At 63.6% G+C, this 57,671-nt stretch carries 51 protein-coding genes, 2 tRNA genes and 1 riboswitch (2 of these 54 cut by a window edge); of the genes, 30 read left to right on the forward strand and 23 right to left on the reverse strand.

Features of this window, described 5'->3' with window-relative positions; translation table 11 throughout:
• Positions 1-184: the 5' portion of an FAD/NAD(P)-binding protein gene (locus ACR30Z_RS20835; RefSeq protein WP_144651715.1), read on the reverse strand. It extends 1,766 nt beyond the left edge of the window; 184 of the gene's 1,950 nt are visible here — the first part of the coding sequence; its start codon is at positions 182-184; its stop codon lies off the left edge, out of view.
• A 60-nt stretch (positions 185-244) separates the two neighbouring features.
• Here ACR30Z_RS20835 and ACR30Z_RS20840 point away from each other — a divergent pair, with 60 nt between their 5' ends.
• Both ACR30Z_RS20840 and ACR30Z_RS20845 read left to right on the forward strand, forming a co-directional pair.
• The gene (locus tag ACR30Z_RS20840; RefSeq protein ID WP_434374465.1) at positions 245-2,497 is read left to right on the forward strand and encodes a prolyl oligopeptidase family serine peptidase; all 2,253 of its coding nucleotides are present in this window, start codon (positions 245-247) and stop codon (positions 2,495-2,497) included.
• Between the two features lie 155 nt (positions 2,498-2,652).
• A tRNA-Ser gene (locus tag ACR30Z_RS20845) sits at positions 2,653-2,740 on the forward strand.
• Between the two features lie 66 nt (positions 2,741-2,806).
• Here the strand turns inward: ACR30Z_RS20845 and ACR30Z_RS20850 are convergent.
• Positions 2,807-4,237 carry an MFS transporter gene (locus ACR30Z_RS20850; RefSeq protein WP_434374466.1) on the reverse strand — a complete coding sequence of 477 codons (1,431 nt, stop codon included), beginning with the start codon at positions 4,235-4,237 and terminating at the stop codon, positions 2,807-2,809.
• Positions 4,238-4,352: 115 nt separating this feature from the next.
• Positions 4,353-6,518, reverse strand: coding sequence for a RecQ family ATP-dependent DNA helicase (locus ACR30Z_RS20855; protein WP_434374467.1), 2,166 nt, complete (start codon positions 6,516-6,518; stop codon positions 4,353-4,355).
• A 125-nt stretch (positions 6,519-6,643) separates the two neighbouring features.
• Between ACR30Z_RS20855 and ACR30Z_RS20860 the strand changes: the two genes are divergently transcribed.
• From ACR30Z_RS20860 to ACR30Z_RS20875, 4 genes are all read left to right on the forward strand, one after another.
• Entirely contained in the window at positions 6,644-8,062 is a 1,419-nt protein-coding gene (locus ACR30Z_RS20860; protein ID WP_434374468.1) for a phosphomannomutase/phosphoglucomutase, read from the forward strand.
• Between the two features lie 12 nt (positions 8,063-8,074).
• Positions 8,075-8,542, forward strand: a complete 468-nt coding sequence (locus tag ACR30Z_RS20865) for a hypothetical protein (protein ID WP_434374469.1) — start codon at positions 8,075-8,077, stop codon at positions 8,540-8,542.
• Between the two features lie 22 nt (positions 8,543-8,564).
• Positions 8,565-9,032, forward strand: a complete 468-nt coding sequence (locus ACR30Z_RS20870) for an RrF2 family transcriptional regulator (protein WP_144651703.1) — start codon at positions 8,565-8,567, stop codon at positions 9,030-9,032.
• A 127-nt stretch (positions 9,033-9,159) separates the two neighbouring features.
• Positions 9,160-10,317: a globin domain-containing protein gene (locus ACR30Z_RS20875; protein WP_434374470.1), complete on the forward strand. Its 1,158-nt coding sequence runs from the start codon at positions 9,160-9,162 to the stop codon at positions 10,315-10,317.
• An 89-nt stretch (positions 10,318-10,406) separates the two neighbouring features.
• On the opposite strand, the gene ACR30Z_RS20880 is transcribed toward ACR30Z_RS20875, so the two are convergent.
• Positions 10,407-12,233, reverse strand: coding sequence for a phosphoenolpyruvate carboxykinase (GTP) (locus ACR30Z_RS20880; RefSeq protein ID WP_434374471.1), 1,827 nt, complete (start codon positions 12,231-12,233; stop codon positions 10,407-10,409).
• 284 nt (positions 12,234-12,517) lie between these two features.
• Between ACR30Z_RS20880 and ACR30Z_RS20885 the strand changes: the two genes are divergently transcribed.
• Positions 12,518-12,591: transfer RNA gene (locus tag ACR30Z_RS20885), tRNA-Arg, on the forward strand.
• 142 nt (positions 12,592-12,733) lie between these two features.
• Here the strand turns inward: ACR30Z_RS20885 and ACR30Z_RS20890 are convergent.
• Genes ACR30Z_RS20890 through ACR30Z_RS20900 form a run of 3 tightly spaced genes read right to left on the reverse strand, consistent with a single transcriptional unit; the run spans position 12,734 to position 15,712 of the window.
• Positions 12,734-13,690: a fumarylacetoacetate hydrolase family protein gene (locus tag ACR30Z_RS20890; protein WP_434374472.1), complete on the reverse strand. Its 957-nt coding sequence runs from the start codon at positions 13,688-13,690 to the stop codon at positions 12,734-12,736.
• Positions 13,687-14,472: a cyclase family protein gene (locus ACR30Z_RS20895; RefSeq protein WP_144651695.1), complete on the reverse strand. Its 786-nt coding sequence runs from the start codon at positions 14,470-14,472 to the stop codon at positions 13,687-13,689. The genes ACR30Z_RS20890 and ACR30Z_RS20895 overlap by 4 nt, the downstream gene beginning before the upstream one ends.
• Positions 14,465-15,712, reverse strand: coding sequence for an MFS transporter (locus ACR30Z_RS20900; protein ID WP_144651693.1), 1,248 nt, complete (start codon positions 15,710-15,712; stop codon positions 14,465-14,467). Before ACR30Z_RS20900 ends, ACR30Z_RS20895 begins: the two co-directional genes overlap by 8 nt.
• A 156-nt stretch (positions 15,713-15,868) precedes the next feature.
• On the opposite strand from ACR30Z_RS20900, the gene ACR30Z_RS20905 reads away from it, so the two are divergent.
• Positions 15,869-16,498: a TetR/AcrR family transcriptional regulator gene (locus ACR30Z_RS20905; RefSeq protein WP_434374473.1), complete on the forward strand. Its 630-nt coding sequence runs from the start codon at positions 15,869-15,871 to the stop codon at positions 16,496-16,498.
• Between the two features lie 78 nt (positions 16,499-16,576).
• Here the strand turns inward: ACR30Z_RS20905 and ACR30Z_RS20910 are convergent, their stop codons facing one another.
• Positions 16,577-17,305: a FadR/GntR family transcriptional regulator gene (locus ACR30Z_RS20910; RefSeq protein WP_144651689.1), complete on the reverse strand. Its 729-nt coding sequence runs from the start codon at positions 17,303-17,305 to the stop codon at positions 16,577-16,579.
• 318 nt (positions 17,306-17,623) lie between these two features.
• Here ACR30Z_RS20910 and ACR30Z_RS20915 point away from each other — a divergent pair, with 318 nt between their 5' ends.
• From ACR30Z_RS20915 to ACR30Z_RS20970, 12 genes are all read left to right on the forward strand, one after another.
• Entirely contained in the window at positions 17,624-19,261 is a 1,638-nt protein-coding gene (locus ACR30Z_RS20915; protein WP_434374474.1) for an ABC transporter substrate-binding protein, read from the forward strand.
• A gap of 100 nt (positions 19,262-19,361) precedes the next feature.
• Entirely contained in the window at positions 19,362-20,318 is a 957-nt protein-coding gene (locus ACR30Z_RS20920) for an ABC transporter permease (RefSeq protein WP_024819607.1), read from the forward strand.
• A 3-nt stretch (positions 20,319-20,321) separates the two neighbouring features.
• On the forward strand, positions 20,322-22,442 hold the full coding sequence (locus ACR30Z_RS20925) for a dipeptide/oligopeptide/nickel ABC transporter permease/ATP-binding protein (RefSeq protein ID WP_144651685.1): 2,121 nt from the start codon (positions 20,322-20,324) through the stop codon (positions 22,440-22,442).
• Positions 22,439-23,245, forward strand: coding sequence for an ABC transporter ATP-binding protein (locus ACR30Z_RS20930; protein ID WP_144651683.1), 807 nt, complete (start codon positions 22,439-22,441; stop codon positions 23,243-23,245). Before ACR30Z_RS20925 ends, ACR30Z_RS20930 begins: the two co-directional genes overlap by 4 nt.
• Positions 23,246-23,282: 37 nt before the next feature.
• Positions 23,283-24,200 (forward strand): dihydrodipicolinate synthase family protein, encoded by a 918-nt coding sequence (locus ACR30Z_RS20935; RefSeq protein ID WP_434374475.1) that lies wholly within the window; start codon positions 23,283-23,285, stop codon positions 24,198-24,200.
• A 5-nt stretch (positions 24,201-24,205) separates the two neighbouring features.
• Positions 24,206-25,165, forward strand: coding sequence for an ROK family protein (locus tag ACR30Z_RS20940; protein ID WP_434374476.1), 960 nt, complete (start codon positions 24,206-24,208; stop codon positions 25,163-25,165).
• Between the two features lie 10 nt (positions 25,166-25,175).
• Entirely contained in the window at positions 25,176-25,862 is a 687-nt protein-coding gene (locus ACR30Z_RS20945; RefSeq protein WP_434374477.1) for an N-acetylmannosamine-6-phosphate 2-epimerase, read from the forward strand.
• 147 nt (positions 25,863-26,009) lie between these two features.
• Entirely contained in the window at positions 26,010-27,467 is a 1,458-nt protein-coding gene (locus tag ACR30Z_RS20950; protein ID WP_434374478.1) for a dihydrolipoyl dehydrogenase family protein, read from the forward strand.
• Positions 27,468-27,538: 71 nt separating this feature from the next.
• Positions 27,539-28,327, forward strand: a complete 789-nt coding sequence (locus ACR30Z_RS20955) for an ABC transporter ATP-binding protein (RefSeq protein ID WP_434374479.1) — start codon at positions 27,539-27,541, stop codon at positions 28,325-28,327.
• Positions 28,324-30,360 carry a YhgE/Pip family protein gene (locus ACR30Z_RS20960; RefSeq protein ID WP_434374480.1) on the forward strand — a complete coding sequence of 679 codons (2,037 nt, stop codon included), beginning with the start codon at positions 28,324-28,326 and terminating at the stop codon, positions 30,358-30,360. The genes ACR30Z_RS20955 and ACR30Z_RS20960 overlap by 4 nt, the downstream gene beginning before the upstream one ends.
• The gene (locus tag ACR30Z_RS20965; RefSeq protein WP_434374481.1) at positions 30,357-31,004 is read left to right on the forward strand and encodes a TetR/AcrR family transcriptional regulator; all 648 of its coding nucleotides are present in this window, start codon (positions 30,357-30,359) and stop codon (positions 31,002-31,004) included. Before ACR30Z_RS20960 ends, ACR30Z_RS20965 begins: the two co-directional genes overlap by 4 nt.
• Positions 31,005-31,156: 152 nt before the next feature.
• Positions 31,157-31,738 carry a hypothetical protein gene (locus ACR30Z_RS20970; RefSeq protein WP_434374482.1) on the forward strand — a complete coding sequence of 194 codons (582 nt, stop codon included), beginning with the start codon at positions 31,157-31,159 and terminating at the stop codon, positions 31,736-31,738.
• A gap of 15 nt (positions 31,739-31,753) precedes the next feature.
• Here the strand turns inward: ACR30Z_RS20970 and ACR30Z_RS20975 are convergent, their stop codons facing one another.
• From ACR30Z_RS20975 to ACR30Z_RS21005, 7 genes are read right to left on the reverse strand one after another with little or no spacing between them, the layout of a single operon-like run.
• Complete coding sequence (locus tag ACR30Z_RS20975) at positions 31,754-31,915, reverse strand: hypothetical protein (RefSeq protein ID WP_434374483.1); 162 nt, start codon at positions 31,913-31,915, stop codon at positions 31,754-31,756.
• Positions 31,916-31,923: 8 nt separating this feature from the next.
• A complete protein-coding gene (locus tag ACR30Z_RS20980; protein ID WP_434374484.1) occupies positions 31,924-33,342 on the reverse strand; it encodes an NAD(P)/FAD-dependent oxidoreductase in 1,419 nt (472 codons plus the stop codon).
• A gap of 43 nt (positions 33,343-33,385) precedes the next feature.
• Positions 33,386-34,990 carry a dipeptide ABC transporter ATP-binding protein gene (locus ACR30Z_RS20985; protein ID WP_434374485.1) on the reverse strand — a complete coding sequence of 535 codons (1,605 nt, stop codon included), beginning with the start codon at positions 34,988-34,990 and terminating at the stop codon, positions 33,386-33,388.
• Complete coding sequence (locus tag ACR30Z_RS20990) at positions 34,987-35,844, reverse strand: ABC transporter permease (protein WP_434374486.1); 858 nt, start codon at positions 35,842-35,844, stop codon at positions 34,987-34,989. Before ACR30Z_RS20990 ends, ACR30Z_RS20985 begins: the two co-directional genes overlap by 4 nt.
• Entirely contained in the window at positions 35,841-36,869 is a 1,029-nt protein-coding gene (locus ACR30Z_RS20995) for an ABC transporter permease (protein ID WP_434374487.1), read from the reverse strand. The genes ACR30Z_RS20990 and ACR30Z_RS20995 overlap by 4 nt, the downstream gene beginning before the upstream one ends.
• 1 nt (position 36,870) lies before the next feature.
• Positions 36,871-38,556 (reverse strand): ABC transporter substrate-binding protein, encoded by a 1,686-nt coding sequence (locus ACR30Z_RS21000; protein ID WP_434374488.1) that lies wholly within the window; start codon positions 38,554-38,556, stop codon positions 36,871-36,873.
• Positions 38,553-40,244 carry an amidohydrolase gene (locus tag ACR30Z_RS21005; RefSeq protein WP_434374489.1) on the reverse strand — a complete coding sequence of 564 codons (1,692 nt, stop codon included), beginning with the start codon at positions 40,242-40,244 and terminating at the stop codon, positions 38,553-38,555. The genes ACR30Z_RS21000 and ACR30Z_RS21005 overlap by 4 nt, the downstream gene beginning before the upstream one ends.
• Positions 40,245-40,423: 179 nt before the next feature.
• On the opposite strand from ACR30Z_RS21005, the gene ACR30Z_RS21010 reads away from it, so the two are divergent.
• Positions 40,424-41,101, forward strand: coding sequence for a TetR/AcrR family transcriptional regulator (locus ACR30Z_RS21010; RefSeq protein ID WP_434374490.1), 678 nt, complete (start codon positions 40,424-40,426; stop codon positions 41,099-41,101).
• A gap of 110 nt (positions 41,102-41,211) precedes the next feature.
• Positions 41,212-42,690 carry a gamma-aminobutyraldehyde dehydrogenase gene (locus ACR30Z_RS21015; protein WP_434374491.1) on the forward strand — a complete coding sequence of 493 codons (1,479 nt, stop codon included), beginning with the start codon at positions 41,212-41,214 and terminating at the stop codon, positions 42,688-42,690.
• On the opposite strand, the gene ACR30Z_RS21020 is transcribed toward ACR30Z_RS21015, so the two are convergent.
• A complete protein-coding gene (locus ACR30Z_RS21020; protein ID WP_144651652.1) occupies positions 42,647-43,579 on the reverse strand; it encodes an EamA family transporter in 933 nt (310 codons plus the stop codon). The two genes, ACR30Z_RS21015 and ACR30Z_RS21020, sit on opposite strands and share 44 nt — an antisense overlap.
• A gap of 72 nt (positions 43,580-43,651) precedes the next feature.
• On the opposite strand from ACR30Z_RS21020, the gene ACR30Z_RS21025 reads away from it, so the two are divergent.
• Positions 43,652-44,572 carry a LysR family transcriptional regulator gene (locus ACR30Z_RS21025; protein ID WP_144651650.1) on the forward strand — a complete coding sequence of 307 codons (921 nt, stop codon included), beginning with the start codon at positions 43,652-43,654 and terminating at the stop codon, positions 44,570-44,572.
• Positions 44,573-44,715: 143 nt separating this feature from the next.
• Complete coding sequence (locus tag ACR30Z_RS21030) at positions 44,716-45,015, forward strand: hypothetical protein (protein ID WP_434374492.1); 300 nt, start codon at positions 44,716-44,718, stop codon at positions 45,013-45,015.
• A gap of 3 nt (positions 45,016-45,018) precedes the next feature.
• Here ACR30Z_RS21030 and ACR30Z_RS21035 read toward each other — a convergent pair whose 3' ends face one another.
• Together ACR30Z_RS21035 and ACR30Z_RS21040 are read right to left on the reverse strand one after the other, a co-directional pair.
• Positions 45,019-45,543, reverse strand: a complete 525-nt coding sequence (locus ACR30Z_RS21035) for a SixA phosphatase family protein (RefSeq protein WP_144651646.1) — start codon at positions 45,541-45,543, stop codon at positions 45,019-45,021.
• 135 nt (positions 45,544-45,678) lie between these two features.
• Complete coding sequence (locus tag ACR30Z_RS21040; RefSeq protein ID WP_090825043.1) at positions 45,679-46,545, reverse strand: winged helix-turn-helix domain-containing protein; 867 nt, start codon at positions 46,543-46,545, stop codon at positions 45,679-45,681.
• 661 nt (positions 46,546-47,206) lie between these two features.
• Here ACR30Z_RS21040 and ACR30Z_RS21045 point away from each other — a divergent pair.
• The 4 genes from ACR30Z_RS21045 (at position 47,207) to ACR30Z_RS21060 (ending at position 51,725) form a co-directional block, all read left to right on the forward strand.
• Entirely contained in the window at positions 47,207-47,947 is a 741-nt protein-coding gene (locus ACR30Z_RS21045) for a response regulator transcription factor (protein ID WP_434374493.1), read from the forward strand.
• Positions 47,948-47,950: 3 nt separating this feature from the next.
• Positions 47,951-49,447, forward strand: a complete 1,497-nt coding sequence (locus ACR30Z_RS21050; protein WP_434374494.1) for a HAMP domain-containing sensor histidine kinase — start codon at positions 47,951-47,953, stop codon at positions 49,445-49,447.
• 132 nt (positions 49,448-49,579) lie between these two features.
• Positions 49,580-49,740: riboswitch (cyclic di-AMP (ydaO/yuaA leader) on the forward strand.
• A 7-nt stretch (positions 49,741-49,747) separates the two neighbouring features.
• Positions 49,748-50,590 carry a hypothetical protein gene (locus tag ACR30Z_RS21055; protein ID WP_144651640.1) on the forward strand — a complete coding sequence of 281 codons (843 nt, stop codon included), beginning with the start codon at positions 49,748-49,750 and terminating at the stop codon, positions 50,588-50,590.
• A 172-nt stretch (positions 50,591-50,762) separates the two neighbouring features.
• On the forward strand, positions 50,763-51,725 hold the full coding sequence (locus ACR30Z_RS21060; protein ID WP_144651638.1) for a dolichyl-phosphate beta-glucosyltransferase: 963 nt from the start codon (positions 50,763-50,765) through the stop codon (positions 51,723-51,725).
• A 19-nt stretch (positions 51,726-51,744) separates the two neighbouring features.
• Here ACR30Z_RS21060 and ACR30Z_RS21065 read toward each other — a convergent pair whose 3' ends face one another.
• From ACR30Z_RS21065 to upp, 5 genes are all read right to left on the reverse strand, one after another.
• Positions 51,745-53,136, reverse strand: a complete 1,392-nt coding sequence (locus tag ACR30Z_RS21065; protein WP_434374495.1) for a pyridoxal phosphate-dependent decarboxylase family protein — start codon at positions 53,134-53,136, stop codon at positions 51,745-51,747.
• A 51-nt stretch (positions 53,137-53,187) separates the two neighbouring features.
• The gene (locus tag ACR30Z_RS21070) at positions 53,188-53,877 is read right to left on the reverse strand and encodes an HAD-IA family hydrolase (RefSeq protein ID WP_434374496.1); all 690 of its coding nucleotides are present in this window, start codon (positions 53,875-53,877) and stop codon (positions 53,188-53,190) included.
• Between the two features lie 45 nt (positions 53,878-53,922).
• Positions 53,923-54,300 carry a VOC family protein gene (locus ACR30Z_RS21075; protein WP_144651632.1) on the reverse strand — a complete coding sequence of 126 codons (378 nt, stop codon included), beginning with the start codon at positions 54,298-54,300 and terminating at the stop codon, positions 53,923-53,925.
• A 1,144-nt stretch (positions 54,301-55,444) separates the two neighbouring features.
• Entirely contained in the window at positions 55,445-55,882 is a 438-nt protein-coding gene (locus tag ACR30Z_RS21080) for a hypothetical protein (RefSeq protein ID WP_434374497.1), read from the reverse strand.
• 276 nt (positions 55,883-56,158) lie between these two features.
• Entirely contained in the window at positions 56,159-56,794 is a 636-nt protein-coding gene (gene upp / locus ACR30Z_RS21085; protein ID WP_018777973.1) for a uracil phosphoribosyltransferase, read from the reverse strand.
• 22 nt (positions 56,795-56,816) lie between these two features.
• Here upp and ACR30Z_RS21090 point away from each other — a divergent pair, with 22 nt between their 5' ends.
• Positions 56,817-57,374 (forward strand): nucleoside deaminase, encoded by a 558-nt coding sequence (locus ACR30Z_RS21090; RefSeq protein WP_144651629.1) that lies wholly within the window; start codon positions 56,817-56,819, stop codon positions 57,372-57,374.
• Between the two features lie 24 nt (positions 57,375-57,398).
• Positions 57,399-57,671, forward strand: partial view of a VOC family protein gene (locus ACR30Z_RS21095; RefSeq protein ID WP_144651627.1) — the 5' portion only. The gene runs 108 nt beyond the window's last position; 273 of the gene's 381 nt are visible here — the first part of the coding sequence; the start codon lies at positions 57,399-57,401; its stop codon lies beyond the right edge, outside the window.

A 57,671-nucleotide genomic window follows, 5' to 3' on the forward strand; every position in this document is an offset into this window, starting at 1 on the left:
GCCGCGACTGCTCCGGTTGCCATACGTGGCCTGAACCAGCCGGGTAGGGATCTACGACATCAATGTGCAGCGTGGCGCCTTCAACGCTCTCCGCAGCCCAGTTCGCGAGCAACCGCTCGAGGACGCTGGTGCCCCGAGGGCCAGCCCCCAGCAGGGCAACACGGTTGATTTGCGATTTAGCCACGCTCAAGCCTAACTTCTGCGTGACTTGCTTACCGTGGAACAGTGTTGCTTGGATGGGGCGATGACCACCACAGAAGCTGATCAGTCGCCACTTCCCGAGAATGACACCGCGCCGGCCTCCGGCCCGCGCCACGCAGCGGATGTTGCGCCTGAGCCCACGGATGAGAACGTATGGCTTGAAGACATCCACGGCGAAGAACAGCTGGCGTGGGTCCGCGAGCAAAACGCGCGCACCGAAGACCTGCTGGAAGACGCCGAGTACCAGGCCGTCGAGGCCGGCATCCTGGAGGTCCTCGACTCCACGGACCGCATCGCCATGGTCAACAAGCGCGGTGACTTCTACTACAACTTCTGGAAGGACCAGGAACACCCCAAGGGACTCTGGCGCCGCACCACGTGGGAGAGTTACCTCACCGAGGATCCCGAATGGGACGTGCTGCTGGACATTGATGCCCTTGCCGCTGCTGAAGGCGTTGAGTGGGTGTTCCACGGTGCCGGTTTCCTCCGCCCTTCGGACGGCGAGGAGTACCGCCTTGCCATGGTTTCGCTGTCCCCCGACGGGGGCGACGCCGACCGCCACCGCGAGTTCGACGTCGAAACCCGCACCTTTGTGGAGGGCGGCTTCGACCTCCCAACTGCCAAGGGCAACGTCAGCTGGCTTGACGCCGACACCCTCCTGGTCTCCAGCACCGCGGACGGGCTTCCGGCCACCACGTCCTCTTACGCCCGGACCGGGGTGAAGCTTCGCCGCGGCCAGTCCCTTGCCGACGCTGAGCGCATCTTCGAGATCCCGGAAGACCACATGCTGGCCATGGTGGCGCACGACTCCACCCCGGGATTCGAACGGACTTTCGCCGTTGACTACATCGACTTCTACAACCGCAACACCTGGCTGCTGCGCGACGACTCGTGGGTGGCCATCGATGTCCCCACGGACGTCAACATCAGTGCCCACCGCGACTGGCTGCTGTTCCGCCCGCAGAAAGATTGGGATGTTGCCGGTGTTGGGTATCCTGCCGGGTCCTTACTTGCCGCCGACTTCGAGGCCTACCTGGCGGGGTCGCGGGAATTCGTGGTGCTGTTCGAACCTGATGCGCACACTTCACTGCAGTCCTGGAGCTGGACCAAGGACTACCTGCTGCTGAACCTCCTGCGCGACGTCTCCTCCGAGATTCGGGTATTGGATCCTGTTCGCCCCGATGCCACCGGGGCGTGGACCTCCACCGTGCTGGATGCCTGCCCTCCCCTGCACGACGTCAACGCCTATGCAGTGGACGACGAGGACGATTCCGATTCCGGGGCGGGAAACGACTTCTGGCTGGTGGCCACGGGGTTCACGACGCCGACCACGTTGACGCGGGGGACGCTCGGTGCCGCGTCGTCAGAGGCGGCACCGGCGACGGCATCCAGCGGCGTGGCGAGCCAGCACGCCGAAGTGAAGCGGTCGCCGTCGTTCTTCAACGAAGCCGACTACGAAGTCCAGCAGCACTTTGCTGTTTCCAAGGACGGGACCAAGGTTCCCTACTTCCAGGTGGCGTCCAAGGACCTGGTGCTGGACGGCCAGAACCCCACCCAGCTTTCCGGCTACGGCGGGTTCGAGGTTTCCCGCACTCCTGCGTACAGCGGAACCATCGGCCGGGCATGGTTGGAGCGGCGCACCTTGGGAGCTACGCCCGACGACGGCACAGCGTCCCATTCTCGCGGTGGCGTGTACGTTGTGGCCAACATCCGGGGCGGCGGCGAGTACGGTCCGTCATGGCATCGCGCAGCCCTTCAGGAGAACCGTCACCGTGCGTACGAGGACTTCGCCGCAGTGGCGAAGGACCTGATCTCGCGAGGGGTCACCAGCCGCCGCCGGCTGGGTTGCGTCGGCGGGTCCAACGGCGGCCTGCTGGTAGGCAACATGCTCACCCAGTACCCGGAACTGTTCGGTGCCGTGTCCTGCGGCGTGCCGCTCCTGGACATGCGCCGCTACACGAAGCTCTCCGCCGGGTACTCATGGATTGCCGAGTATGGCGATCCTGATGTCCCCGGTCAGTGGGAGTTCATCCGTACTTTCTCGCCGTACCACCTGCTTCACGACGGCGTGGAATACCCGGAAACGTTCATTTGGACCGCCACTTCGGATGACCGTGTGGGACCGGTCCAGGCCCGCAAGATGGCAGCGCGCATGCAGGCCATGGGCATTCCCAACGTGTGGTTCCACGAAGCACTGGAGGGCGGGCACGCGGGAGCCTCGGACAACCGACAGGCAGCTGCACTGCAGGCACGGAGCAACCACTTCCTATGGCGTTCACTGGCTGGAAGCAACTGACATCTTCCTCCGTGCTCCGATTCGATGGTTCCCTGCGCGGACAGCCGTGCGAACGGCCCATCCGGCAGCGAACCATCGAATTGGGCGGCTGAACGGCCGCGTTTTGCGCTGGGCCGTAGGTTCTGCGTATCCTTGGTGGGCTAGCAATAGCAATTGGAGACGTGCCAGAGCGGCCGAATGGGCTTCACTGCTAATGAAGTGTGGGGCACAACTCCACCGGGGGTTCAAATCCCCCCGTCTCCGCGAATTGGTCCCGGTTTTCGAACCGGGACCTTTTGCGTTTAACGCTCATATCCGTTGAGCCCCTGATCAGCCGCGCTTCGCTCCGCCGCTGACCTCGGAGCCGGCATGGCGGTGCAGGGTCAGGCTGTCCACAGTGCTGATCAGCATCAGGAGCGCCATGGCAATGAAGGCGCCCTTGTAAGCCCCCACTTGGTCCGCCCCGAACATGCGCGTGGTCTCGAAGAGTCGCAGGAACAAGGCGCCAACAGCGATTCCGGCTGCTGCCGCCAACTGAACGAGCGTTGCCGAGATGGCGTTGGCCGACGGGAGCTGCCCTGGGACGATGTCTGCGTATTGCACCGAGGCGTAGGCCGAGAAACCTATGGAGCGGAACGCCCCGCTGAACAACAGCAAGGCAAAAATGAATGGTTCGGGCGTCTGGGCATCGAGGAACGCGCACAAAGCGAACGTCACGGCGGACGCGAACGAGGCAAAGACAAGTACGGGCTTGAACCCACAACGCCTGATGAGCGGCGTGGTGGCGGGTTTGATCCCGATGTTGCCCACGAAGACCGCCGCCACCATGACACCGGCTTTCAGCGGGTCCCAGCCAAATCCGTCCTGGAACATCAATGGCAGCAGAAACGGTACGGAACTGATGGTCAGGCGGTAAATGAAGCCGCCGGTAGAAGTGGCCCGGAAAGTCCTTGTCCCAAAAACAGTGAGGTTGAACAGCGGGACTTTGGCCTTGCCCATCCACCAAACCGCCCCCGCCAAGGACAGCACTCCGGCAATCACCACCACCACTGCAAGTACGTTGGACGCGTGGCCGCCCAACGTTTCCAGGCCCACAACCAAAGCTCCGACTCCCAAGGTGGTCAGGAGCAGCCCAAACCAATCGAGCCGGCGCTTGCCGTCAAACTGCGTTCGCGGCACCAACCTGAGCGCTGCTATGAAAGCGGCGAGCCCAAGGGGAACATTGATGATGAAAATCCAGTGCCATGAAAGGAACGTTGTGAGGGCGCCACCCACCATGGGGGCCAGGACCGGGGCCAGAAGACCAGGCCACACCAAATAGGCCGTGGCGCGGAGGAGTTCGGACTTGGGAGTGCCCCGCAGCACCACCAGCGTGCCCACGGGAACCATCATGGCCCCACCCATGCCCTGTGCCACCCGACTGAGCGTGAGCATGGTCAGGTCGGTGCTCACTGCGCACAGCAGGGAAGCAATGGTGAACACGGAGATCGCAAGGCAAAAGATTCGGCGAGCGCCGAACCGTTCAGCAAGCCAACTACTCAGCGGAATGCCCATGGCTACCGTCACCAGGTACGCCGTCATGGTGATGTTGATGTCGGCCGGAGCCACGCTGAAATCGGACGCGATGCTGGGAATGGCGGTGGTGAGGATGGTCCCGTCCAGGAACTCCATGAAGAACGTTGCCGCCACCAAGAGGGCCAAGCGCGGCCGCCAGGTGGTTTCGTTGGCCGCTTCGACGTCGGTGTTGGGATTTGTGCTCATGGCTCCGGTCCAAGTCCTGGCAGGTAGCCTGCAGCAGGCAGCAGGCGTGTTTGCTCGATCCTATAGACGCAGCGTGGGAGCGATCACAACATGACGCTTTCCTACCAGCTTGCTGCTACCCGGCCTGGGCCAGGGCCAGCGGAAGGACGGCGCCCACCCCTGCCAGCCGCAAGGCCCGGGCGGAGATCGTCATGGTCCAACGGCTGTCGATGAGGTCGTCGACCAACAACACTGGCTGGCCGCCGATCCCGGCGAGGGCTTGGGCAAGTTCCGGTCCCACAACAAGCCTGTCCCAGACGCCAGCGAGCCGGTACGCGCTGTTTCCTCCGCGGCCGCCGGTGGGCCCACCATGCTGGTGCTGCAGCTGACCCAAGTAAGGCATCCGCCCAATGCCGGCTATTCCCTGGGCCAAGGAATCGACCAACAGTGGCTTGCTCCTGGAAGGAACACTGACAACAGCCGCCGGACGGCCAACTCCGCTCCACGGCGTTCCGCCCTCGGCCCCTGACCATTCACGCAGCACCTGGACGCAGGCCTGAAGCATTGCAGGATCAACGGAGCGGTCCGGTGCACCCGCGGCGAACAACTCGCGGAGGGCACCGCCCCAGCCCAAGTCGGTGAGCCTGGCCAGGACCCGCCCTTCCGAGACACTTTCGTTTGGCTTGATCTTGCCCTTGACCGCAACTCCCAGCCGGTCCATGCCGCTGGGCCATTGAAGGCGCGGTTCCGCCGCGATGCCGGCACGCCGGAGGGTCTGGCCCGCAGCGTCGGCTGCCGAGGCTGCCACGTCCACGGGGAACCATCGGCCGGCGCAGTTGTCGCAGCGCCCACAGGCGGCTGCTGTCTCGTCATCCAGCACCGAAGTGATGTATTCCATGCGGCAGCCAGCCGTGTCTTGGTAGATCACCATGGAGTCCTGCTCGTCCACCCGCGCTTCGGCGATGCGCGCGTAGCGCTCCGCGTCGTAGCTCCATGGCTGCCCGGTGGAGCGCCAACCTCCGCCAACGCGTTCTACAGCTCCGTCAACGGCGAGGACCTTGAGCAGGAGTTCCAAGGGCGTGCGGCGAAGATCCACCCTGGCTTCCAAAGCGACTGTGGACAATGCCGAACCCGCATCACCGAGGGCACCCAGGACGGCATCGGCTTTCTCGGCGGAGGGCATGGATGCGGTGGCGAAGTACTGCCAGATTTCGCGGTCCTCGGAGCCTGGCAGCAGCAGAACGTCTGCGTTGGCTGCTCCACGGCCTGCGCGGCCAACCTGCTGGTAGTAGGCAACCGGCGACGACGGGGCACCGAGGTGGATAACAAAGCCCAGGTCCGGTTTGTCGAATCCCATCCCCAGGGCCGAGGTAGCCACCAGGGCCTTTACTTGGTTGTCCTTGAGAAGTTGTTCGGCGCGTTCCCGATCCGCGGGGTCCGTTCGTCCTGTGTAGGACAGGACGTTGTGGCCGGCTTCAGCCAGCAGCCTGGCTGTGTCCTCGGCCGCGGAGACAGTGAGGGTGTAAATGATTCCGCTGCCAGGCATGTCCGCGAGGTGTGTCAACAGCCACCCGAGCCGGTCCCGGGAGTCTGGCAGGGTCAGGACGCCCAGCCGCAGGGACTCGCGTCCCAACGCTCCACGAATGGTCAGCACTCCGGCGCCGAGTTGTTCCTCGATGTCGTGGACCACCCGGGAATTGGCGGTAGCTGTGGTGGCAAGGACAGGAACCGGCTCCGGCAACTGGGCAATAAGGTCGGCGATGCGCCGGTAGTCAGGCCGGAAGTCGTGTCCCCAGTCCGAGATGCAGTGGGCCTCGTCAATAACAAGGAGGCCCGTCCGACGGATGAGTTCCGGAAGCTGGTTCTCCCGGAAGGATGGGTTGGTGAGCCGCTCCGGCGACACCAGGAGGACATCAACTTCGTCCGCCGCCAACTGCGCCAGGACCGTATCCCATTCAAGGGCATTGGCTGAGTTGATGGCTACGGCCCGCACCCCTGCCCGTGCGGCTGCAGCCACTTGGTCACGCATGAGTGCGAGCAGTGGAGACACGATCAGGGTTGGCCCGGCACCGCGCCTTCGCAACAGCAGCGATGCCACAAAATAGACAGCGGACTTTCCCCAACCGGTGCGCTGGACCACCAAAGCCCGGCGGCCCGCGTCCACCAACGCCTCGATGGCTTCATATTGGCCTTCGTGGAACTGGGCTTCGGGGTGCCCCACCAACTCACGCAGGCACGCCAAGGCCTGCTGTTCGGTGGGAGATTGCACGGAAACGGCAGTGTTTGGGGAGTTGTTGGCCATCAACCCAGTATTCCAGCCGACTCTGACACCCATAACCTTCAGGCCACGCTATGTGGATAGTCCTTGTCCACATAGCGCTCCTGCCGGTTCATGCCCCATTGCGTAGCCACAGTAGGATTGAGCCCGTGACTAGCGAGCAGAACAAGACATTCGACCTCTCGGCATCCTTCAAGGCGTATGACGTCCGCGGGATCGTGGGTGAATCCATCACGGCTGAAATCGTAGAGGCCGTGGGCGCTGCGTTCGTTGACGTCCTGGGCCTTGAGGGCCAGACGGTTCTGGTGGGCGGTGATATGCGCCCTTCATCGCCCGAGTTCAGCCAGGCGTTCGCCAACGGTGCAGCCACGCGCGGAGCGAACGTCCAGTTGCTGGACCTGATCTCCACCGATGAGCTCTACTACGCCTGCGGCGCCCTGAACGCTGCCGGTGCTACGTTCACCGCGAGCCACAACCCGGCCGAGTACAACGGCATCAAGATGGCCAAGGCCGGCGCGCAGCCCATCTCTTCCGAGAGCGGCCTGAAGGAAATCCAGGCCCTCGCCGAGCAGTACCTGAATTCCGGCATCATTCCTGCTGCAGGCAGCCGTGGAGCGATCAGCGTTCGGGACGTCTTGAAGGACTACTCCGAGTACCTGCGCCACTTGGTGGACCTCTCCGGCTCGCGTCCGTTGAAGATCGTGGTGGATGCCGGCAACGGCATGGCTGGACTGACCACCCCTGCGGTGCTCGGCGACAAACTGCTCCCGGCCTTGCCGTTCGACATCGTTCCGCTCTACTTCGAACTGGACGGCTCGTTCCCCAACCACCCCGCCAACCCACTGGAACCGGAAAACCTCCGCGATCTGCAGGCAGCTGTCATCAAGCACGGCGCCGACATCGGCTTGGCATTCGACGGCGACGCGGACCGCTGCTTCGTGATCGACGAAAAGGGCGAGCCTGTTTCCCCGTCCGCGATTACCGGGATGGTGGCCCGACGCGAGATCGCCCGCGCCCAGGCCGCTGGCGAGCAAACCCCGGTGATCATCCATAACCTCCTGACCTCAAAAGCGGTTCCTGAGCTCGTGGCCAAGGACGGCGGGCGGGCAGTCCGGACCCGTGTGGGGCACTCCTTCATCAAGGCCGTCATGGCCGAGGAAGGCGCAGTCTTCGGCGGGGAGCACTCCGCTCACTTCTACTTCCGCGATTTCTGGAACGCCGATACCGGCATGCTCGCGGCCATGCACGTCCTTGCAGCCCTGGGTGAGCAGAACGGACCGCTCTCCGAGCTTGGCCGCCAGTACGAGCCCTACGTCTCCTCGGGTGAGATCAACTCCGAGATCGAGGACAAGGCCGGCGCCGTGGAACGCGTTCGGGTGGACTTCGAGAACGAAGACATCGAGATCGACCACATGGACGGCAGCACCTTCACAGCGAAGGACGGCAGCTGGTGGTTCAACCTGCGCCCGTCCAACACCGAGCCCTTCCTGCGATTGAACGCCGAAGCCAAGGACCAGCCCACCATGGAAAAGATCCGCGACCGCGTCCTGGCACTGGTCAGGGCCTAGGAGCTGGGGAGCATGAGCGAGAAGCCCACCCAGAAAGCCGCCCCGAGCGACGCCGCTGGCGAATCCGTTCAGGATCGTGAGCTCCGGGAAACCTTGGGGACCGGCCTTGGAACTGCCCAAGAGCACCTGCAGCAGAATGGTGGGTTCTTCCCGTTCGGCATCACCCTCTCCGATGATGGTGAGCTCCGGATAGTGATGGTAACCCCCGGCGAACCCGACGAGGATGGTCACATCGACGCCGGGCAAATGCTGGCCGATCTGCACGAACTGTTGCGCCAAGGCCGCGACGAATTCCGGGCGGTTGCCATCGTCAGTGACGTCAGCCTCCCGGAACATGGCTCCGACGGCATTCATGGCGCGGCAGAGCACCGGGACGGTGAGGTCCGGGCAGCGATCATCCCGTACTCACCGGCAGCCGAGGGCTTCACCTTTGCCGCAATGGAGCCCGATACCCACGAACCATCCGTCTGGGTGGACTAGACCGACTACCTAGGCTGATCCCATGAAAATCAACGCCTTCGCAGATGTGAGCCTCCGCGCCATTATGGTGTTGGCCGCGGCGCCTGAGGGCATGCTGCTGACCACCCAGGCAGTGGCCGACGCAGTGGGAACACCGTACAACCATGTCAGCAAGGCGATGGTCCGCCTCCGCGCTCTGGGACTCATCGACGTAGAGCGAGGGCGGCTGGGCGGCTCGCGGCTCAATGAATCCGGGCGAAGAGCCACTGTCGGGGAACTCCTGCGTCATCTGGACAGCAGGCAGGATCCGGCGGAATGCCAGTCCCCCACCAAGGATTGCCCGCTCATCAATGAATGTGGACTGCGCCATGCCATGAATCGTGCCAGGGAAGCGTTCTACCGTGAACTCGACACTGTGGTCATCGCGTCCCTGCCCCACGCACGCCAGATGAACCCCGTCTTCCAGTCCATTGGACTCCGGCCGGAATTCAGGACTTCCGTAACGCAGTAACCGGCCCTCAACTACCGGTTTGCGCAACTCTTCTACAGAGAGTAGAAATTGAAGTGTAAATACAAGTATTTCAAATACTTGTATTGGCCGGCCGGGTACGCAGCCCGACCACTACACCAGGAGAACCATGCTCTCGGAAAAATCCCGCCCCCTCATCCAAGCCACCCTCCCGCTGATCGGTTCACGGATCGACGCCATCACCGTCGACTTCTACAACCGGCTTTTCGCTGCACACCCTGAGCTGCTCGACGGCCTCTTCAGCCGGTCGAACCAGCGTTCAGGGGATCAACAGCGGGCCCTCGCCGGCAGCATCGCAGCCTTCGCCACGCACTTGGTCAACAACCCGGATACCCTTCCCGAAAAGGTCCTGTCCCGCATCGCCCACAAGCATGCTTCCCTGGGAATCACCGAAGAACAGTACGCACTGGTCTACGAGCACCTCTTCGCAGCCATCGCCGCAGACTTGGCCGAGGTCATCACACCTGAGATCGCCGAGGCATGGACTGAGGTCTACTGGCTCATGGCCGATGCCCTGATCAAGCTTGAGAAGGGCCTGTACGCCTCGCAGGCCAACAGTAGGATGTGGATGCCGTGGCGCGTGGCCGCCAAGGAACCGGCAGGCAAGGAGGCCATCACCTTCACCTTGGCTCCTGCGGACGACTCCCCCATCACGGAAGCCCAACCCGGGCAATACATCAGCGTCAAGGTCCAGCTCCCCGATGGCCTGCGCCAAGTGCGCCAGTATTCGCTGTCCGGCGACGCAGGCACCAGCCGCATCTTCACCACCAAACTGAACGACGGCGGCGAGGTATCCACCGCCCTCCATGTCGGCGTCGAACCTGGCGACATTATCGAAATCTCGAATCCCTACGGCGAGATCACCATCAAGGACGGCGAGGGGCCGATCATCCTGGCGTCGGCCGGCATCGGCTGCACGCCTGCCGCGTCCATCTTGCGCTCCCTCGCAGAAACCGGGACCAACCGAAAGGTCCTTGTCCTTCATGCAGAGAAGGCAATGGAAAACTGGGCACTGAGCGCCCAGATGACGGCCGACGCCGCGACCATCGATGCAGAATTGCAGCTCTGGCTTGAAACTCCGCATCCCGGTGCCAGCCAAGGATTCATGTCCCTGCGCGAAGTGGACCTGCCCGCGGACGCATCACTGTACCTTTGCGGGCCCCTCCCTTTCATGAAGAAGATCCGCGACGAGGCCATCCAGGCCGGGGTCCCAGCCACGAACATCCACTACGAAGTCTTCGGCCCTGACGTTTGGCTCGCCAACTAAGGCAAGGAACGACGGCGGCCCGTCACCTTTCATGCGAAAGGTGACGGGCCGTCGTCGTTCACTTAAGAACGCCGTTGTTCCTAAGAGGTCTAGCCCAGACGGGCCTTGAGGCCGTCCAGCTCGGACTGCAGTGCCGCCGGGAGTGACTCGCCGAAGTTGGCGAACCATTCCTCGATGGATGCCAGCTCGGTTGCCCACTCTGCAGGGTCGACGCGCACCGCGGACTCAACCTCAGCCGGAGTCATGTCCAGGCCTTCGAGATCGATGGACTCGCCGGTCGGAACGAAACCGATCGGAGTTTCCACAGCGTCGGCCTTGCCTTCGAGGCGCTCGATGGCCCACTTGAGCACACGGGCATTGTCGCCGAAGCCAGGCCAGGCGAAGCCGCCTTCAGCCGTGCGACGGAACCAGTTGACCAGGAAGATCTTGGGCAGCCGCTCCGGGTTGGCCTTGGCAGACAGATTAACCCAGTGGTTCAGGTAATCGCCTGCGTCGTAGCCGATGAACGGCAGCATGGCCATGGGGTCGCGGCGGACAACGCCAACGGCACCGGCGGCGGCAGCCGTGGTTTCCGAGGACAGCGTGGAGCCCATGAAGATGCCGTTGGACCAGCTGCGCGCTTCGGTCACCAGCGGAATGGTGGTCTTGCGGCGACCGCCGAACAGGATTGCGGACAACTCCACGCCCTCGGGGCTGAAGTATTCTTCAGCCAGCATGTCGATCTGGTCGATCGGGGTGCAGAAGCGGGAGTTCGGGTGCGCGGCCGGAGCGTCCGAGTCCGGAGTCCAGGACTCACCCCGCCAGTCGGTCAGGTGTGCGGGAGTTTCCTCTGTCATACCTTCCCACCAGACGCCACCGTCATCGGTCAGCGCGACGTTGGTGAAGATGCTGTTGCCCTTGGCGATGGCGCGCATGGCGTTGGGGTTGGTGCCCCAGCCGGTGCCGGGAGCGACGCCGAACAGGCCCGCTTCGGGGTTGACGGCGCGGAGCTCGCCTTCCTTGCCGAAGCGCATCCACGTGATGTCGTCGCCGAGGGTCTCAACCTTCCAGCCCTTGATGGTGGGGTCGAGCAGCGCGAGGTTGGTCTTGCCGCAAGCGGAGGGGAAAGCAGCTGAGACGTAGTAGGTCTTCTGCTCGGGGGAGGTCAGCTTGAGGATGAGCATGTGCTCAGCCAGCCAACCCTCATCACGCGCCATGACGGAAGCGATGCGGAGGGCGTAGCACTTCTTGCCCAGGAGGGCGTTTCCGCCGTAGCCGGAGCCGAAGGACCAGATGGAGCGCTCTTCCGGGAAGTGCACAATCCACTTGTCCGTGTTGCAGGGCCAGGCGACGTCGGCCTGGCCGGCTTCGAGCGGTGCGCCCAGCGAGTGGAGCGCGGGGACGAAGAAGGCATCCGTCTGGGTGATGCGATCCAGGACGTCAGTACCAATACGGGCCATGATGCGCATGGAGGCGACGACGTAGGCGGAGTCGGTGATCTCGACGCCAAACTTCGGGTCTTCGGCGTCCAGGTGGCCCATGACGAAGGGGATGACGTACATGGTGCGGCCGCGCATGGAGCCGGCGAAGAGTCCGCGCAGCTTCTGCTTCATTTCGGCCGGAGCCATCCAGTTATTGGTGAAGCCTGCGTCGCGCTCGTTCTCCGAGCAGATGAAGGTTTGCTCTTCAACGCGGGCAACATCGGCCGGGTCAGAGAACGCCGCGAAGGAATTCGGGAACGTTTCCGGGTTCAGCCGCTTCAGCGTGCCGGCCTCGACCAGTTCGTCAGTCAGCTTCTTGTTTTCTGCTTCGCTGCCATCGACCCAGTGGATGCGGTCCGGCTGAGTCAGCTCGGCAACTTCCTCAACCCAGGCCAGCAGGCGTGCATGCGTAGTAGGTGCCTTCTCAAGCAGCGGCAGTCGCGCCAGATCGCCCATTGCGGTTCCCTTCCTCGGGTTCAGTGGTGTGTCCTAAACGATAGGGGCCGCGGACCAGACCAATCCGCTGTCAGACATCGGACATCCACGAGGCTGAAATCCAAAAACCGCTAGAAATCAAGGAGGAAGGTTGCTGGAAGGGAGATTTAAGTGACTAAGGTCACGTAGACCGGTCTAGTTGCGCAGATTACAGCTTTTCGATTTGGAACTTCACATGAACTTCTGTAAAGTTTATTGAGGTTCGAGGGGGTCAGAGAAACAGACCGCCGAGAATCACACGAAATGCGCCCATAGCTCAGCTGGATAGAGCGTCTGTCTACGGAACAGAAGGTCAGGGGTTCGAATCCCTTTGGGCGCACAGACAAGACCCGCACCGGTTCGCCGGTGCGGGTCTTTTTTATACCCAAATGACCCAAGCAGCGGCAGGTGAGCCGCCCCGGAAACGCAAAAACCGCCGTCGAGCTTCTCGAGGAAGTACGACGGCGGCCCTTGGCGTCCGCTCAGAGGTTCGGCACGAACGGCACTGGGGGGCCGTAGGCCCGGCCGCGGGCCTTCGGGATCCTGTGGACCGGCGCACCTTCGCCAATGACGTTCGTCAAGGTTCCCAGCCGTTCCACGGTCAAACTGACCACATCATCCCGTTGAAGCGGTGGTGGAGTCATGGATCCACACCATCCCCAGAACTCGGCCAGGCAGCCTCCCCCGCTGGTCCCGGAACCGAGGATGTCGCCGCGCCGCACCCAGGTTCCCCTGCTGGCGTAGGAGACAAGCTCGGCAAAGTTCCACGCCATGTTGGCCAAGGAATCAGCAGCGAGCACCTGCCCGTTCACGGAAACGCTCACGGACAGGTCAAGGAAGCCGTCGGAGGTGATGTCCGCCAGCTCATCCTTGGTCACGAAGATCGGCCCGAGGGACGTGGCTGTGTCTTTGCCTTTCGCAGGGCCCAGTCCAACGGTCATTTCGGCTCGCTGGAGGTCGCGTGCGGACCAATCGTTCATGATCAGGTATCCGGCGATGTGCTGTTCGGCCTCGTCTACGGAAAGGTTGCAGCCGTCCGTTCCGATCACCGCCGCTACTTCCAGTTCGAAGTCGAACTGGTGCGACCCCGGGGCAACCGGAACAGTGGCGTTGTGCCCCGTGGCGGCGTGCGGGTTGGTGAAGTAGAACGACGGCGCGTCGTACCAAGCGTCCGGAATCCCCTTGTCCGCGGCTACTGACCGCAAGGCGCCCACGGTGTGCTGTTCAAAAGTGATGAAGTCCCGGATGGTGGTCACTTCCAGGGGCGGGAGCAACTCGGCGGTGCGGAAGTCCACAAGATCCCCGTCCGCCGAGGTCCGTGGCCGCGCCATCACATCGAAAGCATCCAGCCCTTCCGGGTAGAGGCGACCCGAAACCAGGTCATCATTGGCTTGCCCAAGGCGCGGAACACCGTCCACCAGGATGCGGAAGAATTTCACGCGTCATCCCCCGACTCAAGAATTGCCACGGCTCGGGTCCACCCGGCTGACGCTCCGTGAATTTTTACCGGGAAGCAGGAGATCTGGAATCCGGTTGCCGGTAGTGCCTCCAGGTTGTGCAACTTCTCGATGTGGCAGTAGCCGATTTCCATGCCGGCTTTGTGGCCTTCCCAAATCAGCGAATTGTCCCCGGTCTCCACGTACTTCTTCGCTGTATGGATAAAGGGAGCGTCCCAGCTCCAGGCATCCGTTCCGGTGACGCGCACACCGCGGCTGGTGAGGAAGAGCGTAGCTTCGCGGCCCATTCCGCAGCCTGTGGAGAGGTAATCGTCCAAACCGTAGCGGGTGCCGGCTGCAGTGTTGACCACCACGATGTCGCCCGGGGCAAGATCGTGGCCTATGCGGCCGAGCTCGGCCTCGACGTCAGCTGCGGTGACGACATAACCGTCCTCGAAGCTCCGAAAATCCAATTTCACCCCGCGGCCGTAGCACCACTCCAGCGGAACTTCGTCGATGGTGATGGCACGGGCTCCCCCATCCATGGTGGACGCATAGTGGTACGGCGCGTCCAGGTGGGTGCCAGTGTGGGTGGTGGCAACGACGCGCTCAATGGCCCAGCCTTCCTGCCCGGGAAGGTCCTCTTCTGTCATTCCCGGGAAGTAGGAAACCAGGTCCTTGGCTGTTTCCTGGTGGGTGAAGTAGTCGATGGATGGCGTGAGCCCGGGTGGGTCCGAGGCGATGTTCGCCATGAGGCTAACGGAGAGGTCTACGAGTTTAGGCATGACGTGCGGGTTCCTTTGAAGCGTGTTGATTGGCGGCAGCCTCCTGGGAGAGGGAGCCTTGGTGGGTTTGCGGCAGGAGGAGCATGAGGGCGCCTCCGATCAAAAAGACGACACCTGAGAGGATGAGCCCGGAGGAGAATCCCCAGGAAGCTGCAATCCCGCCCATGGCAAGGGGAGCGAAAGCTGCGACCCCGCGTCCGATGTTGAAGCAAAATCCAGCCCCGGTGGTGCGGATCCTGGTGGGATAGAGCTCCCCCAGGTAGGACCCGAAAAGCCCGGCGAACGTCATAAAGAATGCGTACAGCGGACCCATCCAGAGCAGGGCGGACTGGTTGGTGACCAAACCGTAAAGCGGCATCAACAGGCCAGTCCCGGCCAACGAGAGAATGATGGCGTTGCGGCGGCCGATCTTGTCCGCGATCCAGCCGAAGACGATGTAGCCCAAGAACATTCCGAGGTTGAGGACGGTCATGAAGAGCGCCACTTGGCGGGGGTCCAAGCCACGTTCGGTGGACAGGTAGCTCGGCATCCAGGTGGACGCGCCATAGAAGCCGACGAAGGCGCAGATGGCAGCCAGCGTGGCAACGATGGTGCGGCGTCGATAGGTCCCGGTGAAGAGCTCCTTGGCGGTGACGTTTCCGCTGTTGCTGCTGGATTGCCGTGCCGCACGTTCCTGCAGCCATGCTGTGGACTCCGGGAAGAAGAACACCACCATCAGCAGTGGCAGGAGGGCAGACAGCCCGGTCACCAGGAACAGCAACCGCCAATCAGGCATGAAGACGCCTGCTACGAGAGCTGCGCTCGCCCCGCCCAGGGGATAGGCAGCGAGGACGAACGCCACCGCGCGCCCGCGTTGTTCGGCGGGCCAGGTTTCCACGATGTACGTCGAAAGAACGGACCACACACCCCCAAGCCCGATGCCCGCCAGGAAGCGCAAGGCAACGAACACTGCGTAGTTCGGGACGACGAAGAGCGCGGAGGTCAACGCCACGAAGACCACCATGGACGCGATAAGGGCAACCCGGCGGCCGCGGTTGTCCGCTATCCAGCCGGTGAGAACACTCGAACACCCCATGCCGAGCAGCGTGGCCGTTGCCAGCAGACCGCCGGCGACGGGAGTGAGGGCCATCTCGGCGCTGATGGCGGGGAGGGCGAAGGACAGCACTGCGATTTCGAGTGCGTCGAAAAGATAGATGATGAACGACCCAATAAGGATGAACCACTTGGTTCCACGTTTCATTGTGGAGATCCCTTCTGAAGCGGGCGACGGTGCCCGAGCCGAAAACAGAACTTAGACACCCGTTCAGTTTCTGTTGGGTTAGAATTTATACACCCATTCAGTTTGTGTCAACGGCCACAGCAACCTGGCCAGGGAGGGACCGATAGGGTGAGAGTCATGTCGACTGAAGTGCAGGGAAACACCGCTGGCACGCGACGCCGCGAACAAATCCTGGACGTGGCCTTGGAGATGTTCGCAGACCGGGGATTCGAGGCCACCACCATGCGCGCCATTGCGGAGGAGATCCGCACCACGGCCCCGCTGGTGATCTACCATTTCGCCACCAAGCTGGACCTCTACAGAGCTGTCTTCGCGCGGTACCAACACCTCAATGAGGAACGCCGGCGCGAAGTGCTGAAGGTGGACACTGCGGCTTCCGACGCAGTGGAAAAGATCGTTGACGCTTTCCTCTTGCCCACGCTGAAGGCCCAGGAAACCGCCGGCGGGAAACTGTTCGCACGGCTCGTCCTCCGGGAAGCCTCAGATCCCGCAGCCCATGAGCGGGGCATCCTCGCAGAGTACTTCGACCCCATGGCCAGGGACTTCATCCACGTCATGCGCACAGCGCTGCCGGACAAACCCCCCGGCTTCCACGAATGGGCCTACTTGTTCGGAGTCGGCGCACTGACAGGCACTGCGCTCCCGCACCGCATCGCCTCCCTGTCCGAGTTGCCGAACATCAACGAGTTCCGTTACGACCACCTGCGCAATGTCTTGGTGGCAGGCTGGCGGGGCACCGGCAGGTAGACCGCCGCGAAAACGGAAGGGCCGCCGTCGTACTTTATGAAAAGTACGACGGCGGCCCTTGCGTTAAGCGCGGAGGGTTCAGTCCCCTACTGCCTCGCCGATGCGGCGGCGGATTCCATCGAAGTGCCGGTTGAGGAGTTCCGAGGCCGAGACCTTGTTCCCCGCGGCGACAGCGGCATAGATGCTGCGGTGCATGGCGGCCGTCTTGACCAGGTCCTCGTTGCCCGGGCCGATCTCCACATGGATCTTCCGGTAGACCTTCCAGAAAACACCCATGAGGTTGATCAGGAGTTCGTTGTTGAGTGGCTCGAACAGGCGCCGGTGGAACTCGGCGTCGGCGGCCACGAAGTTTTCGCCTGCGGCTGCCAGCTCTTCCATCTGCTTCACAGCTTCCTCGATGGATGCCAGCTGTTCCTTGGTCATGACATCCATGGAGGAGCCAATCAGCCCCGACTCCAGCGCCTGGCGCACGTCAACCAACTGCAGCGCCTCAAGCCCCTGATGGCGAAGCGAAAGCCGGCCGCGGAACGTCAGCCCATCAGCCAAGGCATCGAAGTTGCTCGGCGCCACGAACATGCCAAAGCCATGCCGGATCTCGATCACGCCCAAAGCCTGCAGCACCTTGAGGGACTCGCGAAGCGTGTTGCGGCCCACGCCAAGGGCTACCGACAGCTCGCTTTCCGTCGGCAATGGATCGCCTGCCTCGAGCTCACGCTCAAGGATCAATTCCATAATGTCCGACTGCAATGCACGCAGCCGGGCCTGTGCACTGAACCGCGCCTGCGGAACTACACCGGAAGTTGTCATGGCGCTCTCCTTGCCAATGCACCACTCCACAGGAACGCGGAACGGTGCGGTGTTAATATTGAGGCGAGCTTAGTGCCCACCGCAGAATGAGTGACTCGCAACATACAATATCGGATGTCCCACCTCCTTGATAGGTATGGACAAGGATTTCCTCAGATCTTGCTGAGATTTCCACCACGGACCGGCCGCAGCCGGCAAACCGCCAGGCGCGCGGCGGAAACCCAGGCGCCCTTTCTCACTTGACGTTCCGTTGTGACCGCCCTTACAGTTTCCATACGAGCATCGGACGTCCTACATCCGATAACCCACGAAACGCGAATGGTGAGGCACCCTATGAGCAAGACGATCCAAAGCCTGCCGCTGGTCAACGACGCCAGCCGCCGGAACTTCCTGAAGCTAAGCGGCGCAGTTGGTGCAGCAGCCGCCTTCACGGCAACCCTTTCTGCGTGCGGCGGCGCTGCCAGCACCACCACCGGCAACGCAACGAACACTGCTGCAGTGAACAAGGACCTCATCATCGAGGCAGGCATTTCCTACGCGCTCTCCACTGGCTTCGATCCCCTGAGCTCCTCCGGGGCCACGCCCATGGCAGCCAACCTGCATATCTTCGAAGGCCTTATCGAGTTGCACCCGGCAACCCGCCAGCCCTACAACGCCCTTGCTGCGTCGGATCCCAAGAAGATCAACGACACCACCTACCAGGTGACCATTCGCGACGGCGCCAAGTTCCACAACGGCTCCCCCGTCACCACCGAAGACGTCGCTTTCTCCTTCACCCGTGTGATGGACCCGGCGAACAAGTCCCTGTTCTCCCAGTTCATCCCCTTCATTCAGGACGTCAAGCCGCTCGACGAGAAGACGGTTGAGTTCACCCTGAAGTACGCCTTCCCGGGCTTCGGCCCACGCATCTCGGTGGTCAAGATCGTCCCCAAGGCCCTGGCCACAGACCTGAAGGCCTTCGACGCCTCGCCGGTGGGCTCGGGTCCCTACAAGCTCATCTCGGCCGTCAAGGACGACAAGATCGTCTTCGAAGCCTTCGCCGACTACAACGGCCCCAAGCCTGCACTGGCCAAGGGCATGAACTGGCTGCTGCTCTCCGATGCCGCAGCCCGCGTCACGGCTGTCCAGTCCGGCCGCGTCCAGGCGATCGAAGACGTTCCTTACCTGGATGTCGACGGGCTGAAGTCCAAGGTCAAGGTGGAGTCCGTTCAGTCCTTCGGCTTGCTGTTCCTGATGTTCAACTGCGCCAAGGCCCCGTTCGACAACAAGCTGGTCCGCCAGGCACTGCACTACGGCCTGGATAAGGAAGCCATCATCAAGAAGGCACTGTTCGGCAATGCCAAGGCTGCCACCTCCTACTTCCAGGAAGGCCACCCGGACTACGTCAAGGCAAAGAACGTCTACGGCTTCGACACCTCCAAGGCCGAAGAACTCCTGAAGCAGGCCGGCGTCACAAGCCTCGAGTTCGAACTCCTCACCACAGACACCGCCTGGGTCAAGGATGTGGCCCCACTGATCCTCGAATCCTGGAACAAGATCCCCGGTGTCAAGGTGACGGTCAAGAGCCTCCAGTCCGGCGCTTTGTACAGCGACCGTGTTGGCAAGGGCGACTTCTCCGTGGTGGCAGCCCCCGGCGATCCCTCGGTCTTCGGCAACGACGCGGACCTCCTCCTGAGCTGGTTCTACTCGGGTGCAACCTGGATGGACAAGCGTGCCTTCTGGACCACCCCCGAGCGGACCAAGCTGCAGGAGCTCATGGACAAGGGATCGCAGGCTTCGGGAGACGAAGCCAAGAAGATCGTCGGCGAAATCGTGGACATGGTCTCGGACGAAGTTCCGCTGTACCCGGTGTTCCACCGCCAACTGCCCAGCGCCTGGGACGAAAAGAAGCTCAACGGCTTCCAGCCGCTCCCCACCACCGGTCTGTCGTTCGTCGACGTCGGACGCACGGCCTAAGCACCCCTCGCGTTGCCGGGCCCGCTCTGCGGCCTAAAACCCCCACAGAACCCGCAGAGCGGGCCCCGCAACCAGCACCACCAACCAACCGGAGAACAAATTGGTCACGATATTGCGTCTGCTTGGCCGCAGGCTTGCAGCACTGCCATTGATGATCCTGGGCATTACGTTGCTCGTCTTCCTCGTCCTGCAGGCCGCTCCCGGCGACCAGGCAAGCTCCGCCCTCGGTGACGGCGCAAGCGAAGAAGCGAAGCAGCAGTACCGCCAGGACAATGGCCTGAACGACCCCCTGGTCCTGCAGTACTTCCGATTCCTCGGCAAGCTCCTGCAGTTCGACCTCGGCGTCACCACCCCGCCGGCCAAGTCGGTGGCTTCCATGATCGGCTCGGCGTTCCCCCTGACGCTGCAGCTCACTTTCCTGGGCGTCCTCATCGCCATCGTGCTTTCGCTGGCGTTCGGCATCCTCGGCGCGCTCTACCGCGACAAGTGGCAGGACCAGTTGGTCCGCGTCTTCTCCATCGCCGCGATCGCCACGCCGTCGTTCTGGTTGGGCATCCTGCTCATCCAGTGGTTCGCGCTCGGCGAGAACCCGATGTTCCCCTCGGGCGGAATTGCGACGCCGGAATCCGGCTTCGGCGGTTGGCTCAACTCGATGGCCCTCCCGGCCCTCGCGCTCGGCATTCCCGTGTCCGCCTCGCTGATCCGCGTGGTCCGCACCTCGATGGTGGAAGAACTGGACCGCGACTACGTCCGAACCGCCATCGGCAATGGTGTCCCCTACCGTGAGGTCGTCTCCAAGAACGTCCTCCGCAACGCACTCGTCACCCCGGTGACCGTGCTGGGACTGCGCGTCGGCTACCTGCTGGGCGGCGCCGTCGTGATTGAAATGATCTTCGCCCTGCCCGGTATGGGCCAGCTGATCCTCAACGGCATCACCAACCTGGACGTCAACCTGGTCCAGGGCGTGGTACTCACCATCTCCGTCACCTTCGTTCTGGTGAACATCGTGGTGGACCTTCTCTACCTGCTCATCAACCCCCGAATCAGGACGGTATAGCTCATGCGCAGCAAGCTCGCAGAACGGCTAAGTGCCCCGGGCATTCGTTTCAAGGCCCTGCCCTGGGGCTCCCGTATCGCCCTGCTCTTCCTCATTGTGATTGTCCTGGCGGCCATTTTCGCGCCGATCATTGCACCTCACGATCCCCTGGAAACGTTCATTCCGGCCACGCCGCCGGGTGCTGAACACTTCTTCGGCACCGACCGCCTGGGCCGCGACATCTTCTCGCGCCTCTTGTTCGGCGCACAATCGTCGCTCCTGATCGGCCTGGGCGCGGTTGGCCTGGCGATCCTCGCCGGTGCGCTCCTGGGCTCCTTCGCCGCGACGTCCAGCAAGTCCGTGAACGAGATCATCATGCGACTCATGGATATCCTCATGGCGTTCCCGGGAATCGCCTTGGCCGCCGTGCTGTTGGCGGCGTTCGGCAACTCGGTCCCCACCATCATCATCGCGATCGCCATCATCTACACCCCGCAACTGGCCCGCGTGGTCCGCGCCAACGTGCTGGCACAGTACGGCGAAGACTACGTCCGAGCCGAACGGGTGATCGGTGCCGGACGCTTCTACATCCTGGTCAAGCACATCGTCCGCAACACCGCCGCTCCCGTGCTGGTGTTCGCCACCGTCATGGTGGCCGACGCCATCATCCTGGAAGCCTCGCTGTCCTTCCTCGGCGCCGGCGTTCAGGACCCTGCACCGTCCTGGGGCAACGTGATCTCCTACGGACGCAACCTGGTGCTGTCCGGCGGCTGGTGGGCCACCACCTTCGCGGGCTTGACCATCCTCCTGACCGTTCTGTCCCTGAACATCCTCGCCGAGGGCCTCACGGACGCCATGGTGAACCCGAAACTCCGCCGTGCGCCCGTAGTAAAGGACGACGACGGTACTACAGCCGCCGTTGCTATCGATGCACAGGTTGCAACCTCCGTGGCCCAGCCCTCCGTTGTTGAGGAACACGAGCTCGACGGCGTCCGGCCGGCTACCAGCGGTGACCTGACGTCCGACGGCGGCCAGGCAGCCGTGCTCACCGACGTCCGACTCGCAGCCGCGAACCCGCACCTCCTGCTGGACCGTGAGCTGGAACTGCTCGCAGCCATTGAAGCAAAGCGCACCGATCGCCTCCCGCAGGTTTCTCCCGAGGCCCGCAATGTCCTTGAGGTGAAGAACCTGTCCATCCGCTTCCCGGGCCGCTTCGGCGACATCGCGATCGTGGACAATGTGTCCTTCACCGTCCGCGAAGGCGAAACGATGGGCCTGGTGGGCGAATCCGGTTGTGGCAAGTCCATCACCTCGCTGGCCGTCATGGGGCTGCTCCCCAAGACAGCCCAAGTCACCGGCTCCATCACGTTCGACGGCAAGGAGTTGCTGGATCCGAACACCAAGCACAGTAACGTCAAGGCCTACGAGGGCCTCCGCGGCGAGCAGATCGCCATGGTCTACCAGGACGCCTTGAGCTCCTTGAATCCGTCCATGAAGATCAAAGACCAACTCGAACAGCTCACTAAGCGTGGTGGCCGCAAGACTCCTACCGAGCTGCTGGAGATGGTGAAGCTGGATCCCGTCCGGACCCTCGCCAGCTACCCGCATGAGCTCTCCGGCGGGCAGCGTCAACGCGTGCTGATCGCCATGGCCCTGTCCCGTTCGCCGAAGATCGTTGTTGCCGACGAGCCCACGACAGCCTTGGACGTCACAGTCCAGAAGCAGGTGGTGGACCTCCTCAACGAACTGCGCGAACAGCTCGGCTTCGCGATGGTATTCGTCAGCCACGACCTCGCGCTGGTGGCTTCCTTGGCGCATCGCATCACCGTCATGTACGCCGGCCAGGTGGTGGAATCCGCACGAGCCTCCGAACTCCTGCAGAACCCCAAACACGAGTACACCCGGGGTCTGCTGGGCGCCGTGCTCTCCATTGAGGCCGACGCCGTCCGGCTGCACCAGATTCCCGGCACCGTCCCGTCGCCTCGGGACTTCGCAACGGGCGACCGCTTCGCGGCCCGCTCACTGCGACCCGACGCCGATCCCCACCAGAAGCTGGTCCTCACCACGGTTTCTTCGGTTGACTCCGCAAACGGTGACGATGCCGACCACTACTGGGCCAGCCACTTGAAGGAGGACGCGAAATGAGCGAGTCAACCGGCAAACCGGTCATCGAACTCAAGGACGTCAAGGTCTACCACCATGCACGGACCGGTGGCCTGTTCCGGCCGAACATCGTCAAAGCGGTGGACGGCGTGGACTTCACCATCAGCCGCGGCGAAACCGTGGGCATCGTGGGTGAGTCCGGCTGCGGCAAGTCCACGCTCGCTTCAGTGCTTGTGGGACTCCAGCCGCCGACGTCGGGCCAGGTCCTGTTCCACGGGAAGCCCGCCATCAAGCGGAACGCCGCCATGCGCAAGCAGTTTGGACGCTCCGTCTCCGTGGTCTTCCAGGACCCGGCAACGGCACTGAACCCGCGCATGACCATCCAGGACATCCTCACGGATCCGTTGCAGATCCACGGCATCGGCAACGCGGCATCACGCGCCGCCAAGGTCAAGGAACTGTTGGCGCTGGTTGGCTTGCCGCAATCGGCAGCCGAAGTGACGCCGTCGCAGGTTTCCGGCGGCCAGCGCCAGCGTGTGGCGATCGCCCGCGCACTGGCCCTGGACCCGGACATCATCGTGGCGGACGAGCCGACGTCGGCCCTGGACGTTTCCGTCCGGGCGCAGGTCCTGAACCTGCTGTCCGACCTGAAGACCCAGCTGAACCTGGGCATGGTGTTCATTTCCCACGACATCCAAACCGTCCGGTACGTCTCGGACCGCATCTGCGTCATGTACTTCGGCAAGATCGTCGAACAGGGCACAGCCGCGCAGGTCTTCGACAACCCCAGCAACGACTACACCAAGAAGCTGCTGGGCGCCGCGCCGAGCCTGCTTCACATTTAGTTTTTCCTTTCACAAGCTACAAACAACGGAGAATTCTGTGTCCACTCAGTTCCAGGGCGTCATCCCCCCGGTCATCACCCCCCGCCACGCAGACGGCAGCATCGACACCGCGTCGCTGAAGAACGTCACCAAGCACCTGATCGACGGCGGCGTGTCCGGCCTTTTCGTCCTGGGCTCCTCCGGCGAAGTCCCCTACATGACCAACGACGAGCGCGAGCTGGTGGTCTCCACCATCGCTGACGCCAACGCCGGAGCTGTCCCGCTGATCGTTGGCGCCAACGAGCAGACCACCAACCGCGTGATCGAGGAAGCCCGCAAGGTCATCGATCTCGGCGCCGACGCGATCGTGGTCACGTCCATGTACTACGCCATCGGCAACGCTGCGGAGACCGAAACCCACTTCCGCAGCATCCACGCCGCCATCGAGAAGCCGATCTTCGCTTACGACGTCCCGGTCCGCACCCACTTCAAGCTGCCCACGGACCTGCTGGTTCGCCTCGGTCGTGATGGTGTCCTTGCCGGCGTCAAGGATTCCTCCGGCGACGACGTTTCTTTCCGCCAGCTGCTCCTCGCAGCCAAGGACATCCCCAACTTCGACATCTTCACCGGTCACGAAGTTGTGGTGGACGGCGCCCTCCTGGGCGGCGCGCAGGGCGTTGTTCCAGGTCTGGGCAACGTTGACCCGGCCGGTTACCGCCGCCTGTTCGACGCCGCGCAGGCCGGCGACTGGGCAGGTGCGGCCCGCGAGCAGGACCGCTTGGCCGACGTCTTCGAGATCGTCTACACCCCCAACGGACGCGTCTCCGGCGGTGCCGCCGGCTTGGGTGCCTTCAAGACCGCGCTGCAGGTGATGGGCGTGATCGAGTCCAACACCATGAGCTCGCCCATGTTGTCCTTGAATGAATCCGAGACGGCTGCGATCCGCGAAATCCTTGAACGGAACGGGCTGGTCTAGCTTCCATGACCCACGTGATCGGCGTTGACCTCGGCGGCACCAAAACCGCTGCCGGGGTTGTGTCCCCAGCTGGCGTTGTGCTGATGTCGGAGACCATTCCGACCTTGAACCGGGGTGGTGGCGAAGCGATCCTCGACGCCACCTCTGCGCTGATCGCGGGCTTGGTGGAGCGCGCTGCCGACGCCGGACATACCGTGTCCGGCGTCGGTGTCGGCTCCGCTGGAGTCATTGACGCCGTGGCTGGCACGGTGGTTTCGGCCACCGACGCCATTCGTGGCTGGGCCGGGACTGCCCTTGTTGCGGGGTTGTCCGCGCGCCTCGGCCTTGGCGTCCGCGCCGTCAACGATGTCCATGCCCACGCCCTCGGCGAGGCTTGGCTGGGCGCTGCTGCCGGTTCTTCGAGTTCACTCATGGTGGCGTTTGGCACGGGAGTGGGCGGCAGCTTTGTGCTGGACGGCGCTCCTGTCCTGGGGCACCGCTTTGTCGGCGGGCATGTGGGGCACTTCGCCTCTCCTTACGCCACCTTCGACGGCGTTCCCCTGGCCTGCGTCTGTGGCGCTGCCGGGCACGTGGAGGCGATCGCTTCCGGACCTGCCATCCACGAGTCCTACCTCCGCTTGGGGGGTTCTGTCCTGGATGCTGCAGACACGCGTGGTGTGTTCGCGCTGGCCGCGCCTGACAGCAGCGCCGGCGAAGCCACCGCGAGCACTCTCGCCGCAGCCCAAGCCGTTGAGCTCGGCGCTGCCGCCGCAGGGCAAGCCGTCGGTGGCCTTATCAACATTTTGGACCCTGAAACCGTTGTGGTCTCCGGCGGCCTTGCCGATGCGGGAGACCCCTGGTGGAAGCCCATGGAGATTGCCTTGCGCCGGGAACTGCTCTCGCCACTGCTTTCCGTGCCGGTAGTCCGGGCAACCCTCGGCAACAGCGCCGCCATTGTTGGTGCTGCGAAACTCGTCCTTCAGTAAGGAAGACATCTTGATCCTCACTCCAGCAGGCCTCGAAGGCCTCCATTCACAGCTGATCGTCTCCTGCCAGGCCTACCCGGGCGAGCCCATGCGCGATCCCCGGACCACCGGACAGGTGGCCGCCTCGGCCGTGATCGGCGGGGCTGCGGCGATCCGCGTCCAGGGGTTGGCCGACGTGCAGTTCACGCGCACCGCCGTCGAGGTCCCTGTCATTGGCCTGTGGAAGGACGGACACGACGGTGTCTTCATCACTCCCACACTGCGGCACGCCCTCGCTGTGGCGAATGCGGGTGCACACGTTGTGGCGATCGATGGCACCAGGCGTGAACGGCCGGACGGGCTTTCCCTCGCGGAAACGGTGGCCGGAATCCATGCGGAATCCCAGGCCTTGGTCATGGCTGATTGTGGCTCGTTCGACGACGCCGTTGCTGCCGTTGAGGCGGGCGCGGACCTGATCGGGACCACATTGGCCGGCTACACCGGCGAGCGCACCAAGACCGACGGGCCGGACCTTGAACTCTTGGAACGGATCGCTTCTGCCGGCTTGGGAAAGCCCTTGATCGCCGAAGGCCGCATCCACACGCCCGCCCAGGCCCGCCTGGCCCTCGATGCCGGTGCCTTTGCGGTGGTGGTGGGCACCGCGATCACCCACCCGGCCAGTATCACGGGCTGGTTCAAGGGCGCGATGCACGCGTAAGCACGTGCCGTGACGAGATTCTGCTGGATCATCCGCAGACCCACCCTGCGCTTTCCCTGCCTGGCGCGGGTTACCAAGGTGCAGCACTGAATGATCCAGCAGAATCAAGCACGCACAACGCGACGACAGCAGTTGTAGGCTTTCCCCATGACTGCCGAGAGCTCCCGGGAATTCGACGTAATAGTGATCGGCGCTGGCGCCGTGGGAGAAAACGTGGCGGACCGTGTGGTTCGCGGCGGCTTGACGGCGGTGATTATCGAGAGCGAGCTGGTGGGCGGTGAGTGCTCCTACTGGGCATGTATCCCGTCCAAAGCCCTCCTCCGCCCGGGGAGCGTCCTCCACGCAGCCCAAGTGGTGCCCGGCGCCACAGAGGCGATCACTGGGACCATAGATGCCGAGGCTGCCCTGAGGCATCGGGACTGGTTCACCAACAACTGGGAGGACGGCGGCCAGGTTGAATGGTTGGACAGCGCCGGCATTGAGCTGATCCGCGGACGCGGCCGGATCACCGGCCCGCGCGAAGTCCAGGTGGACGGGCTCGACGGCAACAGCTACGCACTCAAGGCCCACCACGCCGTGGTGGTGGCCACCGGGTCCACCCCCACCATCCCGGACATCGAGGGACTGAAAGACGTCCCGTTCTGGACAACCCGGGGTGCCACGGCAGCCAAGGAAGTCCCCCCGCGTTTCGCGGTGCTCGGCGGAGGAGTGGCGGGCGTTGAGATGGCGCAAGCATTTGCCAGGCTCGGCTCGGATGTCACGCTGATTGCCCGTGGCCGCCTGTTGAGCAGCTACCCGGAGGAAGCCGCCAACCTGGTTTTGGCCGGGTTACGCGCCGATGGCGTGACCGTCCATCTTCACACCGACGTCGAGAAGGTGGAGAAGAACGACGACGGTTCAGTGACCGTCAGGCTCGACGGTAAGGCGATCACGGCGGACCAACTCCTGGTCGCCTCCGGACGGCACCCCGCGCTGGCCAACCTGGGCCTGGAAAACGTGGGCGTCGAAGCGCGGAACGGCAAACCACTCCGCCTCACCACCGATGCCAGCGGGCTGGTGGAGGGCCCGGCAAGCGATGGCACCAGCGGGCTCTGGCTCTACGCCGCCGGGGATGCTGCGGGCAAGGTACTCCTGACGCACCAGGGCAAATACGAGGCCAGGGCAACCGGTGACGCAATCGTCGCAAGGGCGAGCGGCAAGCTCACCGGCACCCCGAAACCTTGGAGCCCATGGGCGCACACGGCCAACGATCATGCCGTCCCCAGCGTTGTCTTCACTGATCCCGAGGTGGCATCAGTGGGTCCGAGCCTGGAGCAGGCGCTGCTGCAGGGCAAGAACGTCACGGGCGTGGAACTGCCCATCGACGTTTCCGGCTCGCAGCTCTACTCCCCCGACTACAAGGGCTGGGCGCAGATCGTGGTGGACGAGGACCGACAGGTCATCCTCGGAGCCACCTTCGTAGGCCCGGGCGTTGCCGAGTTACTGCACTCGGCGACCATCGCCATTGTGGGCGAGGTTCCCTTGGACAGGCTCTGGCATGCCGTCCCGTCGTACCCAACCATCAGCGAAGTGTGGCTGCGGCTGCTGGAAAAGTACGGCCTCTGATTTCCTATTTGAACTGACCAGTCAGTTCAGTTAGACTTTCAGCAGACACAAGTTCTGCGAAAGGCTCCATTGTGCTGTCCGTACAGCAACTCCAGATCAACGGACGCCGGGACGATCTCCTTCCGGCAACCTCACTCCAAGTCCGCCCCGGCGAACTCCTGCTCGTTGCCGGAGAGGGCCAGGATCAGCGGACCGCATTGGCGTTGGCCCTGAGCGGCCGCATGAAGCCCAGCAACGGCATCCTCAGCTGGGACAACACCACCAAAACCAAGAAGATCCGCCGCGCCAGCGCCCTGGTGGACTCCCCCGGAGTCAACGCGCCTGAACAACACCTCAGCGTCCGGGACCTCGTCACCGAGGACCTGTCCCTCATCCCCCGCCGTTACCGTGGCGCACTGCTGAGCAAGCCCTGGCTGAAGGTCAACAGCTTCGAGGACATCGCCGGACTCTGGATCGAACAACTCCCGGCCGGCCGCCGCCTTGAACTCCTCACCGCGTTGGCCCTGGCAGATCCGGCCACGGACCTCTTGGTGATCGACACCCCGGACCGCCACAGCGCCGACCCCGCGGCCTGGTTGCCCCGGCTTCAGGCATTGGCGTCCGACGACGGGCGGCCGCTTGCCGTCGTCGCAGTCGTTGCTGCCCTCCCGGACAACTGGACCGGCCCCGCTGCGGTGATCGGCAACTCCGTCTCGCACCCCCCTGAACCGGAAGCGCAACCCGCCACCTCCGAGCCCAAAGCCAAGCACGCTGCTGAGCCGGTCCCGGAAACACCGGAAACACCCCAAGAAGCTGAAACTCCCGCAGCGCCCATAGCTGCGGAACCCGAATCCCAAGACCTCCAAAGGACTGCAAAGTGACTGTTCTGCGGCTTGCCCGCTCCGAACTCAAGCGCATGACCGGCGGGCTCCTGCCCAAGCTGACCATCCTCGCCCTGACCATGGTGCCCTTGCTGTACGGCGCTGTGTACCTCTACGCGAACTGGGATCCCTACGGCAACCTGAACCAGATCGATGCCGCCCTGGTGGTCGAGGACACGGGAGCTACGTCGTCGGACGGAACGGAACTGCAGGCTGGCAGGAAAGTGGCAGACAGCCTGGTTGAGGGCCACGTCTTCAACTGGAAGCAGGTCTCCAGCGCGGAGGACGCAGATGCGGGCGTCCGCACAGGCGAATACGCCTTCGCGCTCCGAATTCCCAAGGATTTCTCGGCCAACCTGGTCTCCCCCGGCAGCTTCGACGCCGCCAACCAGGCGATGCTCCATGTCACCACCAACGACGCCAACAACTATCTCCTGAGCACCATCGTGGACAAGCTCACCACAGCTGTGCACTCGACTGTTGCCAAGGAAGTGGGCGAGGAAACCGCCAACCAACTGCTCACCGGTTTCGGCACCATCCATGCGTCCATCGTGAAGGCAGCAGACGGAGCGTCGGAGCTTGCCACGGGTGTTGGAAAACTCAGTGATGGCGCCGCGACCCTCCACACAGGCACCACCCAGTTGGTCACGGGCGCTGACCAGCTTGTTTCGGGGCAAACACAACTTCGAGACGGTGCCGTGCAACTCAATGCAGGTGCCGGCCAACTAAGCTCAGGCCTGAACGAGCTGAAGAACAAGACTGCCACGCTCCCGGCCGACTCCAAGAAACTCGCCGATGGCGCCGCCCAAGTAGCCGCCGGAAATGCCGAGCTCAACGCGAAAGTCCAAGACGTCGTCGGACAGCTTGAAGCCGCGGACAAGGGCCTCCGTAACCGGGTGGTCGAATCCAATACGCGGTTGGTCACCGCGGGCGTGCTGACGCAGGAGCAGGCAGACAAGGTGCTGGCGGACTTCGACGCCGCCGCTGCCTCAAGCCCCGTGACGGACGCCAAGGCCAAGATTTCCGGGGATGCTGCCAAGATCCAGCAGCTCTCGGACGGGTCCGCAGCCGTGAGCGCCGGGGCTTCGAAGCTCGCCGGTGCAACGCCAACACTCACCGACGCGATTTCCAAGGCCGCAGCCGGCGCCGGACAGTTGAATTCCGGCGCATCTACCCTGGCGGCCGGGCAGCAGAGCGCCTTGGAGGGAGCCGTCAAGCTCGACGACGGAGCCCGCCAACTGGACGACGGTGCCGGACAGCTTGCCAGCGGCGCTGTCACGGCCTCCGATGGTTCGCACACCCTGGCCACCGAGCTCGCCAAGGGAGCCGGAGAGATCCCCAACCCGAACGACGAGCAGAAGAGCAGCGTTTCCAAGGTGATCGCTGATCCCGTCGCCGTGGACAACGTCTCGCAAGCCAAGGCAGGTTCCTATGGCGCCGGCCTGGCTCCGTTCTTCCTGACCCTGGCCCTCTGGATTGGCGTGTTCATGCTGGTCCAGGCCATGCGACCCATCACCCAGCGGGCCTTGGCGTCCAACGCCCCGGCGTGGAAAATTGCCGTCGGAGGCTGGCTGCCGTTCTTCGTGGTCTCCGTCCTGCAGGCAACCATCCTCACCCTGGTGGTGAACCTGGGGCTGGGGTTGAATCCCGCGCACCCCATCGGAATGTGGCTGTTCATGCTGGCCGCGGTGATGGCGTTCAGCGCGATCATCCAAGGCATCGTGGCGCTCATGGGCACACCCGGCAAATTCGTGGTGCTGATCCTGCTGGTCCTGCAGCTCGTATCCTCCGGAGGAACGTTCCCGTGGCAGACCACGCCCATGCCACTCCACGTTGTGCATGAGGTCCTGCCCATGGGTTATGTGGTCACCGGCATGCGCCACCTGATCTACGGCGGTGAGCTCAGCATGATCTGGCCTACCGTACTGGGCCTGCTTGGATACACTTTGCTGGGAGCGGCACTGTCCACGCTCGCCGTCCGCAAGCACAAGATGTGGACCCTCAAGACCCTGAAGCCGGAGATCGCCGTATGAGCACCACCGATCCTGTCCGTTCAGAAGCAGGCACGTCCGGCCAAGCAGAGAAAAAGCTCCGCCCGGAGCGGACCAACGCCACCAAGCAGCGACTCTTCGAAGCCTCCATGGAACTGATCGGTGAACGTGGTGCCGCTGGAGTGACAGTGGACGAGATCGCCGCGGCGGCCGGGGTCTCCAAAGGCACGGTCTACTACAACTTCGGCAGCAAGTCGGACCTCATCGCACAGTTGCTGCGGCACGGTGTGGACATCATGCTGGGCCGCCTCCAAGCCATTGAAGGCCAGAGCGACGATCCCTTGGAGTCCATGAAGAACATGGTGGGTCAGGCCATGGAGTTCATGGATGACTACCCGTCCTTCGCACGCCTGTGGGTCAGCGAAAACTGGCGCACGCCCGGCGAGTGGAGCGCCGTGTTTGCCGAACTTCGCGCTGAACTGCTGGCCGTCATCGGCTCCGCTGTGGAACGGGTCGCCTCCGGGTACAAGGTTGACGAGTCCATTGCCCGCGGAAGCCTGGAAGCGGCCATCTTCGGCGCAATCTTCGTGGTGGGACTCGACCGCCAGACCTACAACCCGGAGCGAACCCGCGAGCAAAGCGTGGCAGCCGTGATGACCATCATGCACGGCTACGTCATCAGGTAGCCGAGCTTCACGCTGCGGGGCCTGCTCTGCGTGCCATCGCTGCGAAGTGGCGCGCATAGCGGGCCTCACAAGCTTGCGGAACGGTATTCAACTGCAATCTACGACGGCGTGGCGTGGCCACTTGGTCGGCGATGATTAACCTCATGCGTCACATGGGGAACAGCGGGAAGCTTGCGGTGGTGGCCGCCTTCGTCTCGCTCGGGCTGTTGGTGCTGGCCGCCGTGGTCCTCGAGGAGCTGGTGCTGTACCTGTTCCTGGGGAGCGTGCTGGTCTGTTATCTGGCGTCACTGGTGCAGGTCTTCAGCCGCCGCCGCTACCTGGTGGTTTTGCTCGGCGCCGCGGGAACCAGCCTGTTCATTGGTTGCAGCATCGCGTTCCTGCGGATGTGGGGCATTGCGTTCACCCAGGATGCCAACGCCATGGGCAGCGCCGTGAGCACCAAGGACTCAGACATCTACTTCTACTTGGCCGCTGTGGCAGGAATCGGAACGCTGGCAGTGATGTTCCTCGGCGCTGTGGTGCCATCCTTTGGTTCGCGGGCGTCGGCTCCTGCGAACCGGCCTGTGCCTGCCGCAGTGAAGAAGCCGACACCAAGAAAACCGGCCTCCCGTCCAACTGCCCCTGCCAAACGGCCTGCCGCAAAGCGGCCGGTAGCGCCCCGCACGCCAACCACGGCAGCCAAGCGGCCGACGTCGAACGCGTCCGCCCAGCGCAAGCCGGCCCCCAAGCGCTGACACACCCAACTGTGTCTACTGCCCGGGCTTGCCGCCGAGCGCGACAAGGACACCCTTGACATCGCCCGGCTCCTCCGGCGGATGGACCGACCGGGCAACGGTCTCCACGACGCCCCGGCGTTGCGGGGCCTGCTCTACGCCCCCACGCGAGGCCCAAACACGCAAAGCGGGCCCCACAATGGGAGTCAGGAGTCGAAACCCAGGCCCACGGCGTCGAGCGCTTTGAGGATGAGGTTCCGCTTCCCCTGGTTGTGGTCCGCCCGGTCCATGGACCAGCGGGTCAGGTTGATGCCCAGGGACGCCAGGGGCTCGGGCGGGAAGGGCAACGGCCGCTTCCTGACCATCTCCACGCGGGTACGCTCCGTATCCAGACCCGCCAACAGGTCCAATAGCACGTCGGCCGCGAACGCCGTAGCGCCTACTCCGAGTCCCGTGAAGCCTGCCGCGTACGCCACCCTGCCTTTGCGGGCAGTGCCGAAGAACGCACAGAACTGCGTACTCGAGTCGATGGGTCCGGCCCACTTGTGCGTAAACTTCAGGCCTTCCAACTGCGGGAACGTGGTGAAGAAGTGCGAGGCGATCTTCTCCCAGGTGGCGGGCTGATGCTCGTGCCGTTGGTCCACCCGCCGGCCCCAGAAGTACAGGGCGTCGTAGCCACCGAACAGGATCCTGTGGTCCTTGGTGATCCGGTAATAGTGAAACTGGTTGGCCACATCCCCGATCCCCTGGCGCTTGGTCCACCCGATGGCGGCCAACTGTTCGGCGGTGAGAGGCTCCGTCATGAGGGCGTAGTCGTACACCGGCACCGTCATCAACTGGTTCCGCTTGAGCAGCGACGGAAAGACGTTGGTGCCCAGGACCACGTGTCCGGCCTCCACGGAACCGCGTTCGGTGACAACGGTGACGCCGCGATCGTGGTCCTTCAGTTCGCGTACGCGTGTGCCCTCATGAATCCGGACGCCAAGCTCCGTGGCCACCCGGGCCAGCTCAAGGCCGAGTTTGTAGGGGTGGACCATGGCCACGGAATCCTTGTGCCAGCGGCCGGCGAGATAGGTCGGCGAGTTGACCTCGGCGCGGACGGCGCCCTGGTTCAGGAAGACGCTTCCCGGGCTGTCGTCCTCTTGGAGCCAAGCCACTTGATGGGGTTCCACCGCGACGTTGAGCTCGCCGGTGCGCTCCCACTCGCAGTCCATGCCGTATTTCTCCACGGCCTCCTGCATGCGGTCCAGGTTTTCCATGCCCAGGCGGTCCAAGGTCTCCAACTCGTCCGGCCAACGGTTCTTGCCGTTCTCATGACCGTGGGTGAGGCTGGCCTCGCAGAAGCCGCCGTTGCGGCCGGAGGCTGCCCAGGCCACACGCTCCGCTTCCAGCAGGATCACTGTCCGGCCGGGGTCGCGTTCCTTGGCGCGAAGCGCTGTCCATAGGCCGGTGTATCCGCCGCCCACGATCACGAGGTCGGCGGCAGCGTCGCAGTCGAGTTGCGGGTAGCGCGTGGCAGTGTCCTTCACGTCGTCAATCCAGAAGGGCCGGTGGGCGGCACCCTCCAAGGCCTTGGCGACGACGGCGGGTTGCGGGACGTTCCGTTCGAAAACGGTGGTATTCACGGGAAATTCTCCTGTTTCTGGGGTAAGTTCCTGGCCGGCTTGCTCAGGCAATGACCGGCTCGGCGTCCCACAAGGGCCGGGGACGGGAGGCAATAAGGTTCTTGGTGTAGTCGTCTCCGGGGTCCTCAAGGATTCGTGCCGTGGGGCCTTGTTCCACGATCCGGCCCTGATGCATCACCAGGATCTCGGAGCACAGGCGCGACACCACGGCGAGGTCGTGGGTAACGAAGAGGATCGTGAGCCCAAATTGGTCGCGCAGCTCCTCCACAAGTTCCAGGACCTGCGCCTGGACCGAGACGTCCAAGGCGCTGGTGGCTTCGTCCAGGACCAAAAGCCGTGGGCGGGCAGCGAGCGCTTTGGCCAGCGCCACACGCTGGCGTTGCCCACCCGAAAGGGCTCGCGGCCGTGCGTCGAAGCGTTCCGGTCCGATTCCCACCTTGCCCAGGAGTTCCGCTGCGCTGGCCCTGGCCTGCTTGCGTCCTTGCCGCTGATGGAGCCGGAACACATCGGCCACGGCGTTACCCACGGGAATCCGCGGGTCCAGGGACAGATAGGGATCCTGGAAAACGATCTGGACGTCCTTGGCCAGTACCTTGCGCTCGGCGGCCTTCAGGGTCCGGTGCGGCCGGGGAACGCCTCGCAGCGAGAGTTCACCCGTCGTGGCTGTTTCCAACGCCACCACCAGCCGGGCCAGCGTGGACTTTCCCGATCCCGACTCTCCCACCACGCCCAAGGAACCGCCCTCGGGAAGGCTGAAACCGGCGTTGTCCAAAGCTGTGATGACTTCGCCGCGAGGCAGTTGGTACGTCTTGGACACCCCTGAAACCTCCAGCAAGGGCGCACCCGCTGCCGCAGGTGCATCCACATCGGCCACATCAATGACGGGGGTAGCTTCCACCAGCTGCCGGGTGTAGTCCTGCTGCGGCGTCTGGAACACGTTCCGTGTAGGGCCGTGCTCCACCACCGTGCCGCGACGGAGCACGTAGACCCGTTCGCACAGGCTGGCGGCGAGGTTCAGGTCGTGGGTGATGAACAGCATGCCCATGCCCCGAGATTGCTGTTCTTCGCGGAGGAGCCGGACGATCCCGGCCTGGGTTGTGACATCCAAGGCCGTGGTGGGTTCGTCGCAGAGCAGCAGATCCGGCGAGTTCAGCAGCGCAGCGGCAATCATCACGCGCTGGAGCATGCCGCCCGAAAGCTGGTGCGGGTGCTGGTCCATGAGCTCCTTGGCCCGGCGGAGGCCCACTTGTTCAAGCTGCTTCACGGCGCGTTCGGTAGCTTCGGCGCGGGACAACCCGTGAAAACGCAGCAAAGTCTCCGTGAGGAAGTCCCCCACGGTCCGGACCGGATTGATGCCCGCCCGGGGGTCCTGGAAAATCATGGAAGCGTGGCCACGCCTCAGTTCCATGAGCCGTTGCTTGCTGGCCGTCAGGGTATTCAGGCCCTGAACAGACACGGTTCCGGAGAACTCGGAGCCGCCAGGAAACAAGCCCAGCGCGGCCCGCGTGGTCAACGACTTACCTGAGCCGGATTCCCCCACCAAGGCGACCGCTTCGCCGTCGTTCACGTGCAGGGAGACGCTGTCCAGCAGCGGGGGCCTGTCCGCAAAGCCGAGCGTAAAATCTTCAATCTTCAGGAGCTGGCTCATGACAGTTTTCCTCCGATGCGGTCTGAAAGTTCCTCGCCAATGACGTTGACGGCCACCACTACCAGGACCACCACCAACGCTGGCCAGAAAGCGGGCAGAATGTAGCCGCCCAGGAGCGCGCCCCGGGATTCCTCGATCATGGCGCCCCAGTCGCTGGTGGGTGGCTGGACCCCGAGACCGATGAAGGAGAGCGCGGCGAGGTCGGCCAGCACGTAGCCGAAGTTCAACGTCGATTGCGCGCCGACTGTGGGAATGAGGTTGGGCAGCACCCTGCCGAGTACCACCCACGGCGTCCGGAAGCCGAGCACCCGGTACGCCTGCACGTAGGGTCGGCTGCGCTCGGCGACCACCAGCGACTGGGCCAGCCTGGCAACGTAGGGCACATAGGCGATGGTCATGGCCAGGATGGGAGCGAAGAGGCCTTTACCGAACAAGGCGATGGCGAGCATGGCCATCAGCAGCGCAGGGAAAGCGAAGAGAAGGTCGAAAACCCGGCCAAGGACCTTCCCCAGCCAGCCTTCGGACCAGCCGGCCACCAGGCCCAGCAACAGGCCCAAGACCGTCGATCCGATCACCACGATGGTTGGCCCCAGCAGCGAGGTCCGTCCACCATGCATGAGCCGGCTGAGAAGGTCGCGGCCCAGCGCGTCAGTGCCCAGCAAGTGCTGCGCGCCGGGACCGGCCAGGACGTTGTTGAGGTCCACATAGTCGGGGTCGTAAGGCGCCAGGACCGGGGCGAACAGCGAAAGGAGTACGACGGCGGCGGCAACGGCGAGCGCGACCCACGCCAATGGTGACAAGAGGCTGCCGTAGCGGCGAAGGCCAGCCTGCGGCAGTGAGATGGCTAAGGTCATCGGGACTCCGTTCCGGCCGCGATTCGCGGATCTATGAGGGGCTGGATGAGGTCAACCACGGTGTTGACCAGGACGAAGGCCGCCACCACCACCATGACGATTGCCTGGACCACGGCGAAGTCCAGCCTGTCGATGGATTGCACCAGGAGCTGCCCGATTCCGGAGAGCCCGAAAGTCCTCTCGATAATGGCGCTGGAGACCAGGAGACCGGCCACCAGCACACCGCTCACCGTGAGAATCGGCCCCAGGGCGTTGCGCAGCACGTGGCGTGCCACCACGGATCCGCGGGTGAGTCCGCGGCTGGTGGCCACTTCCACATGTTCGCGGAGGAGTTGTTCGTTCATGGAGGAGCGTGTCACCCGCGCCACCATGGCGATGTACGTGATGCCCAGGGCGAGCGCCGGGAGGGTGAGGTGCCAGATCCGGTCCCAGCCGCCGTCGCCGCTTCCAAAAGAGGGGAACCAGCCCAAGCCCACGGAGAAGAGTGCCACCAAGGCGATGGCCGCCACGAAGGGTGGCACGGCGCCGGCTGCGGTGAGGGTGATGAGGATGAAACGGTCACCGAAGCCTTTGTTCAGGCTGGCCACGATCCCGGCAAACAGGCCCAGGATGGTGATGAAGACGGCGGCGAGCGCCACGAGTTGAAGGGTGGTGGGCAACCGGCCGAGCAGCACGTCCGAGACGTCCTGGCGGTAGGTCAGCGAGCGTCCCCAGTCACCCTGCAGGATGCCGCCGAGCCAGTTCAGGTACTGCTCCCAGGCCGGCTTGTCCAGGCCGAACTGGCGGGTGATCTCTTCCAGGGCTTCGGGCTTGGGGCTGCGTCCCCTGAGCAGGAAGCGTGCCGGGTCGCCGGGGACAAGGAAGCGGGAGAAGAAGACGGCCAGTGATGCCACAAACAGTGTCGCCACCAGGGCCAGCACCTTCTTTGTGATGTAAGCCGCTGGGCGCGCTGCCCTGCTCTTGACCCGTTTGCCCGCCGGACCCTGTGGGGGTGCGGGCGCCTGCGCTTGATCCATTACGGCCATGTCAGAGACCTCCAATTTTGGCTGCCCACGGGAAGTACATGTAGTTGATGGACGGGTCCGCCCCGGTGATGCGTTTGCCCAGCCACATGGTGGTGACGGTTTCGTAGAGGGGCCCCCACACCACTTCCTCGCTGGCCAGTTTGGCGGCCTGGCCCGTGAGCTTGCCGCGGGCGTCAGGGTCCTGCTCGCCGTAGGCGGTGTTCACGAGGTTGTCGAAGTCCGGGTTGCTCCAGCCTCCGTAGTTGCTGAAGTCTCCGGTGCGCAGCACGCTGTACATTTCCAAGGGCTCAGTGCTGGACAGGTACCACGAGGTCACCAGCAGGTCCACGTTCCTGCGGGCTTCGGGATCGGAGAACAGGGTGGTGTATTTGTCGTTGGACATGGTCTGGATTTCGGGCTCCAGCCCGATCTCCTTTGCCGCTGATGCAATGGCCCGTGCCGTGATGTCAAAAGCCGCGTTGAGGGAGGCCGTGGCGAAGACGAACTTGCTGCCCTTGGCTCCGGCTTCCTTGATGAGCTTCTTGGCCTCTTCCACGTCGTATGGCGTGGACAGGAGCCCGTCGAAAGCCTCGTCGGTTGTTTCCTGTGAGACGTCCTTCCACACGTTCCGGGTGGTGAGGGCGTCAGTGCCGGAGGCGTAACCCTGTTCCGCAGCCTTGATCAGGGCTTCCCGGTTGATGGCCATCATCAGCGCCTTGCGAACCCTGACGTCCTGGAACGTGCCGCCGAGGTTGGTGAACACCATGCTTTGCACCGAGGTGTCCTTGCCGAAGTACAGCGAGCCGGCGTCTTTGTTGGCTTTGAGGATGTCCATGGCGTTGGACGGGATGGCGAAGCCCCCGTCTATTTCGCCGGTCTGGAAGGCGTTGATGCGGGACGTGGCATCCGGCAGCATCTTGAAGGTGACCTGTTGGGATTTGGCTTTGAGTTCCGGGTCCCAATAGTCGTCGAAGCGCTTGAGGGTGATGCTTTCTCCGGCTTCCCATTGATCGAATTGGAAGGGCCCGGTGCAGTTCACGCCGGTGCTGGAATTCCCGTAGTCCTTGCCTGCTGCTTCCAGGGTCTTGGCGGACTCCACCACGCCGGTAGCTCCCACCAGGGACGCGTTGAAGACGTAGTCCGGCCGGGTGGTGGTCACCGTGACTTCGAAGTCCCCGGTTTTCTCGATGGACTCCACATTTTGGTAGGCGGAGGCCCAGAAGGAGCCCACTTCGGGGTCCACATGGCGGCTCAGGGAAGCGACAACATCGTCCGCTGTCATCTCGCTGCCGTCGTGGAATTTCACGCCCTGCCGGATGGTGTAGACCCACGTCAGGGGGTCCGGGTTCTCCACGCCGGTGGCCAGGCCGGGCGATGTGGACAGGTCCGCGTTCCAGCGGAAGAGCGACTCGCAGACATTCGACAGGACAGTGTTGTCCGGGTAGTCAAAGGCATAGGCGTAGTCCAGCGAGAACGGTTCCGCGTACATCGCCCAATTGAAGTTCTCGATCTCCTTGGCGGGTGCCGGCGTTGAGTCGGACAGCGTGAACTTGGCTCCCCCGGCGGCGTCGGTCACACCGGCGGGACGGACGCCGCAGCCGCCCAGAACCAGGCCCGCCACGACGGCGGCGACGCCCACCGCTGTGATGCGCGACGGCGTCGTCCGCGGTTTCAGTCTGACGGCGCCTTTCGCTGGTTGCGGCTTCACTGCATCACCGCAGTGTGCTGGTTCCGGCGGGCTGCCGCGCGGTCGTAGACGCACTCGCCCCCGATCCACGTTTGCGTCACCACCGCCTTGTGCAATTCCTGCTGGGGGAGGTCGAAGAGGTTGACGTCCAGGACCGCCAAGTCAGCAAGCTTCCCGGGTTCCAGGGTTCCTGTCTCAGCCTCCATATGGTTGATCCACGCCGTTCCCTGGGTGTAGGCATCCAGGATCTGCTTGAGGCTGAGTTTCTGTGATTCAGGGCCGAGGGGCGGCAGGTCCTCCCCCGGCGCAGTGCGGTTGACGGCCACGTGGATAGCGGCGAGCGGATCGGCAGTGGACACAGGCCAGTCGCTTCCGGCCACCAATCGTGCCCCGGCTGCAGCAAGCTCCCCAAAGGGGTAGTGCCGCGCCTCGGCGCCCGGTTCCAGGAACGGCAGGGTCAGGGTGTCCAGCTGATCCTCGTGGCAAGCCCAGAGAGCCTGCACGTTGGCTGCGGCTCCGAGCTCCGCAAAGCGCGCCGTGTCCTCGCTGCGGACCACTTGCAGATGTGCCAGGTGGTGTCGGTGATCGTTGGCACCGTTGGCGTCCCTTGCAGTTTGGAGGGCATCCAAAGCGTCAGTCACGGCACGGTCGCCCAGGGCATGGAAGTGGAGCTGCATCCCGGACGCGTCGATTGCGGTCACGAATGCCTTAAGCTCTCCTGTCTCGAAGAACTCGATGCCGCGGTTGTCCGTATGGTGTCCGTGGTGGTCAAGGTAGACGTGGTGCATGGCGGCAGTGAAGTTCTCGGCGACTCCATCGACCATCACCTTGACCGTGTTGGCACTGAGGACCAGGGGGTTGAAAGAGTCCCGGACGGTATCGCGGCGTTCCACGATGGCTTCCAGCTGGGACAGGCCCGCCGTCCGGTCCCACCACTGACAGGCGGTGACCCGCACTTTGAGGTCGCCCGCGTTGGCGGCGTCCATGTAGACCTTGAGGTTGTCCGCATGGTCGCCTTCGGGGATGGGCACCCAGGCGTCCTGCCAGGCGGTGATCCCTTGGGAAAGCAACAGCTCTTGGGACGCGAGCAAGCCCTGGTAGGCAAGGTTGTAAGGCAATGCAGGTTTGGCCTCGTTGAAGAGGTCCATGGCACCTTCATGGACAGTGCCGGCAGGAGTGCCGTCCGGCTCGCGCTCAAAACGTCCACCGGCGGGATCAGGGGTGTCCCGGCTGATGCCCGCGGCCGCGAACGCCGCAGTATTGGCCCAGGCCCCGTGATGGTCCCGGTTCTGGAGATACACCGGCCTGTCCTGCACCACAGCATCCAGCAAATCCCGCGTCGGCGTTCCTCCGGGGAAGAGGTCCATGGACCAGCCCGCACCGAGGATCCATGGTTGGCCCGGGTTTTGCACAGCGTAACGGGCGACCTTGGCTACGGCCTCCTCCGCGGTGGTCGCCTCCGTGAGGTCGCATTGCAGCATCTCGACGCCGGCGAAGATCGGGTGGATATGGGCATCCTGGAAGCCCGGGACCAGTAACTGGCCGTCCAAGTCCACCCGGCGGGTGTCCGGTGCGGCAGTTCCGTTGACGGCCTCGGGGCTGCCGACGGCGATGATCCGTCCATCCGCGATGGCCAGGTTTGCCCGGATGGGGCCGGCGTCGTTGCCGGTGTACACCCATCCGTTCTCAAACAAAATCTCTGCGTGCACGTTCGAGTCCTTTCGTGGGGAAATTCAACTCTGCGAGACAGACTATGAGCCGGATCACAATTAAGTCAACAGTGTTGACATCAGTGCTGACAAAGACTTTGACTGGTCCTCGGAAGGAGGCAGCCATGAATCATGTAGGTTGATAATCAACCGGGAACGCATGGAAGGCGGACAAACTGATGGTGCAGCCAGCACAGTCGACGGACCGCCGCACGCGCCTGGACCCGGCCACGATCATTGACGCTGTCCTCCGGATTTCCAGCCAGGAACTCGGCGAGCGGCTGACCGTCCGCAGGCTGGGACAGGAACTTGAGGTAGACGCCACCGCGGTCTACCGGCATTTCCGCAACCGCGACGCCATCGTCCGGGCGGCACTGGACCAGTTGTTCATGACGTCGGTGGAGCGCACCCTGGCATCGGCACGCGATCAGGACTGGCGTACCCGGCTTGAGGCCTACTTGGATGAGCTGCTCAGGGTCTTCATGCAGCACCCCTCCCTCGGCAGCGAATCCTTCGCCACGGATACCTACGGCCCCGGCGAACTCAAGGCCATCGAGTTCGTCCTGCAATGCCTCACCGACGCCGGGCTGGCCGAAGACCGCGTAGTGCACTACTACGCCGCTTTGGAAAGCTACACCCTCGCACTGGGCGCCGGGATTGCGGTGGAGATCCAGCGACTCCCGGACTCCGAGGGCCACGATCCCTGGCTCAACCCCCGGGTCTTCACACGTATTTCAGGGCACCCGCTCCTCGAAAAGCACCACGCAGCACTGCAAACCCTCGATTCCCTCAAGGCCTTCCAGGCTGGCCTCGCAGCCATCCTGGACAGCGCCGAGCGCGAAAGCACGCAGGCCTGACCGCCTGCCTGGCCACCCACGCAACCCGCCCTAACCGCACGACGACACCTCCGGCGTCGTTCATTCAGCACTGCCCTGGCACTGTCGCCCGGCAGGGAAAGCATGGCACCATGCACCAGTTCATCAACGGAAAACTGCAGCCCGGCACGTCCGGACAGAGCCTCGACGTCATCAACCCAGCCACCTCAGAAGTGGTGGAATCGGTGGGACTCGCATCGCTGACGGACCTTGAGTCCGCGGTGGCAGCTGCGCGCAGTGCCTTCCCGGCGTGGTCGCGCACCGCCCCTGGCGAACGCGCCGGCATCCTGCAGAAATTCGCCCGCATCATGGAGGAACGCACGGAAGAGTTTTGCCGGATTGAGAGTTCACAGACCGGGAAGCCACTCCGATTGACCCGGGAATTCGATGTCCCGGGAACCATCGACAACATCGGCTTCTTCGCCGGTGCTGCCCGCCACCTCGAAGGCAAAGCCACCGCCGAGTACTCCCCGCATCACACCTCGTCCATCCGGCGCGAGCCCATCGGCGTGGTGGGATCCATTGCGCCGTGGAACTACCCGCTGCAGATGGCGGCGTGGAAGATCCTGCCTGCCATCGCTGCGGGGAACACCATCATCCTGAAGCCCGCCGAGATCACGCCACTGACCGCGCTGATGTTCGCCCAAGCGCTCAGCGATGCGGGACTGCCCGACGGCGTGGTGAACGTGGTGGTGGGCGACGGCGCCACAGTGGGCGCGGCCCTCATGCGGCATCCCAACGTGGATATGGTCTCGTTCACGGGGTCCACCGCCATTGGCCGCACCGTCCTGGAGGCTGCGGCCGTCAACGCCAAGCGCGTGCATCTCGAGTTGGGCGGGAAGGCACCGTTTGTGGTGTTCGACGACGCCAACCTGGACGCCGCTGTGCACGGCGCCGTGGCGGGTTCGCTCATCAACACTGGCCAGGACTGCACGGCGGCCACGCGGGCCATCGTTCACCGGAGCGTTTACGAGGAGTTCGTGGTGAAACTCGCTGCCCGCTTCGAGGGGATCGTCCTGGGTGCCCCCGGAGACACCGATGTGGACCTCGGCCCCCTGGTGTCCTTCAAGCAGCGGGACCACGTGGCGGGCATGGTGGAGCGCGCACGCAGTTACAGCAAGATTGTGGCGGGCGGCTACGCTCCCATCGATGGCCGCCTTGAAAAGGGCGCCTTCTATCGGCCCACAGTGGTGGTTGATGCGGCGCCTGACTCGGAGATCGTACGGGACGAAGTCTTCGGCCCCGTCCTGGTGGTTCTCCCCTTCGACACCGACGACGAAGCCATCCAGCTGGCCAACCACACCGTCTATGGCCTGGCCGCGTCAGCCTGGACGAACAACCTGCAGCGGGCCTTGCGTGCCACCCGCGATATCAAGGCCGGGTGCGTGTGGGTCAACGACCACGTGCCCATCATTTCCGAGATGCCCCACGGCGGTTTCAAGCAATCCGGCTTCGGCAAGGACATGTCCGCATACTCCTTTGAGGAGTACACCCAGGTGAAGCACGTGATGTTCGAACTGGACGACGTTACCGAGAAGAACTGGCACCGGACCATCTTCGATCTCCGCTGAGCCCTTGCGGTGCCTGGCTTTTCCGTCCAGCGCCGAGTACCGCAGTGGCCACGCCGAGGAGCAGGATCAGCCCACCGGTAATTTCGGCGGGCGTGGGAACCTCATTGAGCACCAGCCACGCCGCCGTCATCCCCACCACCGGGACCAGCAAAGTGAAGGGCACGACGTCGGAACTCGGGTACAGCGACAACAGCCGGTTCCAGATGCCGTAGCCCACGAGTGAGGCAAACACCGCCGTGTAGATGGCACTCAGGATGGTTGCTGGCTGAAGATCGATGAGCGTGGCCCACACGGCGTCCGGACCATCCACCGCCAGCGACAATCCCGCCAGCGGAAGTGGCACCACCGCGCCTGACCACACCACCAAGCCCAGACCGGAGGCAGCCTTGGTATGCCGGGCCACCACGTTACCGATCGCCCAGGACAACGCTGCCGCAAGGACGATCATCAGCGGAAGCACGGGAGCCACGGCGCTTCGCCCCGCCGCCACCACCGCCAAGCCCGCGATGCCCAGCACCACGCCCAGCATCTGCCTCTTGCTGGGCTTCTCGCCAAGGAACCGGGCCGCCAGCAGGACAGTGAACAGTACCTGCGCCTGCAACACCAGGGATGCCAGCCCGGCAGGCATCCCGAGTGCCATGCCCAGGTACAGGAGGCCGAATTGCCCGGCGCTCATGAAAAGCCCGACGCCGATGATCGCCTTCCAGCCAACGTCCGGTTTCCGGATGAAGAAGATGAAGGGAAAGACGACCAGCAGGAAGCGCATGGCCACGAAGAGCAGTGGCGGGACATCGCGACCGTTGGCGTGCAGGCCAAGGTCGATCGCGACGAAGTTGATGCCCCAGAGGACGGCAACCAGGACGGCAAGGGCGGAGTGGCGGAGGTTCACAACTCCACTTTGACTCTCTTTCCGATGAAGCACCAGCGTTGAATTCAGTATGGAACCGAGTAGATTTGCTTCATGATCGACATTTCAGCTTTGCGGGCCCTCGTCGCAGTGGAACAGCATGGATCCGTGGTGGCCGCTTCCGATGTGATGGGGTACAGTCCGTCCGCGGTCTCGCAGCAGATCAAGAAACTCGAAAAGCAGACTGGCGTAGCGGTCCTTGAGCGCAACGGCCGCGGGGTGCTGCTGACGGAGCGCGGCCTGGCGCTTGCTGGCTACGGCCGGCGGATCATGGGTGAGCTGGAGGAACTGCAAGCCACCCTCTTGGCCGATCCTTCGAAGCCCTCCGGCCTGCTGCGACTGGTGGCATTCTCCACGGCGTGCCGTGGGTTGGTGGGGCCAGTCCTGGGTCGCCTGGCCGCCACTCAGTCCACGCTGGACGTCACCGTGCTGGCAGAGGATCCCCGTGAAGCCGTCCAGCGGGTGGCCTCGGGCGAGGCTGAACTCGCCGTGGTGCACAATTGGAACTCAGTCCCCCTGGTGATCCCGGACAACCTGGTGCACGAGGACCTCTGCATCGACCAAGCCGACGTGCTCGTCAACAGCACCCACGCCCTGGCGGGGCGTGCCGCCGTCGAGCGTGAAGACCTGCTGGATGAGACCTGGATCAGCACCCCGGCGGGCGCCATCTGCAACGAGGCACTTCTGCAGATCTTCGCCGGCCTTGGCCGGGTTCCGGACATCCGCGTCTACGATCCTGACTTCTCCACGCACATCGCCATGGTGGAGCAAGGGGTTGCGATCGCGCTGGTTCCACGGCTTGGCAGGCCCGCGCTGCCGGCCGGCGTGGTGGCTGTTCCGGTGGTCAATCCAGTGCAACAGCGTTCAGTGGGGATCGTTTATCGCAAGACCATGACGGCCAGCCCCAATATCCGGCACGCCGTACGCCTGTTGCGGGAAGTGGCCGCCCGGGAACTGCCCGTTCCGCAAGTTTGACGAATGTCACACTCTGGAACATTCGACCGTCAGGCAGGTGTTAGCTTAGGCTAACCTTACCTAGCTGCCGCGCCGTCCCGGAGCGCGGCCGTCGACTCTTTGAAGGGGCCCGCACTGTGGAAGCGATCCTATTTCCAACCGACATGAACTACCACCACACGTATGGCCTGGCCAGCTACATCATGATCGACGACGGACTCTATCCGAGCGCCCACAATCGCCGGGATACCTACGCGCTGCCCGCCTTCGATATCCGCGGGCAATGGGTCTATCCGAGTCGATACAACGACTACATGGCACCCCAATTGCCGGTGTACATGTTCGACGGCGAATACCTGATCGCCACGGGCCACGGCGAGGAAGCCGCGGGGTTGCCGGTGTTCGAGCTTCGCTGCATGTGCATGCCGCAGCTGGCCTACGGAGACCCAAGCAGCTCGCAATAGTGGCTAGTGGCGGGGCACCTTGAAGTGCGTCAGCCGGGCATCCTGCCCATCGAGTTCAGCCCACGTCTTTTCCGTTTCCATTACCGTCAACGCACTCGTTGGGTAGCGGGTAGCGGCATCCATATACGCGTCGTGGTCCGAATCGCGGGAAGCCAGGTGCATGGCGAGGTCCTGGACCCCGGGCATGTGGGAAATGACCATCAACGTGGTCACTGTGTCTGGAACGTGGTTGATGACCGTCAACATGCGGTTGGCCGAAGCGGAGTACAGACCGTCCTCAAGTTTGGGCGTCGGTGCCTTGTCTCCGAGCTCATCGCACACCCAGGTGCAGGTCTGGCGGGTCCTCAGCGCTGAAGAGCACAGGATGAAATCGGGAACCACACCGTGCTTGAGCAGCCATTTGCCGGCAAGGGGGGCCTCGCGGTGGCCACGTTCCTCCAACGGACGTTCATGATCCGGAACGCCCATGGGCCAATCAGCCTTGGCATGCCGCATGATCACCAGGCGCTTGATGTGATGGTCACTCATAAACCAACCCTATCCGCCCCCTTAGCCGTGGAGGCCAATGCTCACTGGGCACGACCAAAGACGGATGGCGGCACATCCCGATAGCGCCGTTGTTTGCGCAGAGGGATGGTGCCGCCATTCGGCTGCAGCAGTAGCTTAGATCGAGTATTCCGGAGCGGCCCAGACGATGACCTCGGGGTGCTCGTAGAAGCGGTAGCCCTGCCCACGGACCGTGCGGACCGTATTGGCCAGGCGGCCAAGCTTGGACCGGAGGCGGCGGATGTGGACATCGATGGTTCGTTCGTTCGGCACCTCTTCGGCGTTGCGCCACAGACCCTCGAGCAGCTCATCGCGGCCAACGGTGCGGGTGCCGTTTTCCACGAGGTAGTTGAGGAGTTCGAATTCCTTGAACGTCAGGTTCAGCGACTCGCCGTCCAGGTGGACTTCGCGGCGCGCAAGGTCGATCAGCACGCCGGACGGACGGGATTCCTGCTGCGGCGCGGGGCGGGCGGCTTCGGTGCGCTGGCGGGAGGCCACCGTCGGGTCGCCAAAGGTGGAACGCACGACGTCGAGCGCGGACCCGGGTGCCCCGGCGGGGGCCACGGCGACGGCGGCGTAGCTCTCGGCACCGGTCACGAGGGACTGTGCGTAGGCCCGGATTTCCTGGGCGAGCTTGGCAATGGATGTTCCGGCCGCAGCGGCGGTTTCTTCGTCAATGCCCATGTAGAGCACAAAGCCGCGGGCCACGTTGTCGTTGGCAACAGGGCGGAGCCTGTCCGACTGGGCGATCACCGGGGTGGGCGCAGTCATGGGTGCCGGCTCGGCGGTGGGTACTGCGCGCAACTGGCCATAGGAGTTGGGGTTGTAGCCCTGCGGCACGTAACCGGGAGCCTGCTGGCCTGCGCCTTGCTGGGCAGGAGCATAGCCGGGGCGGTTGCCGAAGCCGGGGCGGAGCCCTGCGTTTGACGCGGCCTTGTTGGCGTTACGGACGGAGATGTGGACGTATCCAGATGCAACTGACATGGAGTGCTTACCTCAAAAGTGAATAGCCGTCATCGCGGCTTCGAATGCTGGTTGTCCCCGCAATGAGTTTGGGGAGGGGCGCCCAACGCTGGGCTAGGGGGCGAATGCCTGAAACTTCTTGGGGTGGAAAGTTAGGCTTGCATTCGACAACAGCGGTCATCATGGCCAGCGGGTGTGCTGGGCCAGGTTGCTGCGGCTGCAGGTGCTGTTGAGTTCTTGTTCACATTGGAAGTGTGCAACGTAACAATGGCAACACGCAAGTAACAAAGCGCCGAACCGTCCACATTTTGAGACGTAGAGGTCTATTGTGTCGCAAATCACAATTCACTGGACGCCATAAATGAATGCCATTTCATTCGGCTGAGACACGAAATATTAGCAATCCAGTGAATGATCTTCGGCAAATAGGGCATCATGTGCACCTTGGTTCCCACGAACCACCCTCGAGCGGAATCTCACGATCTGAAACAGTTGTTGTCCAATCGCGGGTAGTCTCCTTCGACAATTTTCTGCCCGAAATCTGCTACAAGCTGTAGAAACAGCCCGTCAGGCCTATCCCTAGCTTCACCACGCCGGACTCCCACCTCGCTAGTGTTGAGTTCACAGCGTCCTCACAGGACCGGCAAAGCGCTGGCAAACCAGCAGATTGGAGAGTTGTCCCATGGCCTCCTCGCACTCCATGACCAACAACCTTCCCCAGCTCTCCCACCCGGACGGTTCCCCTATCCGTGCTTTGGTGGTGGACGACGAACCCAGCCTCGCCGAATTGATGAGCATGGGCCTGCGCATGGCGGGCTGGTCCGTTGCGGTAGCCGGAGACGGACCGGAGGCAGTGAAAGTTGCCAAGGACTTCCGGCCGGACGTGCTGGTCCTGGACGTCATGCTGCCCGGTTTCGACGGTGTGGAGGTCCTTAACCGCATCCGTGCTTTCGCCCCGGAAGTTCCCGCCCTGTTCCTCACTGCAAAAGACGCCGTCCAGGACCGCATTGTTGGCTTGGCGGCCGGGGGCGACGACTACGTCACCAAACCTTTCAGCATGGAGGAAGTTCTCCTGCGCCTGCACCGGCTGGTTCAGCGTTCCGGCGTGGCAGCCATGGACACCGCGGAGCTGGTGGTGGGAGACCTCACCCTCAACGTGGACACCCGCGAGGTGACGAGGGCCGGTGAGGACATCTCCTTGACTGCCACCCAGTTCGAACTCTTGCGCTACCTCATGGAAAACCCCAAACGGGTGGTCAGCAAGGCACAGATCCTGGACCGGGTGTGGGACTACGACTTCGGTGGGCAGGCCAACATCGTGGAGCTCTACATCTCCTACCTGCGCAAGAAGATCGAAGCGAACCATCCGCCCATGATCCACACCATTCGCGGTGCGGGATACGTCATCAAGCCTGCGGACTAAACGTTGAGCACACTTTCAGGAGTGGCCAGGAAGTCGCAGCGCAGTTGGCTCAACCCGTCCACCTGGCACCTTCGCACCCGATTGGTCCTGGTGGCCATGGCCCTGTTGGTAGCGATTTGCGCTGCCGTGGGGGTAGTCAGCTACGCCTCCATGGACATGGTGTTTAACAGGCAGCTCGACAGGCAGTTGGAGCAGGCGTCCAGCCGCGCGAATGACTTCGGCAGGCCGCCGTCGAACTTTCCTTCGTCACCGTCCGGAAGGCCTGACCCGTTGGAGGCCCGGGGCCAGGCCGCTGGAACCCTCAACGCGCGGATCGATGGAACCACCGTGAGGAGCTCGGGCTTGATCGACGCCCAAGGCAATCGCGTTTCACTCTCCGCAGACGACGAGCAGGTCCTGTTGTCGCTCCCCAAGGACAGCCGCCCTGTGGACCGTTCGCTGTCCAACGGCGACTACCGGCTGGTGGCCGTGGACACCTCCGGCGACGTGATCGTGACCGGCCTGCCGCTTGCGGACAAGCAAAGCGCCGAGGCCTCGCTCGTATGGACCATGGTGTGGGTTTCGTTGGGCGGCCTCGTGCTGATTGGCCTGGCAGGCACAGTGATCATTCGGCGGACCATGAGGCCGCTTGAGCAGCTCTCCGAAGTGGCCACGAAGGTTTCCCGGCTGCCTCTCGACGCCGGCGAAGTGGCACTTGCGGTGCGCGTACCGCCGTCGGCCTCCCATCCCGGAACGGAAGTGGGCAGCGTTGGCCACGCCCTGAATCAAATGCTGAATAACGTGGCCAGTGCGCTGGAAGCCCGTCAGGAAAGCGAAACCAAGGTCCGCCAGTTCGTGGCGGACGCCTCGCATGAGCTTCGTACACCGCTGACCGCTATCCGCGGCTACACAGAACTGCTGCGGATGACCGAAAACTTCACCGATGACGGCCGGAAATCCCTGGCACGGGTCCAAAGCCAATCCGAACGGATGACCACGCTGGTGGAGGACCTCCTCCTGCTCGCAAGGTTGGACGAGGGTCAACCAGTAAAGGTCTCGGACGTTGACCTGACGCAGCTGGTGATCGAGACAGTGAGTGATGAGAAAGTCATGGCCCCGGAGCACATCTGGCAGCTTCAGCTCCCGGACGAACCCATCACAGTGAGGGGTGACGCCACACAATTGCACCAGGTACTGGCCAACCTGCTGTCCAACGCCCGCAAACACACCGATGCCGGCACCACCGTGGTCACCGGAGTCATGCTCTCCGCCGATGGCAGCGCAGTGGTTACGGTAACCGACAACGGACCGGGCATTCCGGAGGATTTCCAGAGCCGGATCTTCTCCCGCTTTGCCCGCGCTGACGCCGCCAGGTCGGGATCGGAGGGCACCTCCGGGTTGGGCCTGTCCATCGTGGAATCCATTGTGGAAGCGCATGGTGGCAGCGTTGAAGTGACCTCCCGTCCAGGGCGTACGGAATTCGCCCTCCGCCTGCCCGCCGTCAGCAACGAGCGCGTGTAACGAATCCGGCAAGGCGACTCACCGGGATGGTGATCTCTGTTACCTAAATGTGACTTCTGGGGAAACCTCCTGTACCGTCGAAAGGGTGGGTCGCCCCAACTGACCCGCATCCGGGATGCGCCGAGCTCTGCCACTTCCCGGAGTCCGTTCTTCTTCGAGGCAGAGACGGGGGACCCAGAGTCTCCGGGCCCAGGCATTTATTGCCGGCCCTTGGGGTGAAGCCGCAGCGTGATGCGCGGCCGGATGACCTCATCCGAACCCGACAGCTAACTCCGCAGGCGCTGAGAGGTAATCACAAACATGTCTGAATTTAATGATCAGACGCGCCCTTCCGCGCGTCACCGCGACGAACACGACGCACCGCTGACCAAGTCGCAGGCAGTCCTTAAGAACGCAGCCCGCCAGGGCAAGTCCGGCCACCGCATGTCGGTTGTTGCCGGTGTTGTGGCCGCCGCACTGGGCGTTGCATCCCTCGGCACGGCCGCCAACGCAGCGTTGACCCTCCCCGAGGCGAGCCGCGTCGCAGAGACCCAGGCGAACGCCCGGATCAGCACCAACAAGTCTGCTGAAATCTCCGCCTCCATGAACGCTGCCGCCGAAAAGGGTGCAGCCGACCGGGCCGCTGCAGACAAGGTAGCCGCTGAAAAGGCGGCCGCAGAGAAGGCTGCCGCCGACCAGGCTGCCGCTGAAAAGGCCGCTGCGGAGAAGGCTGCCGCCGACCAGGCTGCCGCTGAAAAGGCCGCCGCTGACGCTGCTGCCAAGCAAGCTGCCGACGCCGCTGCTGCCGCTGCCGCCGCAGAGGCTGCAGCAGCCGCTGCCGCCCCCAAGGCCGTGGACGATCCCGCAGCCGCCAAGGCCTACGCTGCAAGCATCCTGGGCAACTACGGCTGGGGTCCGGGTGAAATGACTGCCCTGAACACGCTGTGGGAGAAGGAGTCCAACTGGAGGACCACTGCCACGAACGCCTCGAGCGGCGCATACGGCATCGTCCAGTCCCTGCCGGCTTCCAAGATGGCCACGGCCGGTGCCGACTGGCAGACCAACTACCAGACCCAGATCAAGTGGGGCCTGAACTACATCAAGGAACGCTACGGATCCCCGTCGGCTGCCCTGGGCTTCCACTTGGCGAACAACTGGTACTAAGCCAAGCTGTTTGATTGCCGCCCCGGCTTCCGCCGTTTGCCTCAGTTCTTACTGGAGCGGATGGCGGGAACCGGGGCGGCTTCTTTCGTTTTCACAGGTGCTCGCCGGGGCTCACAGTAGTGCCACAGCTTCCGCCTAAAGCCCTCATAATCGGTGGCCGCATTCTGGAAACATGACGCTCACAGATCCAGCCACCAGCGCTCTGCCACGGCGGACTCATTCCGCTCGCTTGCGTGGCGGGCCAGCGGCGCTCCAGCAACCACAGCGCCGTCCCGTTGACACCAATGTCATGGTTCCGGTCCTGGACGTCACCCTCCCCGTCTACAACGAAGAAGCCCGCCTGGAACACAGCCTTCGCCAACTGCACGGGCACCTGACGGACTCCTTTCCCCACACATTCCGAATCACCGTGGCGGACAATGCCAGCACCGACAGCACGCTGAGGATCGCCGAACGCCTGGCACGCGAACTCCCTGAACTGTTAGTGGTCCGTTTTCAGGAGCGGGGCCGTGGGAACGCCTTGCGCCGCGTGTGGCAGTCGTCGCCGTCGCCCGTGCTTGCCTACATGGAAGCGGATCTGTCCACTGACCTCTCGGCCTTGGCTCCCCTCGTGGCACCGCTGATCTCCGGCCACTCGGACCTCGCCATCGGCACACGGCTGGCACCGAGCGCCTGCGTCACCCGAAGCCCCCAGCGCGAGTTCATTTCGCGCAGCTACAACTCGTTGCTGCGGACGGTCATGGGGGCGCGCTTCTCCGACGCCCAGTGCGGTTTCAAGGCCATCCGAGCAGACGTGGCCCACCGCCTCCTTCCCTGCACCAGGGACGATGCCTGGTTCTTCGACACCGAACTGCTGGTGATCGCCGAACGTTGCGGTTTGCGCATCCATGAAGTTCCCGTCGACTGGACAGACGACCCCGACTCAAGTGTCGACGTCGTACGAACCGCACTGGCCGACCTGCGCGGCATGGCGCGATTGAAGCGCAACCTGCGCCGCAGTCCCATCAATGAGCTTCGCGCGGAGATGGGCCGGGTTCCTCGCACCGCACGGACTGGCGGCTTCAGTGCGTGGCCGCTTAGCATCTGCACGGTGGTGGCCGCGTATGCGGGGCTGTTCCTGCTGGTGAACCGCTGATTCCGCCAGGAAGCTGAGGCTACGCTTCAGGTTCCGCCTCAAACGCATGCCGCACGGCCGCGATGGAGGCTGCCACGTCCCCGGCGTCAGTGGACCAATTGCTCACTGAGATCCGCAGGATCTCCCGGCCACGCCACGACGATCCGGACATCCACACGGCACCCTCGGCCATCAACCTCTGGGTGACCCTGTGCGTTCGGTCGTCGCTGCCGAAGCTGACGGAGACCTGAGTGAAGACGACGTCGTTAAGGACCTCCACGCCCGGGATCGCGGCAAGGCCCTCAGCCAGAGCTCGGGCATTTGCTGCGAGACGGTCCACCATGGCGATCACACCGTGACGGCCAAGTTGGCGCAGCGCCGCCCACACGGGAATACCGCGGGCGCGCCGGGACAGCTCAGGAACTTTCTCGAACGGGTCCCCCGGCCCGGCATCCGTGGCGATGAAGTAGCTCGTGTGGACGCTGAAAGCCCGCCGGAGGGCCTCCGGACTGGCAACGATGGCCAAGCCGCAGTCGTAGGGAACATTGAGTGTTTTGTGGGCGTCGGTGGCCCAGGAATCGGCGCCCTCCACTCCAGCGATCCGTTCCCGCAACGTTGGGCTGACGGCCGCCCACAAACCAAAAGCGCCGTCCACGTGCACCCAGCCACCGCGGTCATGGGCCACAGCGACAGCTTCCTCCATGGGATCGAACGCGCCGGAATGCAGGTTGCCCGCTTGCAGGCAGACCAATGATGGCCCGGGTTGCTCATCCATGGCAGCAGCCAGGGCATCAGGCAGGATCCGGCCTTGGTCGTCTGCATCAACGGGTACGCAGGCGCCCAGCCCCAGGTACCGGAGGGCCAAGTCAACGGCTGCGTGCCGTTCCCGTCCGGCAAACGTTGTGATGCGGGGAGCACCTGACAGGCCCAGCGACTGAAGGTCCCAGCCAGCCTGGTCCATGAGGTATTGGCGACCAGCGGCCAGTCCCACGAAGTTCGCGGTGGTGGCACCGGTGGTGAAGCCGACGTCGGAGGTTGCGGGAAGGTGCAGCAGGTCAAGAAGCCAGGCGGCGGCGGATTCTTCGATGGCAGCAGCGGCGGGAGTGGCGAAGCGGAGTCCGGTGTTCTGGTCCCATGCCGAGACCAGCCAGTCGGCGGCCATGGCAGCGGGCAGGGTTCCACCCATAACCCACCCATAGAACCGTCCTGACTGGATGGCCATCAAGCCCGGTTCGGCCAGGGTGGCGAGTTCGTCCACCACGTCGGCTGCTTCAGTTGGCCCGTCCGGGAGGATCGATGCCAAGCTCGCGGCCACCTGATCAGCGTCGACCGCGGGACGGACAGGACGGTCGGGAACCGACGCCAGCCAGTCCGTCGCGTGGGCCATGGCCCGCTCCAATGCGGCACTGTACGCCTCCGGCATCGCAGACATGCGCACAGCCTACGCCGGGTTTCCGGCTTGGAACAGTCCGCGCAGGAACGGCTACAGCGTCAGCGTGAGGAGGTGGCCGCCGTCGTCATTCTTCACAGCGGTGACCGTCACCGCGGAGTAGTCCGGGATCCGCCACATGCCATCTTCAAGGTCGCCGGCGTCACCGACCACCACGGTCCGCATTCCGGCGGCGCGCGCCGCGGCGATGCCGGCGGGCGCGTCTTCGAAGACAACGACGTCGGCCGGGTCGACTCCCAGCATTGCGGCCGCTTTGAGGTACCCCTCCGGGTGCGGCTTGCCGAGGGTCACGGCTTCGGAAGTGACGGCCGTAGTGGGCATGGAAAGCCCGGCCGCCTGCATACGGATACCGGCGAGGACATGGTCGGCTGAGGTGACCAGGGCGATGGCTTCGTCCGGTAGCGCTTGCAGCAAGGCTGCGGCGCCGGGCAGCGCAATCACGCCGTCTGTCCGCGTGCGCTCCATGGCGTCCAGCTCAGCAGTCAAAGCCACGACGTCGGCACCCGCCGGAGCGTAACGGCGCACCGTATCGCCGGATCGGACGCCGTGGGAGGTCCGGAGAATCTCCTCAATGTCCAGGCCGTAGCGGCTGGCGAACTCCGACCACACCTGCTCCACGATGGCCGTGGAATCAACCAGTGTGCCGTCCATGTCGAAGAGGACGGCGCGCACCGTCACCACAGTTGATTGGGCTGGTGCGGCGTGCTCGGCAGGATGGCTCATGGTTCCATCCTGCCGCACGCGTACGGGGAAGGGGCCCACTGTTACTTAGCCGTTGGGCCGCTGCGGGAGGTACTGCAAGGCCCATTTGTTGCCGTCGGGGTCCGCGAAATAGACGAAATGACCCCAGTCCTGGACATCGACATCGCTGACGTCCACGCCGTTGGCCTTGAGTTGCTCGTGCGCCTTGTTGATGTCTGCCACCACCACTTGCAGGCTGGGCGCCGTTCCCGGAGGGGCATCACTGAGCCCCTCGCCAATGGCGATGGAACACGCCGAACCCGGAGGGGTCAACTGCACAAAGCGGATGCCGTCCATGGGACGCTCATCGAAATCGGCGTTGAAACCGACCTTGTTGACGTAGAAGTCCTTCGCGCGGTCGACGTCGGACACAGGGACAAATACCAGTTCAAGTTTCCAGTCCATGCGCCACAGGCTAACGGGGTCGTCGGGAAACCGGTAGGGGTGTTTGACTTCGATAGCCTAAGCCGTCCTCTGCGGTCTCCCTTTCCTGAATACGAGGGACATGAGGGAAGCGCAAGCCAGGGCCCCTATGCCGCTGATAACAAGAAACTCGACCAAAGGCGAATGCAAGGCAGTGTCGTCAGTGAACGCACGGACGTGCGAAATGGCGAATCCCATGGCTGCGTCTGGAAAAACCAACTGGGCGGCCGGGGTGCCGTAACAATACAGTGCGCGAGACACTGGTTGGATCGCTCCGATGGCGCCCGGTTTTCGTACCAGAAACCAACAAACCGCAGCAGAGACCCCTGTCCACAAGAGGAACCACAAGATGTTGCCTAGGTTGGAGCCGGCCTCAAATGCCCGATAAGACTCGAAGATGCCGAGACCGGAATACTGCGCGGACGTAACATAAACGGCGAAGGATCCGAGTGCCCACGGAACCAAGGCAGCTCCCAGCAGGACCCACTTACGCACGGCATGTCTCGGCATCGTCGAGTCCTCTCTGGCTACCAGTTACAGGTCTGGGACACGGGCCACATTCCAATCCGACTGCGCCAATTTGGATTTGAGTAACGCTCGTACTCTAAGTCGAAGGTTCCCCATTCTGCCAAGCCCCCGAGGACGTGGCATTCCCACTGCTGCCGCATCGAGGGTGTAAACATCCACCATGAATGCTTTGACTGCAGGAGAGACCACCCGCAGCTCAAGAATTGCCCGGCGTTGAAGATCGCGTCGTACCTTCCCCAACCCGAGAGTTCCATGGAAAGCTGATTCATGCCGTAGTAGCTGTTCCAACGCCATTCTGACCAAGTAAACAACTGCCACCATGCGTAGTAGACCTTCGGGTCGGCGACCACCGGGTATGCGAGACCTGGCGTGTTATGTTCCACGACTTGGGTCACAATATTCCCGGACACCTCATAGTGGGTACTCACAGCGGTGCCATTCGCATCAACTGCCCAAGCGGGAAGGATCATTCCCTGTTCCGACCCGTCAAGACCCTTGATTGAAATAGCACCGCCGTCAGCCAGCTCAAGGACAACCCCCTCATCGGCATCGATTTTGTAGTCGTACCGTGTGGGCGCTTGCGGGCCATTTATGACCGTCAAAGCCCGAACGGCACCATCTTCAAGCGTTTGAATTCCAACATCAGTCTGTCTGGTTGGGTCCGCAAAGACGGTGTACCATCCCCGGCCACCGCCGCATCATCAGCCTGACCGCTCGTCGGCAGTTCCAATGAGAGTTGTAATCCGTCCGAGCCTCCGTCCAGCAATGCAGTGGCATCGCCCCCATCCTTTGAAACTTCTACGGTCGATTCCTTGACATTGGTTGTTACCGAATCGGACGACTCTATGTCGGGTTGCACGGCCACAGCCGAGTCTTGGCCCGCGGAGACCACTGCCTCCTGAATGACGGCGGCCGCCGTCTCAGCAGTTTCCTTACCGGATTCATCATGCTCACTGGCTTGCGCAGCCGCTGGCACCACAAGGGAAATGGCGATGGCCGAAGCACAAGCGAGCGCAGCGAATTGTTTCAATCTCATTCGTCCCCCATCACAATGCGGAGCGGAGGGTCCGCCCACTAGGGAAGTGAGCCAAGGGCACGAATCGTGACGGGAACCACAACGGGGAAGACTTAGTCCGTTATGAGCAGACATGAGTCAAGGAATCCGAATGACGACGGGTACTGCCGGCACTTCACGTCACTGCACCGCGTGAAGCGGCAAGCAAGCAACCTTCCGGCAAGGCGGCATGTGAGCCTACCGCAGTTGCGATAAGCGCACCAAGGCTTGAGAACGAGAAACCGGACCGTGAATGCCTTAACCAGCCACGCCGTAGAGGCGGTCGCCGGCGTCGCCCAGGCCGGGCACGATGTAGGACTTTTCGTTGAGTTTCTCGTCGATCGAGGCCAGGACGATCTTCACGTTGGCGTCAGACAGCTCTTCTTCCAGCTTGGACAGGCCTTCGGGGGCTGCGAGGAGGCAGATGCAGGTTACGTCGGAGGCGCCGCGCTTGAAGAGGAATTTGATGGCCTCGCGCAGGGTGCCGCCGGTGGCGAGCATGGGATCCAGGACAAAGATCTGCCTGCCTGTGAGGTCCTCGGGGAGGCGCTCGGCGTAGGTGATGATGTCCAGCGTCTCTTCGTCGCGGGCCATGCCCAGGAAGCCGACCTCGGCCGTGGGAACCAGCTTGGTCATGCCCTCCAGCATGCCCAGCCCTGCGCGCAGGATGGGGACCACCAGCGGCGTGGGCTTCGTGAAAGCCGTGCCGATGGTCTTGGTGACGGGGGTCTCGATCTCTACTGGCTGGACCTTGACCTCGCGGGTGGCTTCATAAGCCAGCAAGGTGACCAGTTCTTCAGTGAGTTGCCGGAAGACCGGTGAGGGGGTGTTCTTGTCCCGCAGAACGGTGAGCTTGTGAGCGACCAGCGGGTGGTCCACGACGAGTGTGCGCATCCCCCAAAACTATCATTGAGACATGAGCGCCACCGAGCCGTATCACGCAGAACACCTGGCCTGGATGGGCCTTGCCCTGGACGAAGCCCGGTTGGCGTTGAAAACCGACGACGTCCCGATCGGCGCCGTGGTGCTGGGGCCCGACGGCGTCGTGCTGGGTTCCGGACGCAACGAACGGGAGGCGCACGGTGACCCGACCGCCCATGCCGAGGTGGTGGCGATCCGCCAGGCGGCCGCCGCGCTGCAACGGCACGCGCTTGAATTGGGCGAAGGCGGCGACGGTTGGCGGCTCGAGGACTGCACCCTGGTGGTCACCCTGGAGCCGTGCGCCATGTGTGCCGGGGCCATTGTCCTGGCCCGTATTCCCCGCGTCGTTTTCGGCGCGTGGGACGAGAAAGCAGGAGCAGCAGGATCCGTGTTCGATATCCTCCGCGAGCGCCGCCTCAATCACTGGGTAGAGGTCTACGCCGGGGTCCGGGAAGACGAGTGTTCAGCGCTCCTCAAGGACTTCTTCGCCTCACATCGCGCTCCGGCAGGACACGCTCCGGCGGAACACGCTGTAGAGCACCGCCCATCCTGATCCCTTCCTTCACGGGAGCAAGCCATGACAGTTTCGTTCAATCACACCATCGTCTACGCCACGGACAAGCAGCGATCCGCAGAGTTCCTTGCCCGGATCTTCGGTCTCCCGGCACCGAAGCCCATGTGGTCCTTCGTCACGGTGTCCTTCGAGAACGGCGTGACACTGGATTTCCTGGGCGCGGACGGGGACATCACACCGCAGCACTACGCCTTCCTGGTCAGTGAAGAAGAGTTCGACCAGATCTTCCTCAGGATCACCGCAGAACACGTGCCCTACTGGGCCGACCCTGCACGT

The organism is Paenarthrobacter sp. FR1, from assembly GCF_051106045.1.
Classification (GTDB): domain Bacteria; phylum Actinomycetota; class Actinomycetes; order Actinomycetales; family Micrococcaceae; genus Arthrobacter; species Arthrobacter nitroguajacolicus_A.

Coding starts and splice junctions, on each gene's coding strand:
- ACR30Z_RS20840 (WP_434374465.1), top strand. CDS start 245: ATGACCACCACAGAAGCTGATCAGTCGCCACTTCCCGAGAATGACACC.
- ACR30Z_RS20850 (WP_434374466.1), bottom strand. CDS start 4,237: ATGAGCACAAATCCCAACACCGACGTCGAAGCGGCCAACGAAACCACC.
- ACR30Z_RS20855 (WP_434374467.1), bottom strand. CDS start 6,518: ATGGCCAACAACTCCCCAAACACTGCCGTTTCCGTGCAATCTCCCACC.
- ACR30Z_RS20865 (WP_434374469.1), top strand. CDS start 8,075: ATGAGCGAGAAGCCCACCCAGAAAGCCGCCCCGAGCGACGCCGCTGGC.
- ACR30Z_RS20870 (WP_144651703.1), top strand. CDS start 8,565: ATGAAAATCAACGCCTTCGCAGATGTGAGCCTCCGCGCCATTATGGTG.
- ACR30Z_RS20875 (WP_434374470.1), top strand. CDS start 9,160: ATGCTCTCGGAAAAATCCCGCCCCCTCATCCAAGCCACCCTCCCGCTG.
- ACR30Z_RS20880 (WP_434374471.1), bottom strand. CDS start 12,233: ATGGGCGATCTGGCGCGACTGCCGCTGCTTGAGAAGGCACCTACTACG.
- ACR30Z_RS20895 (WP_144651695.1), bottom strand. CDS start 14,472: ATGCCTAAACTCGTAGACCTCTCCGTTAGCCTCATGGCGAACATCGCC.
- ACR30Z_RS20900 (WP_144651693.1), bottom strand. CDS start 15,712: ATGAAACGTGGAACCAAGTGGTTCATCCTTATTGGGTCGTTCATCATC.
- ACR30Z_RS20905 (WP_434374473.1), top strand. CDS start 15,869: ATGTCGACTGAAGTGCAGGGAAACACCGCTGGCACGCGACGCCGCGAA.
- ACR30Z_RS20910 (WP_144651689.1), bottom strand. CDS start 17,305: ATGACAACTTCCGGTGTAGTTCCGCAGGCGCGGTTCAGTGCACAGGCC.
- ACR30Z_RS20915 (WP_434374474.1), top strand. CDS start 17,624: ATGGTGAGGCACCCTATGAGCAAGACGATCCAAAGCCTGCCGCTGGTC.
- ACR30Z_RS20925 (WP_144651685.1), top strand. CDS start 20,322: ATGCGCAGCAAGCTCGCAGAACGGCTAAGTGCCCCGGGCATTCGTTTC.
- ACR30Z_RS20930 (WP_144651683.1), top strand. CDS start 22,439: ATGAGCGAGTCAACCGGCAAACCGGTCATCGAACTCAAGGACGTCAAG.
- ACR30Z_RS20940 (WP_434374476.1), top strand. CDS start 24,206: ATGACCCACGTGATCGGCGTTGACCTCGGCGGCACCAAAACCGCTGCC.
- ACR30Z_RS20950 (WP_434374478.1), top strand. CDS start 26,010: ATGACTGCCGAGAGCTCCCGGGAATTCGACGTAATAGTGATCGGCGCT.
- ACR30Z_RS20965 (WP_434374481.1), top strand. CDS start 30,357: ATGAGCACCACCGATCCTGTCCGTTCAGAAGCAGGCACGTCCGGCCAA.
- ACR30Z_RS20970 (WP_434374482.1), top strand. CDS start 31,157: ATGGGGAACAGCGGGAAGCTTGCGGTGGTGGCCGCCTTCGTCTCGCTC.
- ACR30Z_RS20985 (WP_434374485.1), bottom strand. CDS start 34,990: ATGAGCCAGCTCCTGAAGATTGAAGATTTTACGCTCGGCTTTGCGGAC.
- ACR30Z_RS20990 (WP_434374486.1), bottom strand. CDS start 35,844: ATGACCTTAGCCATCTCACTGCCGCAGGCTGGCCTTCGCCGCTACGGC.
- ACR30Z_RS20995 (WP_434374487.1), bottom strand. CDS start 36,869: ATGGCCGTAATGGATCAAGCGCAGGCGCCCGCACCCCCACAGGGTCCG.
- ACR30Z_RS21010 (WP_434374490.1), top strand. CDS start 40,424: ATGGTGCAGCCAGCACAGTCGACGGACCGCCGCACGCGCCTGGACCCG.
- ACR30Z_RS21015 (WP_434374491.1), top strand. CDS start 41,212: ATGCACCAGTTCATCAACGGAAAACTGCAGCCCGGCACGTCCGGACAG.
- ACR30Z_RS21025 (WP_144651650.1), top strand. CDS start 43,652: ATGATCGACATTTCAGCTTTGCGGGCCCTCGTCGCAGTGGAACAGCAT.
- ACR30Z_RS21030 (WP_434374492.1), top strand. CDS start 44,716: ATGAACTACCACCACACGTATGGCCTGGCCAGCTACATCATGATCGAC.
- ACR30Z_RS21035 (WP_144651646.1), bottom strand. CDS start 45,543: ATGAGTGACCATCACATCAAGCGCCTGGTGATCATGCGGCATGCCAAG.
- ACR30Z_RS21040 (WP_090825043.1), bottom strand. CDS start 46,545: ATGTCAGTTGCATCTGGATACGTCCACATCTCCGTCCGTAACGCCAAC.
- ACR30Z_RS21045 (WP_434374493.1), top strand. CDS start 47,207: ATGGCCTCCTCGCACTCCATGACCAACAACCTTCCCCAGCTCTCCCAC.
- ACR30Z_RS21055 (WP_144651640.1), top strand. CDS start 49,748: ATGTCTGAATTTAATGATCAGACGCGCCCTTCCGCGCGTCACCGCGAC.
- ACR30Z_RS21060 (WP_144651638.1), top strand. CDS start 50,763: ATGACGCTCACAGATCCAGCCACCAGCGCTCTGCCACGGCGGACTCAT.
- ACR30Z_RS21065 (WP_434374495.1), bottom strand. CDS start 53,136: ATGTCTGCGATGCCGGAGGCGTACAGTGCCGCATTGGAGCGGGCCATG.
- ACR30Z_RS21070 (WP_434374496.1), bottom strand. CDS start 53,877: ATGAGCCATCCTGCCGAGCACGCCGCACCAGCCCAATCAACTGTGGTG.
- ACR30Z_RS21075 (WP_144651632.1), bottom strand. CDS start 54,300: ATGGACTGGAAACTTGAACTGGTATTTGTCCCTGTGTCCGACGTCGAC.
- ACR30Z_RS21080 (WP_434374497.1), bottom strand. CDS start 55,882: ATGAGATTGAAACAATTCGCTGCGCTCGCTTGTGCTTCGGCCATCGCC.
- upp (WP_018777973.1), bottom strand. CDS start 56,794: ATGCGCACACTCGTCGTGGACCACCCGCTGGTCGCTCACAAGCTCACC.
- ACR30Z_RS21090 (WP_144651629.1), top strand. CDS start 56,817: ATGAGCGCCACCGAGCCGTATCACGCAGAACACCTGGCCTGGATGGGC.